The organism is Listeria sp. SHR_NRA_18, assembly GCF_003856515.1.
GTDB lineage: Bacteria > Bacillota > Bacilli > Lactobacillales > Listeriaceae > Listeria_A > Listeria_A newyorkensis.
On sequence record NZ_QPKR01000015.1, the window covers coordinates 1 to 46,007 of the forward strand.

The window sequence follows — 46,007 nt, forward strand, 5'->3', positions numbered from 1 at the left end:
AGTTGTGCATGTGTTAAGTCAAGTATTTTCAGAAGAAAATTTCTACAAACTAACAGAAAAGCAAATAAGAGCGTATGACGAACGTTACTGGGCGTTTGCCGTGCCGGTTGAGGAGGGCGAAGGATGAACGAGCAAAAAGCACTGATTTCAGAGTGTCCACGTTGCGGGTCGGACGAGGGTTTTTACATTAAAAATCGATTTTCAGGCGTAGGAGAATATCATCACAATTTTAACGGTCAGGAAAGAGATAATTCCCATTTTCACGACACTTTGTTCACAACGCAAAGTAAATACACGTACTGCATAGACTGTAACAAAAGGCTTTTCAAAGTTGAAGAAATTGGAGGGTGAGGCGTGATGGAAATAAAAATAAAAGTAAAAACTAAATCGGGGTCAGAAATAATTACTACATCGCAAGATAATTTCGAAGCAACAGTAGCAAAATTCAAAAATGGCATGGGAAATAAAAAAACAAAGTATATAGAATTGGGGTCACTAGTCGATAGAATCCTCATTCCCTACGAAAATACAGATTATATTCAGTTAACAACAAACGGAGAGGAGGGCGAGCATGAGTAAAACAAAGATTATTTTAGAGGGAAAAATCATACGTCAAGTAGAAATAATAGTAGAGAATGTTGTTGATGAGAATGACGAATTTAAAGCAGAGGTAGAATCTTTATTCCTTCGCTATGAAAATGGAGAATACGGAGCGGAAGACTTTGCTTATGCGCTTCAAGAAGCTGGTTACACCGTAACAGCTTTTCCGTCTACAGATATCAATGACGGTTTTGACCGCGTGGAATTTGAGTATTCTGATCACATGGAGGTGCCGAATGAGACCGATTGAGTTTAGAGTGTGGGATAAATTACGAAACAGATATGTGAACGGTGATAGGTACGGCGATTTAGCTTTAGATTTGCAAAACGGAAACGTACTATACGGCGATTTAGGGTGTGAGGATGGCATCTGCGTTGTTACGGAACAGGTAATTATTGAGCAATGCACAGGACTACGCGACAAAAACGGCATCAAGATTTTTGAGGGGGATATTGTACGAATTGATAATTTGGAGATTTTCGAACTGACAAGTAATTACAACGATAAGCTGGCAAAAGGTAGTTGTATATCAGATGTGAAAATTATCGATGGGCACACGTATGTATGGCTAGCGCCTGTGATAGACGGAAAAACTATCAAATACGGCGCTCAATATTTAAAACAAGGTTTAGCAAAGCATATTAAAAAAAGCGCGGTAGCAACCGATAACGTCGAAATAATAGGCACTATTCACGAAAATAAAGAATTGCTGGAGGTGGCGGAATGAAATTTAACAAAAAGCTAGAAAAGGCGATTAACGAAGATTTGGAAGCACGCAAAGCACGAGCGAGGTTTTACGAAATAGAACACGATAAATATGTTGCGGAGCTGGAAAAGGAAATCGAGTTTTATGAGTATATTTCAAAAGGCGAGGTACCGCCAACTTGGGTTGCTCGGTATTGCGAGGAGGATGGGGAATGACGCCAAACGACTATATTTTCATCGTCCAAGAAACTGCGTCAAAAAAAGTAATTCGTGCGTTTCAAAACGAACTAGCTGCGCAACATGAAGCGTTTGAGTACGAAGGTAAGACGGGCAACGAATGCGAAGTACTTGAGGTTGATTTTGAAGTGGTAGGGGTGATTAGGGAATGACGCCGAAATTTAAAGTAGGAGATATAGTCGTGTACAACCAATCTTCCTTATCGATTTATGCGGGCAAAAAAGGATTAGTAAAAAAAGTGGCAAAATCAGGAGGAAGCGCAGTTATCGATTTCGATGACAAACCTAAAGGCGCTTTAGTACTAACTTATAATTTAGAATTAGAACAGGAGGCGCAAGACGATGACGCAGAAAGATAGAGAAACCGTAAATCAAGCACTAGGCGTGTGTAGAATAGCGCTGGCACAAGGCGTAAATGAAGATGCGCCAATAATTCAGGCGATTAGAATTGCAGATAAACTGCTGAAAGAGCGGGAGAAGGCGGAAACTGTGTTTAAAGTATTTGATAAAGGTAACTTGTCTACTAATTTTTACAGGCGGGGTGAATATCCTCCTTTCTTTAATATCACCGCTACTAAAGGCATCTGGATTCCTGATGTAGATGGGGAGGCGGAGTAGATGAAAACTAAATATTTTGAAGTGCATAAGTATGATGATAAAGAAATTATATTCGGTATTTATCTTCATGCATTCAAAAGGTACGGAATACAAAATATCCAACTTATCTTTTGTTTCTGGCACTGGATTATTGTAGTTGGGAGGTTTAAGTAATTGAGTACAGGAGAAGTTATAGTATTTTGCGCAACGCTCGTATTTTTAGGATTTGTATTTTGGTTGACGTTTAGAGATTAAAAAAGGAATGAGGCGGAGTAGATGGAACATTATGTTGATCGTGAATATATGATAGCAGCCCTAAGCGAGGTAACTAACATGTCACCTATAATTTATGAAAACATGGAGGATGAAGAAATTGAGACAAAGTACGAGGCAATTATCATCAATGAGGCGACCGACTACGCGAAGTAAATACGGCAACAAGAAAACCACGGTAGACGGATTTACATTCGATAGCAAGGCGGAAGCGACGTATTACGGTCACCTGAAACTACTTAAGAAGGCGGGCGAGGTTGAGAGTTTTAAACTCCAACCTCGGTACCTGCTGCAAGAAGGATTCAGGAAAAACGGCAAGACTCATCAAAAAATAGAGTACGTCGCCGATTTCGAAGTTCTATACGCAGATGGACACACCGAAATTATCGACATCAAAGGCGTGAAAACCGAGGCGTTTAAGCTCAAACAAAAGCTTTTTGAACGGAAGTATATGGATTCGATAATTTGCCTTAAACACGAGGGCAGAGGGTTTGTGGAGGTGTGAATATATATAAAGACAATAAAAAGACAATCTCAATAATTGTAATGTTACTTCTTTTAATAGTCATAGCGTTTATATCAGCAATATCGTATAAAGCAAAGAAAGACGGCGGAAACTATGTATCAGTCTTAGATGTAGAAAAAGCAACTATACAAAGAGACGATAGGAATACTGTATATGTTTACAGGGAAAAGTTACTCGAAGTACACCCTACGGATTCTCAACCTGTTGTTACTTATAGGTACTACCGAGAAATTAAATACAAGGGAACGGACAGTATAAGCGTTGGAGAATATGACGAGTTTATTTCTGGTGGTATTCAAGACAAAGGAATACTTAAAACCACTATTAACTACTTCGGCGCTGGTCTTTTACAAAGACACCACGTTATAGATACGGAAACTGTAGATGGAGACGTCAGTCCAAACGAAGTTAATTATGAATAGGAGGAAAAAGAATGAAGAAAATAGAAGAAAAAATCGTGAATGTATTTGTTTTAATTCTGGCAACAATAGCTTTTTTCGGAATAGCTGGTTTACTTGTAAAAGGCGTACTTTGGGCTTGGGGGTGGTGAAAATGGAAAAAGAATTAGGAAAGATTAGTATTGCGGAGTTTGGCAATTATGATATTTTTTTCGGATTACGATTGCATTTCGCTTTAGGCAACGGCGGTGGGTGCTCTTATATTGAAGAAGGGCTATTTAATCCTAATTATAGGCATTATAACGATGGAGAAAAAGCTAAGGCAGCATTAGCGGTCATAGATTTTACAAGAAACCTACTGAAAGATGCTAAAGCTGAATATGTTAGCGAACTAGTCGGGAAACCAGTCGAGGTACATTTCAAGAATAACGCGTGTGTTGGATTTCGAATTTTGACCGAGGTTTTATAGGATATAACAAAAAAAACGAGGCTCGCGCCCCGCTAATTAATCCACAAATTAATTATACCATAGGGGGCGCTTTTATTGAGTTTATTTGACCTACCACAAGCGAGCGATATTGATTATATCGGTACCGTTCGCGCTTTGAAAAAGTTTTTCGAGGATTACAAAATTCTTCGTTTGAAAGCAGGCGCGCTTATACTACCATCCGTGACAACAACGTACACTATTACGCCTCCTTCGTTTTCAAACCAGTTCAACAGCAAGGTAGAAGATGCTGTTATACACAACATAGATAACGTTCAAACCGCGCAAGATGCAGTAAAAAAATACGATGTGATTATAAATCAACTGGATCATATTCAGCGCAAAATCATTATTGAGTGCTTCATACATGATTCGCGGGATATTGATGTCATGATTGACATGCCATACGAAGAAGCTCAGTACAAACGCGAAAAGCGTAAGGGTGTCATTCAGTTAGCCACGACACTCGGAATTGAAGTGCTAAAACAAAAATGATACTTTCTTGATACTTTTAGAGCGAAAAAGCGTTGTATAATTGTAGTATGAGAGAAGTGGGATAAACCAAAAATCGATAACTTCTTTTCCCGCTTCTCTCTTTTTTATCAGGGAATAGCCAAATGGAAAGGCAAAGGGTCGCGCCTTGATTGTTGGTTCGAATCCAACTTCCTTGTAATAAGCTGACCCCCTGCAGGTCGCGTTTTATAACGTAACTGATTGTATGGTCGGCTTTACATAACGTCCTATGCTTACTGGACATTAAACACGCCGAGCAGGCACTACAACGCGTAGTGCTTTTTATTTTGGGTGAGGAGTGATTGATAATGGGAATCGATACAGGTGGCATTTTTGAACCAGTATGCGCTGATACGGAACTGCCAAGCGCGCAGCCTATACTTCGCGAAACAATAGAGATATGGGACCCGGTTCATAAATGCAAAGTAAAAGTATATAAAGATGAACTGTTGAAAGAGTTAAATAAGAGTCGAGATATTAGGTTTTCTTTGTTTGAATCAGCAGCAATTTAGATTTATTTTTTTGATTATGAGGAGTTGATAATATGAAGTATCGTAAAAAAGCAGTGGAAATTGAGGCTGTCGAATTAACTTGGATGAATTGGAGTGAAATAGTCGAGTTTGTGACGTTGCCGTGGGGTCGCGATGGAGTGAGAGAAGCACACACTGAAAACGGCGTAATTTCTGATTCTGGACAAGAATTAGGTCTCATTATCCCGACTTTAGAAGGAGAAATGTTAGCAGTTGAAGGAGATTACATTATTCGCGGTGTGAAAGGTGAATTTTATCCATGTAAGCCTGATATTTTCAAAGCGACTTACGATTCGACGGAGAACGAAAAAGCTAAGGTTTTTGTGTTGTTTGAACCAGGACATTACGTTGATGAACCTGGTATGGTGTGGGGAGTATTCAGCACCAGAGAAGAAGCGGAAAAGTGTAAGGATTTCCGAGGTGACGCAGAAATTTACGAACATACTATTGACAAGTACGGCTATAGCGATGATTTATAACTCGAATCAATTCCTACACGATATGATCCATATGACAGAAGGCGAAAAGTTCATACATTATTGGTGGTTATGGCTAGGTATTGGTATTTTATGCGCGGTAGTAATCTATAAAAATAGCAAAAGAGAAGAGTGATGAAATGCGAGGGATAGTTACCGTCACGTATTTAAACGGAAAAACAGAAGCTTACGAAGTCAACAATACCGCGGAAGCAATAACCATCTGGAAGTAAAGAAAATGATTGAGCTGATAAAGGAAATTTATGAAGCTATCAATCATTTTTTCGATGGTCTTAAAAAGGCGATTAATCGAGTGCATTCAGGCATAGTAACAGGAGAAATTAAGGCTAGTGAAATAGCTAAGGTGAACATCCAAATCGAACCGTTCAAGGGTGTGGATAGGCGCAGTGCTTTTAAAAATGTGAATGGAGTTGGGAAGTATGTTTAAAAATAAGTTAGATGGCGCTATTTATTCAGCAGAACTTCATGAAAGTTCATTGTTTAATGGAAACGAGGATGTAGAGGTGGTTGTTTTATCTGGTGGTAGTAAACGCTACATCCGCGAAGATTTGATTGAGGAAAAAACGGAAGAATCGCCTATAGCATATGACGGAAGCTATGTCCAAGTTATGCAAAATGAAGATGCTACAACAATCATAACTAAAGATTTCACGCTTATTCGAGGAAAAGAAGGCCATATGTGGATTGTTGATAAAGAAGGCATTAGGTTTTCGAGAAATGGAAGTTTAATAAATACCGAGCGTGCTGTTGACGAAAACGGAAGGCTGTTCGCTTAAACTAAATTACCAACGATGATGGCTGGACACTATTCGTTAAAATAATCAAAAACCTATTCTAATTAAGGGAGGCATGGTGATATGTAGTGACAAAAACGGAGAAGAAATATAGAGTATTTGCGCTGGCTTATGTGTCGAACGGTTTTAACGCTACAGAAGCCGCGAAAACCGCAGGATATAGCGAAAAGACGGCAGAATCGCAAGCGTCAAGATTGTTAAAGAATGTTAAGGTGCTTGAATTTATAGATGAAGAAATGAAAACAGTATCGGAACGAATGCAAGATGACGCTAAAAAGGTTTACAAACTCCTTTGGAGTCGCATACTTGATTGCGGGGTTAAGTTGGCTGAAAGTAATGAGGCGAAAAAGGGATTAACTGCATTGAATGCAGAAATGGCCTCTTTGCGATTGAAGGACGTACCTCTTGCTGAACACGTTGACAACTTAGATGATGAATTAGAACGTATGATGTTTAAAACCAGCGAGGAAGCACAGGCAAGGCGCGAAGAGATAGAATATGAAATGGGCGAATATAATGACAGTCGTAGAGCGTTAAAGGCGAAAATGAAGTATGTAGAGGCTTTAATGAGCAACTTCTATTTGAACTATCTTAGTAACGTTGAATACGAGAAATACGCAAGACTTCAATCGGACCTCTTACAAGACCTATTCGATCGAAGCGGCTATAAAGATATATCTGTACTGAATAACAGGAGAATTGAAGCCCAAGTAAGCAAAGCTGAATCAGAAGCAGCTATCTTTGAAAATAGAGCTGGCAAGATTGCGATTAATGAGGCTGAAAAAGCACAGGTTAACGACTTAATCGAGATTGGTAATGCGATCATTGGAATAGAAAGCGGTGGCGATGATGCTACTAAGTGATAAACAAAAAGAAAATATCTATTCCTCGCTAAAGGGCATTGAACTTGAAATGAACGAAGGTACAATCCGTTCTGGTAAAACATTCTCTGATGCTCAAAAAATGGCTATTATTTATGCCGCTAGCCCTGATATGAATCATTTAATATCGGCATATAATCAAGAACAAGCTTATAGGATGTTCATGGATTGCGAAGGTATGGGACTAGTCAGCATTTTTAAAAACGTTGGTGAATTAAGAAGTGATAGGCACGGTGATCACCTCTGGCTTAACTTGCCAAATGGCGAAAAGAAGATTTATTACAAAGGTGGAGGTAAAGCTAACTCCGTAGGTGCTATCACAGGGATGTCATTCGGTACTGTAACCTTTTTGGAGTTTAATTTACTGCATAAGTCTTTCATAGAGGAATCATTTAGAAGGACCTTAGCCGCTAAATTTAGATACCATCTAGCGGAGCAAAACCCACCAGCTCCAAACCATGCTAATTTAGAGACGCTGGAACCGTTTATAAAAACAGGTAAGTATCGATTTAGGCACTGGCGACCGCATGACAACCCGATTTTAACGGGTTCTAGGTTAGCGGATTGGGAAGAACAATGTAAAGTGTCTGACTACCTCTATAAACGTGATTGGCTAGGTCAACGCGTTATGCCAGAGGGCGTAATATACAATAATTTCGATCCCGATAAGCACGAAAAGAGCGTCCTGCAAGGAAAAGTTGTAGAGGCGTTTTTTAGCGCAGATGGAGGGCAGTCAGACGCTACAACATGCAGTTTTAACGTTGTAACTCAATTTCAAAGCGATAGCGGTAAGTATAGCTATCGCCTATACCGCATGGCTAACTACTACCACAGTGGGGCGGAAACTGGCAGCATTAAAGCGATGTCCACTTATGCGAAAGAAATCGTTAAATTTAAAGACTGGTGCTTTTCGAAATGGGGATATCATTACAATTACTTCTTCGTTGACCCAGCGTGTAAGGCATTACGGGAAGAATTGCATTTGCTCGGTGTCGATACAGATAGAGCAGACAATAACAGCGGAGACACAAAAGACGCTAACGGCCTGAAAATAGAAGTCGGCATCGAGCGAGCTAAAAGTTGCATAGATAAAGGTCTTTTCTATCTATACGACGATAACAAACCTTACGATCACTATCATTTTATCAAAGAGGTAGGTCTATACGCGCGTAATGAACACGGAAAGCCTGCTGATAAAGACAATCACGCGATGGATGAATTCAGATACAGTATAAATCACTTTTTCAAGGAATACATCAAGAGTTTTTAACTACGTTTCTCCTGTTAGGCAGTCGAGGGTCAAAGGGGACGGTAAAAATGGCATTTGATAATGAGATTATGAACAATGGCGGATTTGGAGGCGGAGGCTTAGGTGGCTTAGGCGGAGGAGGTCTTTTAGGAGGTCTGTTGCTAGGAGCTTTGTTCGGCGGAAATGTACTTGGCAATAAGAATGCAGACGTTGCAACAAAAGATTTTGTACTAGATCAAGCGACTAATACATCTATTCAAAACCTAGCATCTAATCAAACTAACGGCTTCCAAGAAGTTACAGAAGCGATTACATCCGGTAATTACGCTACTAATTCAACATTAACACAAGGTTTCAACAGTATTGCTATGCAAGCAAATCAAAATACGCAGGCTATCCTTGATTCAATCAAAGATGGTCAAATCAGTAACTTACAAACACAACTAGCTGAAGCTAACAGCAAAGCAACTGCCGCTGAATCTGCTGGATATATCACGAATCAAATCAACAACACGAATGCACAGTATCGTGAACAAGATACGCTAAGCGCTATCTTAGGAGCTGTTAAATGTGATAACGGATATGGTCGGGGTTATGGCGGTTATTGCGGTCCTCAATCTTATCCGCAACCTTATCCAGTTCCTTATCCTGTTGATTTCCACCACGGGCATCATGGACACCACGGTCATCAAGGGCAACAAAATGGTAGCAACGACTAATTAAAGCTTCAAGTTGTAATGATTAAAAAATAATACTCTCGACTGCCTAACAAGGGGAACGTAGGAGGTAAAGCAGATGATTAAAAAGCTAATCAATAAAATCAAAGGGGTGTTGTACAGAATGAGAATTATCAAAGGGATTGAATTGCAACAAAAAGTCGACATCCCTATAGATCAATCGTTTTACGATAATATCGCGAAGTGGCGGTGCTGGTATCAAGGTTTTTACAGTGAATATCATACGATTTGGTACTTTGTTCAAGGCGTCAAGAAACAGCGTAATATGATGACGATGGGCATGGGAAAACAGGTATCGCAAGAAATGGCTAACATGATATGCAATGAAAAAATGGAAGTTAGCTTTGATAATGAGGCGGTAGGAAACTTTGTTTCTCCTATTCTGGAAGCGAACGGATTCATCAAGAACACGCAGGATAATGCCGAGTTTATGATGGCGCTTGGCGGAATGGCTGCCGAAATTTATAAGAGCGATGGTGACATTAAAGTATCGTATGTTCCAGCAGAAAGTTTCATTCCTCTATCGTGGGATGTTAACAAAGAGATAGATCAGGCTATTATTGTTGTTGAGCAGAAAAAGGTCAAGGATTTCAATTATACGCTAATCAGATGGCACGAGAAACAAGACACTGGGTATGTCGTCAGAAACGAATTGTACAAGGCATCTATTAATGATACCTCGCTGGGAACACCTGTTGATTTAGCATTTCTTTATCCTGATTTAGAGGAAATAGTTGAGTTCCCAAAGGCGACACGACCGTTTTTCGCGTATTGCAAGCCGGCAGTAGCTAATAATGTTGATACAAATGTGCCGCTCGGGATTTCTATATTCGCAAATGCTATAGACACTTTGAAATCGATTGACAGGGTTTTCGACTCTTTAGAAAGAGAATTCAGAATAGGCGGCAAGAGGGCGATTGTTCCAGACGCGTGGCTTAAAGGTAAAACAGATGTTGCGACTGGAACTGTAACAAAATATTTCGATACGGATGATGAAATATTTCAGGGGATGCGACAAGATGAAAATAATCAAAAATACTACGATGTGTCGCCGGAGCTACGTGTTAGTGAGCATATATCAGCATTAGATGCATATTTGAAAACACTATCTACGCAAACTGGTTTCTCTGCTGCTACATTCGGTTTTGATGTAACCGGGCTTAAAACAGCGACAGAGGTTGTTAGTGAGAACAGCAAGACGTTTCGTAGTAAGCAATCGCATGAGAATAATATCGAGGGCTTCGTTGCTAATGTCGTAGAAAGCATATTACTTATCGCGGATCACTTTGGAATAAATGGATATCCAACAGAGGAATACGAAGTTACTACTACCTTTGATGATTCTATTATAAATGACAAAGACGCGCGTATAAATCAACAAATAGCGTTAACTGGTTCAGGCTTACAGTCTAAAAAGCGGGCGATTATGGCCGCGCAGGATGTTGACGAGACGACAGCCGAGGAAATACTTGCAGAAATCGAAGCGGACGAACAAAGAGTGACGGCAGAAGTAGTTGACATGTTCGGAGTTGAATAATCATGCTATCACAGCAAATAATCGATATTTATTTGAAATTAGAGGGGCTTTTATTAGATTCGATTGGTAAGGCGGTAGGAAATGGCGCAGGAATCACGTTGGAAACTCTGGCACAATGGCGCGCAGATAAATTGCAGGATGCCAGTCGGTTGCAACGGCAACATTTGCAAACTGTCACGCAAGCGGCCAAATCGGCCAACCCTAAAATGCGGAAGATGATACGAGAAACGGCGGCGGGTGAAGGTGTGAGAGTCGAAAGAGAAATACGCGATCGATTGCCCGATAAAAGCGTCGTGTCATATTCAGATAGTGCCAATATCGCTAAGGTTATCGCTACGCAGGACATTGAAGCGTTGACCCGTTTAGAACTTATGAACGCCACGATGCTCAAACAATCATCGTCCATCTACTTAGAAATCATAACGCAGGCCAGTGCTGAATTTGTTGGCGGTGGCATTACGTTAGATGAGGCATTGACGAAAACAGCGAAGAAATGGGCGGAGAATGGAATGCCTGCCCTTATCGACCGCAGAGGAGCGCGTTGGAGTACCGAAGCATATGTGAACATGGTTGTTAAGAATACACAAAAAAACGTCGGGAATAAGGTCCAAGAGGCTAGATTTGATGATTATGAGGTGGACCTTGTGGAAGTTTCCAGCCATGCAGGGAGCCGACCGACGCATCTAGAATTTCAAGGTAGGATATACAGCCGTAGCGGTAAAAGTAAAAAGTATCCGCCGTTATCTAGTACGACCTACGGAGAAATCGATGGTATTGTTACCGGTATAAATTGCGGGCATCGCCTCTATGTCTACATTGAAGGCGTATCGGTGCAACGGCATTTCCCTTATGACAAAAAGGCATCGATTGCAATATACAAGGAATCACAGCGACAACGGCTGTTAGAGCGGAACATCAGGAAGGCAAAACACCAGTTATCTATGTTGAAATCGATGGACGTTGCAGAAAAGGATTTGAAGGATGCGAGGCGCATTGTGTCGCATAGACAAGCGAAAATGAGGCGGTTTATCAATAAGACGGGACGGACCCGCCGTTACAACCGCGAAAAAATAGTCGAGACGTAGCTATATGCTAGGTCTTTTTATTATGACCTATATGACCTAAAAGGAGGAATTAGGATGAATTTTTATTCTGAAAACAAAAATCAAGCCGACGTGAAAGGGGGTGACGAATTGAAAAACACAAAGATGGTTAAGTTTGATATCCAGCATTTTGCAGAACCAGCAACCGAACCGACGGAACCGAATGCAGCAGGAAATGAACCGCCAGCAGAGCCAACGACACCGCCTACACCTCCAACCGAGCCACCCACTACATTCAGCAAAGAGGACTTTTTGAAGGATTTAGGTGTGGATAGTGAGGACGCATTACAACAGCAACTGAAAGCATACAAAGACTTCCAAGACAGCCAGAAAACAGAAGCAGACAAACAGGCGGAAGCATTGCAAGCCGCGCAGGATGAAGCGAATCGAATTAGTAGCGAATCAGCAGCGAAAGATTGGCAAATCGCAGCGCTTAAAAACGGCGTAACGGATGATTATTTATCTGATGTGATTGCGCTTGCCGAGAAGTTAGAAGAAAAGGACCCCGCGAAAGCCGTAAAAGCGGTTCTGGAAAAATACCCATTTTTCAGCAAAGAAGCACAGCCAACTAAAAATACCGGTAATGCTGCCAGACAGCAAAACTATACAACGACACCAGGGGAAGCGATGAAGTCCGCGTTTCAAGATATTTACAACTTACCTAAATAAAAAATAGAAAGAAGGAATAAAAATGGCAGCAATTTTAAACTTTGCAACAGACTACCAACGAGCGTTACAAGAACCATTCCGCCACATGCTACAATCTGCGGAACTATGGAACTCTCCATCGAATAGTATCATTCAATGGGTTGGACAAGATACCGTTAAACTTCCGTTGTTAACAGTTAACGAAGGATTGAGAGACCGCCCACGTCGTACTATTACAGGGTTCGAAGCTAACTATTCGAATGACTGGGAAACATATCAATTGAAAAACGAAAGATACTGGCAAACGCTTATCGACCCTAGCGATGTTGACGAAACGAATTTTACCACTACTATGGCTAATGTTACTCGTGTATTTAACGAAACGCATAAGATTCCAGAGAAAGACAAATACATGTTCTCGATGTTGTTCGCGCAAAAACAAGAGTTAGATCCAACGAAAGGAATCTACGAAATGGAACTAGACGAAGCTAATATCTTACGCCAGTTCGACGACATGATGCAACTGATGGATGAACAAGCGGTACCTATGAATCGTGTTTTATATGTAACTCCTGCTGTTAATAAAATTCTAAAACGCGCGGAAGGTTTAACGCGTAATTTTGATGTTCAGTCGAACAATCAAGTTATTGATCGTCGCATCTCCCGCCTTGATGAAGTTGATATTAGACAAGTAGCGCCTGACCGCTTCAAGACGCTATATAACTTCTCGGTTGGCGTTATTGATGATCCAGCAGCGAAACAAATTCAAATGATGCTTATTCATATTCCAGTAATGTGCGCGCCAGAAAAATATACTTTCGCTGGATTTGATTCGCCATCAGCTAAAACAGCAGGTAACTGGTTGTATTACGAGCAGTTCTACAATGATGTTATTTTATTCAAACAACGTAGCAACGGCATTCAATTCGTTGTCAAACCATAATAGAGAGGAGTTTTAGCATGATTACTGTAAAGAGATTCAATAAAGTGTTAAGTATCGACGAGACAGAAAAAAGCACTTATACCGCTCTTGGTTATGATGTTGTCGAACTAGACGAGAAGAAAAAGGAATACAAAGTTGTTGAGTATGCAGCAGGCAATGACAAGATTGACAAATCTAAGTATGAAAAATTAGAGAGTCAAATTAAGGAACATAAAGAAAAATATGCAGCTTTAGAAAAAGAACATCAAGAATTGCAAGACGGATATAAAGAACTAAAAGAAGCGTATCAAAAAATAGCGAAATGAGTTGATTCAGATGGAATTCATTGACTCGGAATATTTCCTAGCGGAGTACGTAGGCGTTGAGATTTCTGCGGAGGAATTACAACGCCTTATTCCCCGTGCTAGTCGCGATATTGACCGATTTACCGGGTATGCAATCAGCAGAACAGGCTTCGACAATTTAGTTGAATTTCAGCGCGACCGCGTAATGGAGGCTACTGCTGCACAAGTAGAATTTTTATTCCTTAACGGTGAAACGGCTTCCGTTGTCGATAGTGGGGCCGGTAGTAGTGTGCGCATTGGGAATTACAGTGAAGGAGGCGGTAGCGGTGGTAATGCTTCAAACAGTGGCAAAGTTGTTCTATTCGCAAATAACATCTATGAAATTCTGGCGCCGACTGGCCTTTTATACGCTGGGGTTCCGTCACTTGCGCGGGGATGTGATTGCTGTTGATACAACGACGGTTATTGATTCACAATGTCGAGTATAAAGAGTATATCCCGAAAAGCGCATACGGCGAAGAATGGGAGGAACCTGTTCCTGTCAATCGTGTTCGGGTGCAACCTGTCAATCGTGTTGTTAAAACGTCAAACGGTGATGATATCCAATCTAGCACACTCATTTTTATTGATCGCATCAATTCTAGTCCAGCCTTTCGGCCGAGCGAGAAATCTATTTTCATTTTCGATAACCGTGAGTATAACGTTGTTTCCGTGGATGAGGTATACGCTAGAGGGAGTAACGTGCATCACTGGGAGGTGTATTGTAATTGAGGATTAAGGTTGAAGTGCAGGTTAATGCGAAGGATATCGAAAAGGATGTCTATAAGCGCATTGAAAGGGCTCAATTTGCGCTTGATAATCAGGTTTTGAAAGACTCGAATTACTTTGCACCATGGGATACACAGGCTACGATTGATAGCAGCTTTATACATTCTAAAATTGGTGAGGGAATGCTTATATGGGCGGTACCTTACGTTCGACGGATCTATTTTAACCCGCAATTTAATTTCAGCAAAGATAAAAATCCTCATGCGGGCGGACTATGGTTCGAAGTTGCAAAGTCGCAGTTTCTAAGTGACTGGGTAAAAGTAGCCAACAATGCGGCGGCAGGGGGGAGAAGATGAGAAAAGTATTTTTTGAGGCTGTCAAAATGCATCTAGAAACGAGATTGGATTTATTTAGTGCTGTTAGAATGAGCGTCTTAGACATTGACGAGGAGGACATTGTTTTTAGATTTACGCCTTCTTCCCCAGGTGTTCGCTACATGGACAGAACAGTTACTAAAAACATTGTCTTTCAAATCCTCGTCAAGCATCAAGACAGAGTTACAGCGATGAACACAATCGAACATATAGCGGAGGCGCTAGAACTATCAAACGGCGAGTTATCACCCGAGGATGGTTCTTTTTATTTTACTAAATGCGAAATTTACACAGAGCCTTCCGAGGTTGATATAACGGCTAAAAAATTATTCATATGGTCTGCGATGTTTCAAGCAGAAATTCATAAAAACAAGGAGGAATAACAATGGAACAAGCATTTTTATTGCAACATAATTTCCGATTTTGGTGGAATCCTAATACAGGAGCCAAAATAGCCGATACCGGGTGGCTGAGGATGGCTAGCGGAATCGAAAGTATTGATGCAGAAAATAATGAAGAGGTAGATCAAACACCTTACTACGACCTAGATGGTGGCGTTGATTCTACCGTTATCGGATTGCAACCGACGTACACATTTGAAGGACATCGGCAATATAATGATCCAGCGCAAAACTTTATTTTTGATGATGCTCTTTTAGAGATAGATACAATGCGCCGTGGTGAATTTTTAATCATATCACCTAAAAAGAAGGGGTTAAAAGGCCCGGCATCTTTAGTTAATATCAAGCCTCCTGGCGGAGGGGCGAATTCAAAAGGCGAAGTATCTTATGAGATACACTTCTCCGGAAAACCTGAAAAACTGGACGAAGTAACAGAAGAACCAACACAGCCAGTTACTCCCTAATAAGCCCGTTAACGTTCGAGTTACAGAATTTACAGATACAACAATAACGCTAACGTGGAACGCAATAAGTAATGCGAGTCATTACTTGCTACATATAGAAGGAGAAGCGCAAAGTCGCCGTTTCAACTCTAATGTAGCAGTAGTGACGGGACTCACGCAAAAAACGTATTATTCTGTAACTGTATCTGCTGTTGATAGGACGTTAGAGGGCGAACGAAGCGATAGCGTAACACAAAAGACGTTGTTATCAGCGCCTTACATTGCGCGGTTTTTGTACGGAGAAACATATATTAACGGTACTTCGTTGGATGATCCAGCTGTTACGAATTGCCGTATTTATAGAAAGGGCGAAACAACGGCATTGTTGACAGGAACGATTGTAGCGGGAGTTTTACGAATTTATGTTCTTGGAAACGTAAATATTATTGCGGGCAATCAGTATGATATAAGAGCGCTTGATGGTAATCCTAATGCTGGAGCTATTGCAGGAATGGTTACAACGATAACAGCTGAATTAGCTAAAATAACGCTTAATCCTGTTGTCGCAAGTGCGGGCACTGTATCCGGAACAACTGAAAATAACGGGCAAGTCAGGATAAGCGTCGACGGAGTTGCCAAAACGGTGTTTACAGCAAGTGCAACAGGAACATATAGCGGGGCTATTTCAGGAATAACCGTAGGAGCGACAGTTAAAGCAGAAACAAAAGTAGGGTCTATTTATCCTAGCTATGTAGAACGAATAGCGACATAAGGGAGGGGATTCATTTGAGATACGAAGATATTGATCAAGCGTTTAGTCCAATCCGTGAAAACATAACAACTGAGCAATTGCACATGACTGGCGATTTTACCCAAGACAGCAAAATTTATTTCTCTGTCAACGATGGCCCCCGCCTGTATGCCGAAACGGATATAGGCGGTTTTTTCGAATATGATTTCGAGGCGCTGATCGTTGGGGATGTTGTTAATTTTTACATCAAGGACAAATCGAATTACACGGTATTTTTCACGGAAACAATAAGAGAATAGGAGTGTTTTAGATGACAGCAATTAAAATTGAAACAAAAACATCGTTTGAAGAAGTTGAGATTTACGGTAAGGATTACAAGGTTGATTTTAGTGATGCGAAAATGGAGGAGTACGAAAAGGCGCAAACGAAGCTAGAAAAATGGGAAAAAGAAAAATCATCTAAGGCTAAAACAGATTTTAAGAGTGATGCAAAAATTGCGAAAGACACACTAGAAATGTTTTTCGGCAAGGAAGATGCGGACTTAATTTATAACGAGTCAGGAAAAAGCTCTATTGTTTGTACACACATCAGTATGCAATTGTTCAAAGTGTTTAAAGATAAACTGGAAGATTTCAACGATAAGAAGTTAGAGGAATACCTTGGCGTTGAAGAATATACGGAACAAAAAATAGATAGTGAGTGATTGCGATGCTTTCATTAACGGCTAAAAAAAGTAATCCTGATCGCATTCTTGTCTATAACGATTCCGAGATAAAGATTAGGATTACTTTCGATAAGGTGATTAAATCAATCAAATTGCAAGGCGATGACTATTTCAACGACAACGAAAAAATAGTCATCATGTATCGAATGTTTGTTGTTGATTATAAGCAGTATAAACATAGTCCCGTTGATATTTACAATATCGTCACGCTGATTTACAAGGAATTGGGCGGTGATGACGAGGCTGAAAGTGAAGAGATATTTAATTTTTTTGAGGATGCGGATCGTATTATCGCGTCTTTTTTGATGGCTTACGACATCGATTTAGAGGATCAAATTGGGCTAATGAGCTGGGGCAGATTCATGACTTTGTTTAATAATTTGCCCGAAGAAACACCGATTATGCAAGCGATTATGTACCGCACTTGTAAAGTTCCGTCAGGCAAAGAAAACGCCGACGAACGCAAGCGCATACTGAAATTAAAGAAACATTACGAGCTTTCCAGTCAGCGTAAAAAACGGGAACAAGCGGATTTAGAACGAATGATGAAAGCATTTATCTAATTCCGTTACATACATCAAGAAAGGAGGGAAATTATGGCAGGTTCAGATGGCAGTATTCATATTGACACTGAGATAGATAAAAGCGGCATTAAGTACGACGCTAAGGACATCGAGCGCGAAATGGAAAACATGGGCAAGCGAATTTCTAAGACGTCGGAACGTTATAACAATCAGATGACTAAGAATTATGAGTATTACGGAAGGTCTGTCAGGCGGGTTTATCGTGGTCAGTCGGAAGAAGCTAGACGGATGCACAGCGAAATGAAAAGTGCGTATATGGAACAAAGGCAATCTTTGTATAAGTACAAAGACGAGCTGATTGGTTCCAAATATGCGTTTTTTCAATTAGGAAAAGCGGCTAAAGATTACACTGGCACATCAAAGCAATTCATGGGACAGGTTGAAGCGCAGGGCCGTGTGCATAAGAAAGTAATGGACGACATGATAAAGAACAACGAAATGATGAAGGTCCAGCTTATTCAAAGCGTCGGGCAAATGATAGTCAGGACGACACAGGCGACGCGTATTATGGAGAATTTCGACAGGATGAAGAATCCTTTATATCAAGTGAATAAAGGCGCTCTGGCGGTTGCTAGTGGCTTAAATCAAATTGCAATGCGTGGACAGCCCGCCGTTTTGGCGCTGAAAATGCTTGGTCCTACCGCAAACATGAAACAACTTCAAGATATGACAATGATGATTGGTCAAGGTATTATGCGTATGACGATGGTGGCGCTCGTAGCTACAGTAACAGCAGCGAAGTTTTATTCGACATTGCATAAAGGGGCGATGGAATCGAATAAGGCTTATGCTAAGGCGTTCGCAGGCATGAAAAAGAGCGTTAGACAAGCGTTCGAACCGCTTTTCCAAGTCTTTGCTGCTGTCATGATTCCCGTATTTAACTTCATCAAGAAAATTGCAGATTTAACAACCGAATTTAATAAAGCGCATCCTAAGATAGCCAAGTTTGTCGCGGCTGTTCTTCTTTTGATTCCGGCATTAATGCTAATTTTAGCGCCTTTAGCTGCCGGGATAGGATTAATAGCTGGGTTTCAAGCTGCATTAGGAGCCGCTTGGATGATTATCGGTCCTTTCATTACAGGTTTGGCCGCGATGTCTGGTACCGTTTGGCTCGTTGCTGCCGCTATAATTGGAATAGTAGTTGCGTTTAAACATTTCAACAAAGAAGGGCAACCACTGAATAAACTACTTGATAAAATGGTTGTTTCTTTTAAAGCGCTAGGTGGAATTATTAAGGCTTTTTTCACTGGAAATACAGCGGATTTAAGCAAATTCAGCAAGCAATTGCAAAGCGTATTTGGCGAAGCTATAACTTCAAAAATAGTGCAATTTGGGGCATCGGTTAGGGCATCGGTTATTTCAGCAATGCAAACACTGGATATGCTAGGACAAAAAGCGATGCAAACAGGTGTTGTTGTCGGGGGGATGATAAAGGCCTTCTTCACTAACAACACGAAAGAAATGGCTAACATGAATAAACAACTTCATAATATTTTCCCGCCGTCTATTGCAGACGGTATTTTTAATTCGCTCGTTACCGTGTTGCAAGGTATCGATAAATTAAGGATGGGTATTGTCGCAGTCGCAAAGGTTGCTACGGGTTCCTTTAGTTCTTTCGCTGATTTAGACAAGTACTTGCAAGGCGCTTTTGGCGAAAAAGGAACAGCTCTTATTATGAAATTCGGTAACGTTATTAAGTCTGTTTTCGCATCCCTAGGTTCTATTTTTAATGATTTTAAAAATAAAATAGGTGACATATGGAAAGCTATTCAGACAGCGTTTAGCGGTGGGGGATTTGAACCGCTCATCAATGAAGTTAAGGATTTAATTCCTTCTCTTATTGCCGCGATAGTCGGCGGGCTTCCCGGATTAATTATCGCCGGAGCTAGCATGATAGAGAAGATACTACAAGGCATGGGAACCAGTTTGCCAGAGTTAATAAATAAAGCTTCGGACATTATTAATTCTCTTATTCTGAAAATAGGCGAGCAATTACCACAACTCATACAGTCAGGTGCTGAAATTTTAACTAATATCATAAGCGGGATCATCAGCATTTTACCAACTTTAATAACAATTGCTACCAATATAATTAAAACTCTTATATCAGCAATTGGCCCGTTAATTCCGATTCTTTTAGAGGCTGGCGTTTCCATTCTGAAAGCTTTGATTGAAGGTATAGTAACGATTTTACCATCGTTGATTGATATGGCATTAGAAATCATTGTAACTTTGGTCGAAGCCTTAATACCATTGTTACCAGTTATTTTACAAGCCGGTATTGATATTTTACTAGCTCTGATGGAAGGTATCGTTGAAATATTACCGATGCTACTAGATTCGGCGTTGGAAATAATTATGGTTTTGTTTGATGCTTTAATTGACAATTTACCTCAAATAATAGATGCAGGAGTGAAAATGTTATTGGCTCTGATTGACGGATTGGTAGAGTTTTTACCGAAATTAGTCACAGCAGCATTGACTTTAATAATGAAGTTAGCAAAAGGTTTAATAGATAATATGCCTAAAATTAACGATGCTGGAAGAAAAATATTATGGGCGCTAGTAAAAGGCATAGGCGCTTTAATATGGGAACTACTCAAAATGGGCGGAAAATTAATCCGGGAACTTATAAAAGGTATAGACGGAAAAGTTGAAGATGTAAAAAAAGCAGCAGGAAATATTGCTAGGAAAGCTTTCGACACTGTCGCCGGATGGGTAACTGACTTCTTTGGGATTGGTAAAAGTATCATTCAAGGTTTAATAGGCGGTATAGGAAGTATGGCTGAAAAAGTTAAGGAAAAAGTAGGAGAAGTTGTAGATGGCATAAAAGAAAAAATAACCGGAGCTTTGAAAATAAAATCTCCGTCCCGCTGGATGAGAGATAACGTTGGTAAGTTCATTCCGCAAGGTATAGCCGTAGGTATTGAAGCTGATTCAGGAGTTGCAATGAAAGCTGCTGATGGGCTAACTGCAAGTTTGATGCCGGATATGAGAGGCATGCAGATGCCAGACATGTCAAAAATCAGAATGCCAAACATGGCTACCGCATTTTCAGGAATGACACCAGCTACAGTTGCGGCGGCGCCTAGCCCTACTACAGTAGAACAGCCGCTTAGTATTACGTTCACAGGTAATATTATCGTTCGAAATGATGACGATATTAAGCGCGTTGCGGAAGAATTAGGTTCACAAGTGAATCGGGCAAGAAGGGGGTTAGAGTGATGCTGGAACAGGTGCTGAAAACTCAAAATTATTTTCAATTCGCAGGTAAAAAGTCAACGGATTTTGGGATGCGCATCCTCATTGATCGCGCCTTTCCGATTCCTGAACAAGATGTTGAGAGGATTGAAACGCCAGGTATAAGCGGTGACAACTTCATAGATAACGATCGTTACAAAAATATCACGATGGATTATCCAGTTAACATTTATTCTTACAACGGACTAACAATTTACGAGATATACGCCGAAATAGCCAAATGGATTCGTTTTAAAAGAGGCTATAACAAGCTGATAGACACGGTTGATAATCGCTATTACCGGCTTGCAAGGTGTTTTAATATGACGGAGATTCAAAACGTAAATAACAGCTTTGGCCGAACAACGATAAGCTTTGATTGTAAGCCATTCAAGTATTCGATAACAGGCTCGCAAGTATTTAATATCGCGAAAGATGGCCGCTTGAACAACGTTGAAATATTTCCATCCAACCCCGTTATCACGATATTTGGTAACGGGGATATTGATTTTTTCGTCAATGATTACAAGGTTATTTTAAAAGGGATCCAGGGAGAAATCACGCTAGATACCGGCTTACAGATTGCCTATAAAGCTGGTACTTTACTCAATAACAAAGTTAACACGTATCCGTTTCCGCAACTAGATGTCGGAGAAAACCGCTTCACATGGACGGGCAACGTGACAAAAGTAGAAGTAACACCGAATTGGAGGACGATATAATGGCAGCTTCTAGAACGTTAACCCCCCGATTATATGACGCAGCGGCAACTGATTTTAATAACAACGGCATAGGTGTACTAACGGATTCGTTTGACTGGATAGTGCGTCAAGAGGCGAACGGAACGTATGAATTAGAATTCAAATACGTGAAAGACGGCATGTATTTTGATGAAATAAAGAATCAAAATATCGTCAAGGCTAAGGCTGGGTTTAGAGAACAAGAACAGTTGTTTACGATTTATGCCGTGTCTAAACCGATGAACGGCATTGTAACCGTGAAGGCGGAACATATTAGCTATCGACTGCACTACAACCCGCTCAAGGGTAAAATCACCGTTCAAAACGGAACAGCCGGTTATATGCTCAATCAAATTTTAAGCAATACCGTGTACCCTCATAGCTTCACAGGCACAAGCACATCAACAACGCAGGCGAGTACAACAATTGAACTGGCTTCTTCTCGGGAGGCGCTAGGCGGAAAGGAAGGCTCACTCTTAGACACATTTAAGGGTGAGTTTATTTTTGATAATTTCAACATAAGGCATTACCCGAGGCAGGGAGCTGGCGTTGATAAAGGTGTTCTAGTCGCATACGGAAAGAACCTTACTGACGCAACACAAGACGAGGAGATAGGCGAAACATTCACATCTATTTATCCCTTCGCGCAGGTACAGGATGCAAACGGAAACGAAACAACAATACGATTGCCGGAAGTCGTTTTAGACTCGCAATACGTCTCCAATTTCGCTCAGCCTCGAGCGTTTATGGTTGATTTAACGGGTGATAACGTTACAAACGTTGCAACACTTCGAACGGCAGCGCAAGCATATCTAGTTAATAACGATGTTGGAAAACCGTCTGTTAATCTCAATATTTCCTTTGTGGATTTATCCCGTGAGGTGGACGACGAAGAACTGGCGAGCATTCTGGCGCTAGAAACGGTCAATCTTTGGGACACCGTAACCGTTAAATTTTTGCAACTTGGTATCGACGTGAAAGCTCGTGTCATTGCAACAACATTCGATCCGTTGCTCGATAAATACATTTCGGTTGAATTGGGAGATTTTAAAGCGAATATATCGCGTCAATTCAACGATATTCAAAAAGAAGTTGAAATTATAGCCGCTGAAAAAACATTTCTACAAGCGGGGATTGATGAACTAACAAACGTTATTAACAATCCTCCGGCCGGTAATGTCGTTTTATATCCATCGATGGCGGACCCGCAAGAAATTTTGATCATGGACACGAAAGACATCAACACAGCGCGGAATATCTGGCGCTGGAACGCTGGTGGATTAGGACATTCGAAAAACGGTTATGCTGGGCCTTACGAAATCGGTATGACATATGACGGCATGATAGTTGCGGATCGCATTTTAACAGGAACGTTGAAAGCTATTGACATAAAAGGTGTCACGATAACCGGTTCTGCCGCTTATTTAGACACGCTTTATTCTAGTTTTATGCCGCCTTTGCCGTTACCTCAATATCGCGAAATACTGAAAATTGGGGGCGGGTCTGGTTTTAGCCTGAATGCAAAACGAGATAATTATCCTTTCCCAGCTATGAATATTAAATTAAATACAACTGGTGAATTAGGTTTTGCGATTGAGGCGCTCAACGAAACAACCGGAGCTGTAAATTTAGATCAAGTTATACGATTATCACCGTATGCCGGTGCAGAAGCGCCACTTTTTTATTCGCTTGGATGGTGTTACGTAGGAACAAATGCAGATGGTCGGGTAGCCTTTATTGACCACACAACTTGGAAATCAGGAGGAGGACCTCAAATTCGCTATGTTCCAGCTCGTGCAAGTGCTTGGGAAACGGCATCCAGTGCAACGCTTAAACAGGACATTGAGAAGTTGCCCGATAGCATTTTATATGAACGGTTCACAGCGAAAAACCTTGTGAAAGATGTTGAAGTATTTGCATATCGATTAATTCAGGATGCAGAGAAAATGAAATTAGATAAAAATATTGGATTCGTAGCTGAATTATTACCTAAAGTATTGCGTTCAGATAGTGATGATATAGCCACTGTTGATTTATATAAAACATCGGCTTGGCTATGGCAATACGCGCGCGAAAATGAGGAAGAAAAAACGTCATTGCAAAATGAATTATCAAACACAAAAGAAACGCTAGATACAGCATTAGAACTCATAAGCGATTTACGAAGTGAGAACGAAGCGTTAGAGAAGAGAGTTTCAGATATTGAGGAATTCATTGAAAGGAGGTTGTTAAGACGATGAGTTTAAAACGATATGAATTCGGTTTAGATTTAGTCTCTGATAGTTTAACACCGCTTATTTTGGCCCGTGTGACGGAAAAAAACGCAGTTACTACAATTGTTCAGATAACAAACAACGGCGCTGTTATACCTGATTTCGGAGAGTATACACCTGTTTTTGAATGTCGTTTACCCGGCGGTTATTTTGTTCGTGACGACGGTTCTACTTACGACAACATGGAAATAATCGATCCTGTTAAAGGAATAATACAGTACACGATGGCCAAAGAGGTATTTGCTCGAAATGGAAGATTGAACTTATGTTATTTCGTGTTAGAAAAAGGTGGAACAGCTGGTTTTCAAATTTTACAAGAACTAGACCTTAGCGCGGATGAACGTGTTACAACGCCTAATTTCACAATTAACGTAGCGGAGGATGCGACGCAAGGTAATATACAGCTCGAAGACTTTATAAGTGATATCAATCGCTTGAACAATTTTATTCGAGAGTCCACCGCCGAGGCGATGGAAGCTTTAAATACAGCTATTGCTCAATTAAACGAATCAACAGATACAGCAAACGAGCTGATAGCGCTAATAAATTCTAATGACGTTGTATTGATATCGGAAACGATAAATTGGCAAAAGGCAAAGTTAACGGCTGATTCAGGCGTTGCCAAATCCCCGCCGAACGTCACGACTTTAGCGGCAATTATTGAGCAAGGAAGCTTTTATATTAATTCGACGGTTGCCGCCGCGTTGACAGATGCACCTAGCACAGGATCATTCAGATTAGAGAATCATAAACTTATAACTGGAACGGCGATAGAACAACATGCGAGATATTTCAGTCCGACAAACGCCGCTGCTAACCGGCATTTTTTCCGTTATGTAGGCGCTACAGCGAGTCCGTGGCGAGAATACGAGAATACAGTAGGGTCTCAAGCTAAGGCGGATGCAGCTAAAACAGCAGCCATTGCCTATGTTGATGCTAAATTTTTAGATTCTGGATGGATTGACTTACCGCTGAAAACGAATTATTCAGCAGGAACAGCAAAACCTCAATATAGAAAAATAGGAAATCGTGTTACATTACGAGGCTTAGTGAATCGTGTAGCAGGAACAGCAGCAGGAGCTTTTTCGACATTGCCTACAGGTTTCCGATCGAGCACTTCATATGTAAATGGCTATAAAGTAGCGCAACAGTCCGGGGCTATAGGGTCTAGCGCAACTATCTACGCGAAGCCAACTGGAGATTTAGAGGTGCTAGCTATCGCGGTAGACACTAGCGGATTCTGGTTAGACGGAATAGAGTTCATGATAGATTAGCAACTTAGGTTATACAAATTAATGGGGTGAGGTGGTCCCGATGGATCAACATGTGAAAATAACAAATGCAGAATGGGGAGAATTAAAGCAAACTGCCGAATCAAGTAAATCCTTAGCGAGAGAAAATAAGAAGCGCTTAGACAAGCACAGCGAAAGATTGGATGCTATAGAAGATTGGAAAATCGCAATGCCTATCGACATTGAAGAAGCAGTAAGAAAGGGGTTGGCGCCTTTACTAGACAAGGTTATGACCTACGAAAAAAAATTCACGGACTTGGAAATATCGAAAGAGCGTGAACGAGCAGATAGAGCAGAACAATTAATTGAAGAAGAAAAAGGTCGAAAGCAATTCATAAGACGCACTATTATAGCCTCAGCGATAACATCTATCGTCGGTGGCTGTCTAGGTATTATGATCACTGCGCTTTTAGCTAATTTATTGAATTGAAGGAGGTGTATAACATGTCGCTGATTGGTAGTGGATTGTGCAAGCTCGGTATTCATCGATGGGTAAATGGAAGATGCGCGCGTTGCAAAAAGAAAAAATAACTAATCGAAACGGAGGGAGGGCGAAAAAATGGATGATAGAAAATATAAAGATTTAGGTACAACATTCGATATATCCACGTCTCCGCCAATCACAATTAATCTCAATGGCTATTTTTCCACACAGGATATCGGGACCGCTCGACTGATGTTTCGATTAACAAAAGGACATAGAAAAATACAGCTTGAGAATGTAGATGCTATTTTATATTTAACAAGTGATACGTTAATAGCGGAAGTTAGAGCGGAAATAGATGCGCAAAATAACACGGTGTCTTATGTACTTAGCGATGAAGAAATAAGGCATGTAGGTAAGATAAACGCAGAACTGTATCTTAGATACAAAAACGGTCAAGTCATGTCGGTTCATAAATTTACTTTCAAAATAGACAAAGCTTTGATAGATCAAGATATCGAAATAATCGATTCTATTTACAGTGTCACAATTCAAGACTTAATCGATCGATATACAGAAGATTTCGCAGAGATTAAGGCGGAATTCGAAGAGCTACAAGTAGAAATGAACCAGTTACTAGCTCTGTATAGACACAAACAACTAGAGCTTATTAGTGCAGGGTTTGAGAAATTACGCAAAGATGAGCCTGTTAGAATTCTATGCTACGGGGATTCCCTGACTTACGGATATGATATTTACAGCACAGATAGACGCCCTCCAGATCCTAACCCTACTTCGAACGGATCAATACACGTAAGAGAACGAGCTAGTATTACTTATCCGGAAGCCCTCGAAGCCTCATTGCAGCAAATACATCCAAACGTAACCGTAAAAAACTGGGGGTTTTCTGGTGATACGGTTATTTCTTCGTTCCCTAGATGGGATGGGGTAAATCCCGATGCTGATATTACGCTGTTCATGCTCGGCCACAATGACAGCAAAAATGCGGCTGAAAGTATGAGTGATTTTTTCAAGGGATATAGACGCATCATAGAAAGAGCATTGGATTGGGGGAGTGCGGTCATTTTCTTAACACCGCCCAAACAGAAAAATGCGGCTGATTTCACCGTGGATATATTTTCTCAAGCGGTAATACAGCTAGCGAAAGAGTACCAAGCGCCCGTTGTTGATATGTCGCAATTAACATCGGGAATAGCAGCTAATTTTTATTCTGATACTGTTCATTTTAATGGCAGGGGTTACGGATTTATCGGGAAGCGTCTAGCTTCGCTTTTTTTAGGTAAAACGCTATTGAACATGAGTAAAGTAAAGGGGAATGATGCACTCAATGTTGTTATTGAAAACAGCGGCATACAGTTTAATGAAAATGCGACACTCTCGGCAAGCCCCTACTTCCCTACAGAAGATGTGTCAGAGGTGGGCAGTGGGATAGCCCTAGTACTAAGAACAGGTGGGAAAGTCTATTTTACTTTTTACGCAAAGGAAAATAATTTGCTGTTTCTCCCAGCTGTTTATGCTGGCTCAAAAACCCTTAACCTCAAAGTAGAAATGAGTTTCGGGGCTGATCCAGCGAATAACGTTACATCTTATGCATTCAGAACGACGAATGCAAGAGCGATGAATAAGCCTTTAAAAACTGCAACGTATGTAACTGCTGATTTGAATTGGTATAATGCGGCGGCACTATTCATTGATGGCCGTATAAACGCAAGCAAGCTTATGTATGCGCCCCGCGCTGGATATTACACGGTTAGCATCGAGAATTTAGACACCTACGCCGTAAATCTGTTTAGCTTAGAATTTAGGAATGCGCCAGACTCTATTTTCGGAAATAATGGACTGTCTACACTCGGAACATTCACAGGCGATATTTTAACATTAATGCCTGGTAATTATGAGATGTATTCCAGCAACGCAATCAACATGCCTTTCACAGGAAGCGCTCTGGCAACTTTAGAGGTTTATATGGGCGGTAGTAATAGAAAACTTTTCAGAGTAACAAATCTTGCATCTAAAGCGAGTTACGAAGGGACATACAACCACGCCGCATCAAGCGAAGTCATTTGGAGAGAAACGGCAACGGTTGATCAAATCAACGCCTTACAAGCACAGATAAACGAACTAATAGGCGAAGGCGAGGAAGGAAGTGAGGAAGAATGAAAAAAATTAATTGGAAAGTAAGGATATGGAATCCACAGTTTTGGATTGCAACGATTCCGCTTCTGATTGTGCTATTACAGCAAGTTTTTAACTGGTTCGGTGTACTTGTGCCCGCTGACGTAATTAATGCGGAGGCACTTAAATTCATTAACACCGTGTTTGTTATTTTTGGCTTACTTGGAATTGTAGTCGATCCGACAACAGAGGGTAGAGGCGATTCAGAGCAAGCTATGACCTATGAAAAACCACGAAAGGATGAGGAATGATGACAAAGAAAGTATTTATTGATTTAGGACACGGTGGAACTGATCCGGGTGCAGTAGCGAACGGGTTAGTAGAGAAAGAAATGGCGCGCGTCACAGCTTATGCCGTTAAATATGAGCTAGAAAAATACGGCATTGAAACGTATTTATCACGCACAGGGGACACGTATCCGTCTCTTAGCGATCGTTCCAATTCAGCGAATAAATGGGGCGCCGATTTGTTTGTATCGGTACATTATAATGCAGGTGGCGGAGACCGCGCCGAAGTAATTCACAGCATCGCAGGCGGCACAAGCAAGGTGTTAGCTCAAAATATCATCAATGCTATTCAAAATGAAATGAAACAAAACGTTGGAAGTATCCCAATTTACTCGAAAAAAGGTAGCGACGGCAAGGATTATCACGCCGTTATTCGACAAACCAAAATGCCGGCCGTTATCGTCGAACCGGCTTTTATTGATTCTAATGATCGTTTTATTGTCGATACTGTACCGGAACAACAAGAAATGGGCCGCGCTATCGCACACGGGATTTTAAAAACATTAGGCATCGAATATAAAACAGCGGCAGAGAAACCGGAAACGCCTAGCAAAACAGAACCGAAGCCAACCGCGCCTAATCCTTACGCTGGGAAGAAACTTGTTTCTAAAACCAACGACCTACGTTTCTATGCTAAACCATCATGGGCAGATAAGGATGTTGTAGGTACCGTAAATAAAGGCCTTGGATTCCCTACTGTACTCGATAAAGTGAATGTGAATGGCAGCCTGCAATATAAAGTTCAAAATTCAAAAGGTAAGACGTTTTATATTACCGCGGCAGACAAGTACACAGAACTAAAAAATAAATAAGGAGGCTTATAGTTAATGAAGAAAATAGTTATAGCAACACTAGTGATTGTATTAATTTTTATGATACCAGTAACAGCACAGGCGACGATAATGAAAGAAGTTGTTACACAAAAACAAAATGTTTACAGTAAACAGAATGCTCGCGGGGAAATCGTCGGATACGTTTATCGCGGTTCTGTTGTAAAATACGACACGACGACTAAAAAAGTAATTTATCGTAATGTTAAAGGGTATTTGAATACAACGTACTATTTAGCACCAGCGAAAATAAATACATGGTGCGCCGCCGTAGTAACATCAGGAGCGCTAAACTTACGAGCTCAACCGAATACAAGCGGGAAAGTCATTACAACGCTAGCTAATAACGAAGTAATCCGCGTAAATACCGGAGCGATGAAAAACGGCTGGTATCCGGTAGCATATAATCGCGCAGGATATTGGAATTGGGAAGGCTGGATAAATTCAAAATATGTTGTGCGTGTTGACGGCTTTGGGTACGATTCGTTAGCTCAATTTTCGACACTATAAACGAAAGAAAGCCCTCGAATTAATTTTCGGGGGCTTTCTTTATTTCAATCGATAATGATATAATAGCATTGTGCTCATCCCGAGCATGAGACAAAAAGACACCAGAGTGCTAGCTGGTGTTTAACGGTGGCAAGTGATGAAATTCCACCCGCTTGCCACCGCTGTACAAAATACAAAAAAAGATAAAACAGAACGATTTAAGATTAAAACGAAAAATTAAACCTACATATTTATAGTAGAAACTCGGTAAAAAAGATAAAACAGAACGATTTAAAACGTAATAGAACAGCTTGGGCACAAACAGCACATGTGGAAAGTATAACTGTTCTAACCTTAAAAAATTAAGCGAGGGAGGGCTTCTTTTGAAAATCGAACTACAATCATTCCAAAATGAAACAGCGCAAATTGCAGCCCTCACGAATTATACACTCACGAACGATGAATTCTCCGCGCATCCACTTGAAATTTTGGAGCAAGCCGCTAAAACAAGCAGCTATCACTGTGTCCTGATTTCTGACAAGGAAGTCATCGTGGGCTTCTTCGTTCTGGACAGTGGCAACGACCTCACAACGTATACAGCAGAACCGAATGCCCTACTTTTGCGAGGCTATTCGATCGATTCCAGTCTACAAGGAAAAGGATACGGAACAAAGTCATTAGCAGCATTACAAGACTATGTACGCGCTCATTTCAGAGGAATTGCCAGTGTTGTTTTAGCGGTCAACAAACGAAACATTCCAGCGCAAAAACTATATCTAAAAAGCGGTTTTATCGAAACACCACGCGTTGTCCTAGGTCCGCGCGGGGAGCAATTTGTTTACGAACGGAGAATATGAGGAACAAGAATAGAGAGTGGATGGGAACAATTCCAAACAAGATAAAATTGCCTCGCTCTTTATTTTTGGATAAGATGAAAATGACGCTATACACAAATCGAGCGAAAGCGTTTGTATTCAGGGGATTTGGTGGAATGAGGATGACAAACTCATTCCATTCTTTTGCATATTGAGGTTCTAATTCGCCTTGCTTCAAAGAACCACAACAAAGCGGAGTGTACGACTGTACATGATGACTGAAAGCAGGGAGAGGGTAATTTCCTCGACCATGCGAGAAGTTAAGCGAAACTGCTCTTGTGTAGCAGAACCGGAAGTCCGCCAAATCCCCTGAATGCGAACGCTTGTCGCCGATTATTTGGATTATGCTCCAAACAATCTCCATTTTTAGATTACCTTGCAATAATGTAAGGGTAACAAGTCTTTTCATTACTAGCGTTATTTGTTAAACTAAGGAAGACAATTAGACCAGAGGAAAGCGTGGCAGATCTATGAAAAATGACAAAATTCGGTGTCTAGTTCTTCTGATTCCGGTTTTATATATGGCTTACGGTATATTTTTAGCAATCGATTTTGGAAGTAGGGCAGAGCTGATTAATGTCATTCTCAACGGCACAATCTTAGGCGCGTGCTCGATTTTCATCATTTGGAAGGCGACATTAAGAAATACAATAGATGTGATTTGGCTCGCCACGTTTATTCTTTACCTATTCATTTTGCATCATCTCGTTACATATATTTCGGCAGGAGATATCCTAAGAAGCACGTACACAGGAGGATTCCATATCCAGCAAGAAATGGTGAACCTTGTGCCATTCACGACGATTGAAAACACAGTACACCAAACGCTACCGACCATGCCAACGATAATCCAGCTACTCGGAAATGTCTTATTACTCGCACCATTGACGTTCTTTCTGCTCTATTTTCAAATTACAAAAAGAATCGGCATGACACTCTTAGTCGCATTAGTGGTTTCTACAGGAATCGAGCTCGTTCAATTCTTCCAAACCACCATCATCACAGGTTTTAGAGGCATAACACTACCAGAAAATCGCTCGACAGATATAGACGATATTATTCTAAATACACTGAGCGGCTTGCTGGGAATTCTGGCGGCGCTATGTATACCAAGCGTGAGAAAGCGAAAAAAATAACATTGAAGTGGGAAAAGTGAAGGGGATTGGTATGATGAAGGAAAGATTTGCAAAACTTATAGCATGGTTCCAAGAAAACAGTCTGAAGGCCAAAATTATATTTATCGTTTTTGTGCTCGCGTTTGTTGTGTACGAAGTGATTAGTATTGGAACAACTACCGATTTTGGCGCCTTGAAAGATAACTTAACATCGCAGAGCCCCGAAAATATCTTGATTATGATTGCAGTTGGACTGATTGCCGTAACACCGATGCTCATCTATGATTTTGTCATCGTGAAACTCCTGCCGGGCAAATTTCCGACGAGTCACATTATCACATCTGGCTGGATTACGAACACGTTTACGAATATCGGCGGATTCGGTGGCGTGCTAGGAGCCTCGTTACGCGCTAATTTCTACGGTAAAAATGCTGACCACAAACAAATCCTCCTAGCCATTTCAAAAATTGCCTTATTTCTCGTATCCGGATTATCTCTTTATTGCCTGATTGGCCTGGTAATGCTATTTATTCCAGGATTCGCCGACCATTTCCGCAGCTACTGGCCTTGGCTTGTCGGCGGTGGATTATATTTCCCAATCCTATTTTTCTTCACAAAATGGAAAAGCAAAACATTATTTGAAGATTTACCATTAAAACGCGAGTTGTTGCTCATTTTGGCATCCTTACTAGAGTGGGCATTTGCATTTGGTTGCTTTATCATTATCGGCGTACTGATGAACGAACCAGTCGATGTCGCAAAAGTATTCCCGCTATTCGTTATCGCATCCGTTATCGGGATTGCATCCATGGTACCAGGAGGCGTTGGTACGTTTGACGTCGTGATGATTCTGGGATTAGAACGACTCGGCGTCCCGACCGATCTAAGTGTCGCTTGGTTGCTATTTTATCGCATTTTCTACTACATTATCCCATTCGCGGCAGGACTATTGTTCTTCGTCCAGAAAGCCGGGCGGAAATTCAACGACTATTTAGAAGGCCTACCAACCCTGTTCCTTCAAAAACTAGCGCACCGATTTTTAGTCCTATTCGTGTATTTCGCGGGACTTATGCTGATTATTTCCGCAGCGATTCCAAACGCGATTTACCACTTACCACTACTCTACAAACTCGCGCCGTTCAGCCTTTTCTTCGTATCGCAAATCACGATGATAGCATTCGGATTCCTGTTATTAGGCTTGGCTCGCGGTATCGAAAGCAAAGTCACGAAAGCCTATGTGACGACGATTGTTGTGCTCGGTTGCGCAATTTTCAACACACTGGCTCAAGGTTTTTCCATCAAAGCCGCGATTTTCCTCGGAATCGTCTTGGTCTGCGTCTACTTAGCGCGCCATGAATTTTACCGGGAAAAACTCGTCTACACGTGGAGTAAAATCATTTTTGACAGTTCGTTATTCTTAGTCTGCTTAATCGGCTACGTCCTGATCGGTATTTACAACTCACCAAAAGTGCCGCATCACCGCAAAATTCCTGATTACCTGCTGATTCCTTCCGAACATGTTTGGATTACAGGATTCATCGGTGTGGCGATCGCGATTATTAGTCTGATTGTTATTTTCTACTATTTCTCAACAACGAGTGTTACCATCGGAGAACCATTTGATGCGAGACGTTTACGAGCTCATTTGGCCAAATATAAAGGCAACGAAGTAACCCACACGATGTTCATGCGCGACAAACTGCTTTTCTGGTCCAAAGAGGATAAAGTCGTGTTTCCGTTCCAGCTCAAAGCCGATAAGATGGTTATCATGGGAGAGCCAGTCGGGGATAGCGATTACCTCGAGGAAGCGCTAGAAGAACTGATGACATACGCCGACCGCTTCGGCTACCGACCAGTTTTCTATGAAGTAGACGTCGACATGCTGGCATTCCTCCACGATCATGGCTTCGATTTCATGAAAATTGGAGAAGAAGGCTTCGTATCCTTACCTGAATTCACGCTAACCGGTAAGAAACGCAAAGGTGAACGCGCCTTGATGAACAAATTCGAACGTGAAGGCTATACATTCGAAATCATCGAGCCAAGCTTTGACGAAAAAACAATCCAGCGACTACGCGAAATATCAGACGATTGGTTAGGCGACAGGTCCGAAAAAGGATTCTCACTCGGTTACTTCGATGTGTATTACCTAGAACAAGCTCCAATCGCGATTGCGCGAGATGCAGACGGTGAAATCATCGCGTTTGCCTCCATCATGCCGTGCTACAACGACGAAATGACATCCATCGATTTAATGCGCTACGGCCAAGACGCCCCGAGCGGTATCATGGATTTCCTATTTATCAACCTGTTCTTAAAAGGGCAAGAAGAAGGCTACCAGATTTTCAACGCAGGAATGGCGCCACTTTCAAACGTCGGTTCCTCGCAGTTCGCATTTTTAGGGGAGCGATTGGCAGGCCTCGTTTACCGCTATAGCCAAGGCTTCTACGGCTTCCAAGGACTACGCAACTACAAATCAAAATACGTAACCACCTGGGTTCAAAAATTCGTCGCGTTCCGAAAACGAAGCTCGATTGCCTTCACGATGTTGCAACTAATGGTGCTTGTCGGCAAAAAACGACCACTATCTAAAGCGCAAATCGTAGAAGACATCCCAGAAGAAATAGAACCAACAGTAATCCTGGAAGAATCCAAATAAAAACAAGGCGTTACGAGATAGCAAAAAATCTCCTAACGCCTTGTTTTTCTATTCTTGCACTAAATCAGCCAATGCTTCCTCGATTTGAGGGAATTGAAACGTGAAATTTTGATTGAGAAGTTTTTGTGGATACACACGTTGTCCTTCCAAAATAAGCAGTGCTCGTTCGCCCATTGCCAAGCGAATCATCGAGGCAGGCGTTGCGACTTTTGCAGGCCGTTTCATCGCCTGACCAAGCAATTCGGCAAACTTCTTTTGTTGTACAGGATGAGGCGCCGTCACATTTACCGCACCGTCGAATTTCTCAGAATCCATGATACACAAAATTGCCGCGACGACATCATCAATATGAATCCATGAATACCACTGATTTCCCTCGCCAAGCGGTCCACCGATCAAAAAAGCGAACTGTTTCGTGAGTAGCGGCAGCGATCCGCCATCCTTACCCAAAATCAAACCAAACCGCGTAAACACCGTCCGAATACCTGACGCCCGAGCAGCTTTTTCCCAAGAAATAACCGTCTCCGCAAGAAAATTATCAGCCGCGACATGTTCCTCCGTATCCAGAAAGAAAGTCGTTTGTGATGTAGGATATACGCCAATCGCACTCGCGTTAATCAACAACCGAGGCTTTGGATTCAAATCATGAATAATCCGCACAAGTTCCGTCGTCGCATCTACACGACTGTCCAAAATCAACCGTTTCCGATCCGCCGTCCATCGCTTATCCGCAATACCCGCGCCAGCCAGATTAATGCATATATCAATAGACACACCCGCCAAATCCGGCAGAGCGCCATCCAACCATTTTATATAACGCACATTTTCTGAATCGACCTCGTTATCCCGCCGTGTCAAAATATACACAACATGCCCCTTATTCACAAGCGCAGGAACGAGATGATGCCCAATAAAACCAGTACCACCAGTCATTAAAATATTCATATGTCAATCACTCCTAACATGTCAGCGTCTGTCATCACGCTGCTTTTCTATTACTTTTCCCTTTAAGATAGCTTTAAAACGATTTTTTGCGTATGATAGAGTAGAGAAGAGGAGGCGATAACGATGAAAATAACATCTATTTCGCAACAACAAAAAAATAAAGAGCGGTATAACATCTTTGTTGCCGGAAAATATTTATTCAGTGTCGATGAGGTCGTGCTTACGAAGTACCAACTTTTTAAAGACCGCGAACTAACGGAAGAAGATCTAGCTGAAATTCAAGAAGAGGACGCGATCCGCCGTGGTTTGAACAAAGCAATCCAATATTTAGCCCATCGTGTGCGCTCCGAAAAGGAAATCCGTACCCACTTGGCAAAAGCGGAGATGGAACCCGATGAAATCAGTCTGGTCATCAAACGTCTCGCAGAAATGAAATACATCAATGATTTGGAGTTCGCGCACCTTTACGTTCGCACCCAAGTAAACACAACTTCAAAAGGGCCTCGTCAAATTGAGCGCGAACTCGTAACCAAAGGCATCACCCGCGAATACATTGAAGAAGCACTCGCAGATTTTAAAGACGACACCCAATTAGAAAACGCCGTCAAACTAGCAGCCAAAATCGTTAATCGTAGCCGTAAGTCAGCCAAACGTCAACTACAACAAAAACTAATCACCGAGCTTATCCAAAAAGGCTATACGACCGATTTGGCCAAAGAAGCAAGCGCCATTGCACTCGAAGATTTTTCAGAAGAGCAAGAACAAGACGTATTAGGCGAGCAATTAAACAAGCTACTACAACGAAATCGGCGCCTAGGTCCAGCGAAATGCCGACAAAAAACAATTACATCCCTATTGCAAAAAGGGTTTTCCTATGATACCATTCAAGATTATATGCGTGAACACGAATTAGATTTTGAAGAGGAGCAAGATTAATGCAACCATTTTTCGAGAAATTAAAGCTAGAACTACTAGCAATCAATCCAAACTTTTCCGAAGACGAAGCTTTATGGTGGGTCGAGATGCTATGGACCGATTTTGAAGCGAGCTATGCGAAGGCCGGCTATCCATACCGTGGCAATGAATATACGTATGACTATGTATCCAAACAAATCAAACAACACGGCGCATCGCTACATTTGGTAGAACGTAAAGAACGGTAAGTAAAAGGCCTTCTCGATTTTCATGCGAGAAGGCCTTTTTTCAAATCTTAGTCTGTTACAGGGTGTAGTTTCTTGTGAAGTTTTTCGTCGCTGAAAATCCAGCCAGTATAAGATGATATAATTTGCAAATCATCATCTAGTTTGACTACGGCGACGAATGGATAGTGCCCGTTACTACGGTATCTTAAATCGGTGTAGGTAACATACGTGCCATCCATTTTTTCCTCGATACGCCAATTATACACTTTGGAAAAGGATACAAATGCCGTCAAGTTCTTATCTTTCATCGCTGCGTGGATAATATCGTTATCGGGAACTGGTAAACGATCAAATTTCTCATAAATCGAAATGGTACGTTTAAAAGCTCGTCCGACATAGTAGTGATCCTTCGTTGTTACCGCAACACGCCATTGGAAGAAACGAATCGTAGAGGCTACAATAATTTCCTCCGAGTCTGGAATCATATTTTTGACCGCGTGGGTAATAACTTTCTGCGTGATGAATCTTGCTACATAATAAAGCGCCAAAATCGCGTATAACGTGAAGAACGTTGGTAAAGCAGGAGCTCCAAGTAGCCAAATAACGATAGCTACAACGTGAGAGCCGAAAATAAAGATATCAAAGGTATTGATAAACCCAAAGGCGACCCACGTATCTTTAAATGGCCTCAACGCCTGTGTTCCATACGCGTTGAAAATGTCGACAAATATATGCAGCCCGACCGCGACGAAGGTCCATAGCAAGAGATGCCAGAACGGTGCGGCTGGAAAAATAAAAGCAAGAATAGCAGAAAGCAAGAGCGGCCAGATTGCGAGACCCGGAAGCGAATGCGTAATTCCACGATGGTTACGAATATAATCCGCGTTATTTTTAAGTTTAAGAACAGTATCAATGTCCGGTATTTGTGATCCAATAATAGTGGCTGTCATGATACCAATGGCAGCGGAACTCCCTACAATAGCAGGGTCGATCGCCGTAGCTACAGCGCCGAGTGCAATTCCCATAACAACATGTGTGCCAGTGTCCAAGAGACTTCCTCCTCTTCTAAGAGCAATCCTAAAAATCAATGTTTGCATCTTATAAAAACTTTCCGTGAAGGCAATTGGCTGTCCAATCGCATCTTGATTCTGTATAATGATAACGTTGCTTAAAATCAAGTATCGGAAGTTTTTTCATACTTATATTATACTACAGAATACCCGAAAACATGCATTAGAAAACCATGAGAATATACGCACAAAACGAGGAGTAAATACAAGATGGAATGGAATAAGGAAAAAATAATTGCTTTCAGATCAGCCTTGATTGACTGGTACGAAGCGAACAAAAGAATTTTGCCGTGGCGTGAAAATACAGAGCCTTACCGAATTTGGGTCTCTGAAATTATGTTGCAGCAAACAAAAGTTGACACAGTTATGCCATATTTCGAGCGATTCATGACCTGGTTCCCAACGATGAAAGACTTTGCAGAAGCGCCGGAAGAACGCATTTTAAAAGCATGGGAAGGTCTGGGGTATTATTCACGCGTCCGTAATCTACAAGCGGCGATGAAAACCGTGGTGACCGAGATGGATGGCGTTGTACCAAGTGATTTGGACGGAATTCTCGCGCTAAAAGGTGTCGGCCCATATACCGCTGGCGCCGTGCTTAGCATTGCTTATGAGAAACCAGAACCAGCCGTTGATGGGAACGTCATGCGTGTGATATCGCGCATTTTGGAAATCGATGATGACATTATGAAGCAGAAAACACGGAAAAAGTTCGAAGCGGCACTATACCCGCTCATTGATCCAGAAAAACCGGGCGAATTTAATCAAGCGTTAATGGAAATCGGCGCGCTTGTCTGTACACCGAAAAAACCGATGTGCCTCATTTGCCCGCTGCAGGAATTTTGCGAAGCGCATAAAGTTGGGAAAGAAGAAGCCTATCCAGTCAAAATCAAGAAAACAAAAGTGAAGAAGGTATTCCTATCAAGCGTCATCATTCGGGTAGGAGAGGATCAGTACATCATTGAACAGCGGCCAGAAACAGGCTTACTCGCTAACTTATGGCAATTTCCGACCGTGGAACTAACGGAAAACCATGAGGCGATGAAGCTAGCCTTTTTACAACAATATGGCATCGAGCTTGAAGTAGAAGCCGAACCAATCACACACGTAAAACATATATTTTCGCATTTAGTCTGGGAAGTAGACGTGTTCGTAGCGCAAGCGATTCACCTACAAACCTCAGATTTAAAATTAAAAACCGTCACAAAAGCCGAGATGGAGCACCTAGCTTTTCCAGTTCCATATCAAAAAATGTGGCAAGCATTTCTAAAGGGGGAAACAGTACAATGAATAAAGTAGCATTAGTAACAGGAAGTAGTCGTGGAATCGGGCGGGAAATCGCGCTCGAGCTTGCGAAACAAGGATATGATATCGCGATTAATTTTGCCAGAAGTCGTAGCAAAGCCCAAGAAGTTGCGGAAGAAGTCGAGGCACTAGGACAAAAAGCGATTCTCGTCCGCGCTAACGTTGGCGATATCGAGAAACTAAAAGGCATGTTTGCAGAAATTGATGAAGCATTTGGGCGTCTCGATGTGCTGGTCAACAATGCCGCAAGTGGTGTTTTACGACCGATTATGGAGCTAAACGAGTCACATTGGGATTGGACGATGGATATTAATGCAAAGGCGCTTCTTTTTGCAAGTCAAGAAGCCGCGAAACGTATGCAAAAAACAGGTGGCGGAAAAATTGTGAGTCTCAGCTCAGTCGGTGCCATCCGCTATTTAGAGAATTATACAACGGTTGGCGTTTCAAAAGCCGCGGTAGAATCGCTGACACGCTATTTAGCGGTCGAATTAGCACCACTCGGAATTTCGGTCAATGCCGTTTCTGGTGGGCTAATCGAGACAGAAGCGCTAGATCATTTCCCAAATCGCGAAGAATTACTAGCAGACGCTATTGCCAAAACTCCAGCTGGGCGCATGGTTGAGGCCGGAGATTTGGTGAAAGTAGTATCGTTTTTAGTGAGCGATCAAGCCGATATGATTCGCGGTCAGACGATTATTGTGGATGGCGGAAGGACGTTGTTGGTATAACGAGAATATCAGGGAATTCATAAATCAGAGGTGTGCGTGTTTTGGCTTGTATGCTTAAGGAAGGGAAATCAAATGTAGTTGTTTGGCAATTCTATTGAGTTATGTGGTTATTCGAGTCCGGCAATCATGGGAGCGTGGGTGCTTTTGGTGTTGACGTATCATCATTTCGCGATCCAGCTTCAAGAGCCAGCCTCTCGGAAATTTCGTGGCCTCCGTAAAAATCAAAAGAGGATTTTCACTACGCCCCCTAACAATTTCTGTCGAGGCTAAACGGGCTCTTTCCGCTTTTCGTGTCTTTTCAGTTTTTTTGCAACGGATTGCGTGGTATAATGGAAAAGGATGTTAGATCGATAGTACATGGAGAAAGTAGGATATTGGATGTACTTACCTAAAGAGAAAGAAATAATTCAAATCAAAAGCTACAAACACGACGGCTCACTTCATCGTACTTGGAAAAAAACGGTTGTTTTGAAATCGACGGAAAACGTTATTATCGGTGGGAATGATCATACCTTAGTGGTAGAATCGGATGGCCGAAAGTGGGTAACTCGCGAGCCTGCCATTTGCTATTTTCACAGTGAATACTGGTTTAACGTGATTTCAATGATTCGAGAAGACGGGATTTATCATTATTGTAACCTAGGCACGCCTTTTGCATCGGACGAGGAAGCGGTGAAGTATATCGATTACGATTTGGATATCAAGGTATTTCCAGATGGTCGCTTCCACTTGTTAGATGAAGGCGAATACGAGCAACATAGACGACAAATGAAATATCCAGACTCCATCGACCGTATACTGAGGCACAATGTAGATGTCCTTTCGCACTGGATTCTGGACAAAAAAGGTCCGTTTTCAAAAGATTACATCGACATTTGGTATGAAAAGTACAAAGAATATCGCTAAATTGTAGTAAAAACACGCAAAACAAGCTTCCATCACCGGAATCTTGTTTTGCGTGTTTTGTCGTTTAATATACTGTTTCAACATGTGCGTCTAGCGATTGACGCGTTTTCTCACGGTTCGGTGCAGCTGCACGATATCCAAACGCGAGCATCGCAGAAACACCAAACTCATTCGGATCAACCAACTGCTTCTCAATCAACAGTTTCTCCACCGCATTTTTATCAAATCCCTCAATCGGACAAGAATCAATCCCAATCGCAGCCGCACTCGTCATCATGTTCGCCATCGCCAAATACGCTTGTCGGCTAGCCCACTCAAAAACCAGTCGATCGTCCGCGAGCAAGTCAAAATCATGCGCCAAGAAATTTTTAAAGTGATTCGTGTAAACAGCAACCACCTCGTCCGGCATTTGAGCGACATTTCGCAGATGGTTCTGAATATATTCCGATTCCGGCGCCAAAGCCTCTTTCGTACGCGCCAGCAAAATCACGAATTTATCCGCGGTCGGCAATTGCGTCTGCGCACCCCAAGAAAGTGGCATCAACGCTTCACGCAACTCCTTATTCTCCACAACAAGCAATTTCCAAGGCTCAAAACCAAAAGATGAAGGCGATAACCGCGCCGTTTCTAAAATAAACTGAAAATCCTCGTCACTCATTTTTTTCGTTGTATCAAATTCCTTACAAGCAAAGCGATAATGGAAAGCATCTAAAATTTCTTGTTTTTTTGACATCTGAAAAATCCCTCCTAATTTGTTTGACTTTCCTAGTATATCAAGTAAAATAAAAAAAGATAGTATGCACATTTTTGTTAGGTAGGTACATTTTGTATACTGTAAAGAGGAGGGGAACTATGCAAAAACGTAAAATCGATTTCTCATGTGGCGCTGATGTCACATCTTCGGTTATCGGCGGCAAATGGAAATTACAAATCCTATATCGACTCATGGACAAAACGATTCGCTTCAATGAATTCCGCCGTCTCATGCCCGAAATAACACAGCGAATGCTAACATTGCAATTACGCGAATTAGAAGAAGACGGCATCGTTCACCGTGAAATATACCACCAAATCCCGCCGAAAGTAGAATATAGCTTAACCGAAGTAGGCGAGTCACTCCTCCCGCTAGTCCGAGCCATGTGCGATTGGGGAGACACGAACAAGCAAACAATTATCAGTAACCGCACGTTCACCGAACATACAAAAGAACCGAGTCAGCTATAAACGCCAACTCGGTTTTTCCTGTTATTCATGCACATCAATATCAATCTTATTTTCCTCATCATGCCGCAATTTGAAGCTATGAATCAATTTTTCCAAGTAATCGATCGTTTCCTGGTAAGCAAAGACACACGCGATAATCCGCATCAAGTGATATTGATCGATACCCTCATCGTCGTCCTCCTTATCAATCTCCTTCATCTCATTCAAAAATAGCCGCATCAAGTCTGCCGGATCCTGCGAAAAATGCTTCTCCGCATAGTTCAAATCCACCGAAACCTTGTCGATATACGTCAACAACAACTGCTCATGCGTGTCCGTCAAATAATCAATTTGCATCCGAATCAATTCCTGTTTATCAGGCGGCAACTGCAAAAAGTCGTTTTCATAGCGATGCAAAATTCGTAGCAACTCGTAGCCCTTTTGAGAACAAAGGATCATTTGCCGGTAGACCGCAATTTTTCGCGACTTAGAAATGTTCGTTCGCCGCAAAAACGTCCGTTCCTCGCGATACAATTCATAATAACTACTCATTTGCGTAATCTGTTTTTGCATCCACTTCATGTCTTTTTTGAGGAGCGGAAAATCTGCCGCATGACGTAAATTCAACTTAATCCAGCGCATAATCTCATCATTTGTACTATAAATAAACTGGAATAAAGTCACCTCATATTTTGGCGGCAAGAAAATCAAGTTCACGATAAACGCTGCGACAAGCCCAAGCATAATCGTACCAAATCGCGTCAGTGCAATCATTAAAAAGTCGCTGGTCGGCGAATCCATCACGATAACGAGCGTCACGAGCGCCAAACCGATCGTTTTTTCAAGCTTGAATTGAATCAACAGCGCCACACAAAGAATCGACGCAATCCCAATCAATATGAAATCATTCCCGATATAAAGCCCAAAGCCAATCGCGATGGCCGCACCAATCACATTCCCTTGCGCCCGCTGTAAAATTTCTAAATAAGACCGATAAATCGATGGTTGTACTGCAAAAATTGCCGAAATCCCTGCTAAAGAAGGAGAAGGGGAGTGACAAAGCTCGGCAATAAAAAGTGCTAAACTTATCGCAATTCCTGTTTTTATAATCCTAGCCCCGAATTTCATCGCTGGTTATTCCTTTCTGTACTCTATTTCTCCTATTATAACCGTTAAGCTTGCTTTACAAACCAATTAAAGCGCCATTTTAGCGAAAACGCGGTCCACAGCTGCAAGCGTATCTTCAATATCCGTGTGCGTGTGCGCCGTCGTAATGAACCAAGCCTCATATTTAGAAGGAGCCAACATAATGCCTTCCTCGACCATCAACTTGAAAAATTGACCAAACTGCTCGCCATTCGTACCTTGCGCATCCTCATAAGTCACGATTTCCTGATCCGTAAAGTAAACCGTCAAAGCCCCTTTAATCTGATTAATCGTCACCGAAATCCCGTGTCTAGCAGCCGCATTCAAAATCCCGTTTTTCAGGCGAACACCGAATTTTTCAAACCTATCATAAATCCCGGGCTCTTGCAAAACTTCCAGACAAGCAATCCCAGACTGAATCGACGCAGGGTTTCCAGCCATTGTACCAGCTTGATACGCGGGGCCGAGCGGAGCAACTTTTTCCATGATATCAACACGTCCACCGTACGCGCCAATTGGCAAGCCACCACCGATAATTTTCCCAAGAGCTGTCAAATCCGGCGTCACACCTAGTAGATTTTGCGCGCCACCATACATAAATCGAAACGCGGTAATGACCTCATCGTAAATAACGAGCGCTCCAGCCTCATGCGTCAGCTCGTTCACCGTTTCCAAAAAGCCATCAACAGGCCCAACAATCCCGAAATTACCAATAATCGGCTCCACTAAAACCGCAGCAACCTGATCGCCCCAAATACGAATCGCCTCTTTGAAACTAGCAATATCGTTGAAAGGAACCGTAATCACTTCCTCCGCAGTAGCCGTCGTGACACCAGCAGAGTCAGGCGTGCCAAGCGTTGAAGGACCAGAACCCGCTTCCACAAGTACCAAATCAAAATGACCATGATACGAGCCAGCAAATTTAATAATTTTATCACGCCCAGTATACGCACGCGCCACACGAATCGTCGTCATAACCGCTTCCGTCCCAGAATTCGTAAACCGTACTTTTTCCAAAGAGGGAATTGCTTCCTTCAACATTTTTGCGAAAGTAACCTCATGTCGCGTCGGAGTCCCGTATAAAACACCCGTTTCAGCCGCATGCGTGATCGCTTTTGTAATATGAGGGTGCGCATGTCCAGTAATAATTGGTCCATAAGCCGCCAAATAATCGATATACTTATTACCATCGACATCCCAGAAATAAGCGCCATTCGCACGTTCCATCGTCACGGGAATCCCACCACCAACACCTTTATAAGAACGCGACGGACTATTCACCCCGCCAACAATATGCTCGAGCGCCTCCGTATGTAACTTTTCCGACTCAGAATGGTTCATTTTTGATACATCTCCTTCATTAATGTTTCTTCCCTTCCCATTTTAGTTGAAATAGCGCCAGACTGCAATGAATAGAAGCAAGTTCATTGTAACCCGAGCAAAAAGAGTCTAGAATAAAAGTAAATAACACGCAGAAAGTGAAGTGATCCTGTTGAAAATACTATTCACCATGCCAATTCCAGATGACCTCAAAGCAAAGCAACAAGAACAATTCCCCGACCACACATACGAATACATAGAAAATTTAGCATCCTATCAAGAGATACATACGGTAGACTGCATCGTGTCTTACGGTTCAGATATCACAGAATCCATCATTGAAGACGCAAAAGCGCTACGCTGGCTCATGATTTTCTCCGCAGGAATTGAAGAACTCCCTCACGCCAAACTCCAAGAAAAATCAATCCTAGTCACCAACGTCCGAGGAATCCACGCCATCCCAATGGCAGAGTTCACAATAGCTTACATGCTTTCCTACGTGAAGCGGTTAGCCAATTTTGCAACAAAACAAACGCTAAACAGCTGGGAACGCGATTCAAAAATAGGCGAGCTAGCAGAAAAAACAATCATCATCGCCGGAACAGGAGCGATAGGAAGTCAAATCGCCCAATTCGCCAAAGCCTTCCAAATGAGGACAATCGGCGTCAACACAACCGGAAATACTTTAGCACCATTCGATAAAGCAGTCTCTATAGAAGAAATGCAAACCGTCCTACCAGAAGGCGACTTCATCGTATCTGTTTTACCAGAAACGAACGCAACCAGATCACTCTACAAAAAAGCACATTTTGAAGCCATGAAAAACAGCGCCGTATTCATCAATATCGGTCGAGGCTCCGCAGTATCAGAAGAAATCCTATTAGACATAGCGACAAATAAAACAATCGCGCATCTTTACTTAGACGTTAGCCCAATCGAGCCATTACCAAAAAATCACGCTCTCTGGAACTTCCCGAATGTTACCGTCACACCACACGTCTCCGCCCACTCACCCAAATACCTATATAGAAGCTTCGACATCTGGCTCGAAAATGTTGCAAGATTTCAAAAAGAAGAACCATTATTAAACACGATTAATTTGAATAGAGGCTACTAAGAGAAATGGTCAGGCATCCCAATGTTGACAGAACCCGCCAAAGTTAGGTAGAATAGGGTATATGTACAATCTATTTAAATTAAGCGAGAAAGGAGTGCATGACGGTGTCTAATTCTCATTCTCATTTACGAGAAGCAATAGATGTCTTGAAAAAAACTGGAGTCAGAATAACTCCTCAACGTCATGCTATACTTGAATTCTTAATTAATGCCGATACCCATCCTACCGCTGACGAGATTTACAGAGCGCTTGAAGGGAACTTCCCCAATATGAGTGTAGCTACAGTCTACAATAATCTACGCGTATTCCGAGAAGCAGGACTAATTAAAGAATTACCATATGGCGATTCATCCAGCCGTTTTGATTTTTCTACATCCGAACATTACCACGCAATCTGCAATGAATGCGGTAAGATAGTAGATTTTCATTATCCCGGTTTAGACGAAGTAGAACATTTTGCAGCCAGTGTCACAGGATATGAAGTAAACAAACACCGATTGGAAGTCTACGGAACATGCCCAGAATGCCAATCAAAAAAAATATAACACATCCAGAAAACCATCACTTCACCCGATTTGATGGTTTTTTTTCTTATTTTGCATAAAAACTATTATATTTATGCAAAAAAAATCAAAATCAACAAATGGCTACATAGCAATGTTTAACGCATACATTTTGGTGGAATTAGAGTACAGTCCGAAAAAAAAAGAAAATATTATGCATAACTTGGTTGACATTATCCTGATTAATTGATATATTAGTTCTCGGCGCTACTAACCAACGCTTTTACACAGAAAAATAACACAAAATAAATTATACAAAGTTGTTGACAGATAGGTGCTAGAATGGTATGATTTAAAAGTCGCAAAAAACAAAACAACGTAAGTGATAGCAACGCGAAAATGACCTTTGAAAACTGAACAGAAACAAAGATAAAACCAATAGAGACAGTGATGTTTCTAGGTAAGAATCGCAGGGCGGAAATAGAAAGCTATTTCCAAAAGTAATACTAGTAAAGTAATTTGCTAGCGAAGTCAATTTGACGCAAGGATCTTATTCACGGTGTTGAATAAGTATTCAGATTCATCTTTATTTTAAAGAGAGTTTGATCCTGGCTCAGG

At 41.6% G+C, this 46,007-nt stretch carries 59 protein-coding genes, 1 tRNA gene and 1 pseudogene; 56 read left to right on the forward strand and 5 right to left on the reverse strand.

All coding sequences use genetic code 11. The features are described from left to right. Positions 1-10 precede the first annotated feature (10 nt). The 48 genes and pseudogenes from DUK53_RS18020 to mprF all read left to right on the forward strand — a co-directional run bounded on the left by DUK53_RS18020 (position 11) and on the right by mprF (position 34,004). On the forward strand, positions 11-127 hold the full coding sequence (locus tag DUK53_RS18020; protein ID WP_368665727.1) for a DUF1642 domain-containing protein: 117 nt from the start codon (positions 11-13) through the stop codon (positions 125-127). Next, entirely contained in the window at positions 124-351 is a 228-nt protein-coding gene (locus tag DUK53_RS15880) for a hypothetical protein (RefSeq protein WP_124893036.1), read from the forward strand. The genes DUK53_RS18020 and DUK53_RS15880 overlap by 4 nt, the downstream gene beginning before the upstream one ends. A 3-nt stretch (positions 352-354) precedes the next feature. Next, the gene (locus DUK53_RS15885) at positions 355-579 is read left to right on the forward strand and encodes a hypothetical protein (protein WP_124893038.1); all 225 of its coding nucleotides are present in this window, start codon (positions 355-357) and stop codon (positions 577-579) included. Further along, complete coding sequence (locus DUK53_RS15890) at positions 572-850, forward strand: hypothetical protein (RefSeq protein ID WP_124893040.1); 279 nt, start codon at positions 572-574, stop codon at positions 848-850. Before DUK53_RS15885 ends, DUK53_RS15890 begins: the two co-directional genes overlap by 8 nt. Further along, positions 837-1,328 (forward strand): YopX family protein, encoded by a 492-nt coding sequence (locus tag DUK53_RS15895; protein WP_161564253.1) that lies wholly within the window; start codon positions 837-839, stop codon positions 1,326-1,328. The genes DUK53_RS15890 and DUK53_RS15895 overlap by 14 nt, the downstream gene beginning before the upstream one ends. After that, positions 1,325-1,522: a hypothetical protein gene (locus DUK53_RS15900; RefSeq protein WP_124893044.1), complete on the forward strand. Its 198-nt coding sequence runs from the start codon at positions 1,325-1,327 to the stop codon at positions 1,520-1,522. The genes DUK53_RS15895 and DUK53_RS15900 overlap by 4 nt, the downstream gene beginning before the upstream one ends. Continuing rightward, positions 1,519-1,695 (forward strand): hypothetical protein, encoded by a 177-nt coding sequence (locus DUK53_RS17590; protein WP_161564254.1) that lies wholly within the window; start codon positions 1,519-1,521, stop codon positions 1,693-1,695. Before DUK53_RS15900 ends, DUK53_RS17590 begins: the two co-directional genes overlap by 4 nt. Then, complete coding sequence (locus DUK53_RS15905) at positions 1,692-1,901, forward strand: hypothetical protein (RefSeq protein ID WP_124893046.1); 210 nt, start codon at positions 1,692-1,694, stop codon at positions 1,899-1,901. The genes DUK53_RS17590 and DUK53_RS15905 overlap by 4 nt, the downstream gene beginning before the upstream one ends. Further along, on the forward strand, positions 1,885-2,160 hold the full coding sequence (locus DUK53_RS15910) for a hypothetical protein (RefSeq protein ID WP_124893048.1): 276 nt from the start codon (positions 1,885-1,887) through the stop codon (positions 2,158-2,160). The genes DUK53_RS15905 and DUK53_RS15910 overlap by 17 nt, the downstream gene beginning before the upstream one ends. Positions 2,161-2,415: 255 nt before the next feature. After that, complete coding sequence (locus DUK53_RS17595; protein ID WP_161564255.1) at positions 2,416-2,568, forward strand: hypothetical protein; 153 nt, start codon at positions 2,416-2,418, stop codon at positions 2,566-2,568. Next, a complete protein-coding gene (locus DUK53_RS15915; protein WP_483306209.1) occupies positions 2,543-2,917 on the forward strand; it encodes a DUF1064 domain-containing protein in 375 nt (124 codons plus the stop codon). Before DUK53_RS17595 ends, DUK53_RS15915 begins: the two co-directional genes overlap by 26 nt. Then, positions 2,914-3,360, forward strand: coding sequence for a hypothetical protein (locus DUK53_RS15920; protein ID WP_036089921.1), 447 nt, complete (start codon positions 2,914-2,916; stop codon positions 3,358-3,360). The genes DUK53_RS15915 and DUK53_RS15920 overlap by 4 nt, the downstream gene beginning before the upstream one ends. 130 nt (positions 3,361-3,490) lie before the next feature. Continuing rightward, positions 3,491-3,805, forward strand: a complete 315-nt coding sequence (locus DUK53_RS15925; RefSeq protein ID WP_124893052.1) for a hypothetical protein — start codon at positions 3,491-3,493, stop codon at positions 3,803-3,805. Positions 3,806-3,880: 75 nt separating this feature from the next. Next, complete coding sequence (locus tag DUK53_RS15930; protein ID WP_124893054.1) at positions 3,881-4,318, forward strand: ArpU family phage packaging/lysis transcriptional regulator; 438 nt, start codon at positions 3,881-3,883, stop codon at positions 4,316-4,318. Between the two features lie 108 nt (positions 4,319-4,426). After that, positions 4,427-4,494 (forward strand) — tRNA-OTHER (locus DUK53_RS17430). 150 nt (positions 4,495-4,644) lie between these two features. Further along, positions 4,645-4,848, forward strand: coding sequence for a hypothetical protein (locus DUK53_RS15935; protein ID WP_124893056.1), 204 nt, complete (start codon positions 4,645-4,647; stop codon positions 4,846-4,848). 32 nt (positions 4,849-4,880) lie between these two features. Next, on the forward strand, positions 4,881-5,345 hold the full coding sequence (locus DUK53_RS18025) for a hypothetical protein (RefSeq protein ID WP_368665726.1): 465 nt from the start codon (positions 4,881-4,883) through the stop codon (positions 5,343-5,345). Positions 5,346-5,580: 235 nt separating this feature from the next. Beyond that, positions 5,581-5,790, forward strand: coding sequence for a hypothetical protein (locus DUK53_RS15945; RefSeq protein ID WP_124893058.1), 210 nt, complete (start codon positions 5,581-5,583; stop codon positions 5,788-5,790). Then, complete coding sequence (locus DUK53_RS15950) at positions 5,783-6,139, forward strand: hypothetical protein (protein WP_124893060.1); 357 nt, start codon at positions 5,783-5,785, stop codon at positions 6,137-6,139. Before DUK53_RS15945 ends, DUK53_RS15950 begins: the two co-directional genes overlap by 8 nt. 86 nt (positions 6,140-6,225) lie before the next feature. Then, entirely contained in the window at positions 6,226-7,020 is a 795-nt protein-coding gene (locus DUK53_RS15955; protein WP_124893062.1) for a terminase small subunit, read from the forward strand. Beyond that, positions 7,004-8,308: a PBSX family phage terminase large subunit gene (locus DUK53_RS15960; RefSeq protein WP_201740736.1), complete on the forward strand. Its 1,305-nt coding sequence runs from the start codon at positions 7,004-7,006 to the stop codon at positions 8,306-8,308. The genes DUK53_RS15955 and DUK53_RS15960 overlap by 17 nt, the downstream gene beginning before the upstream one ends. Before the next feature lie 47 nt (positions 8,309-8,355). Next, positions 8,356-9,006: a hypothetical protein gene (locus DUK53_RS15965; protein WP_036089904.1), complete on the forward strand. Its 651-nt coding sequence runs from the start codon at positions 8,356-8,358 to the stop codon at positions 9,004-9,006. Between the two features lie 76 nt (positions 9,007-9,082). Beyond that, entirely contained in the window at positions 9,083-10,561 is a 1,479-nt protein-coding gene (locus DUK53_RS15970; RefSeq protein WP_124893066.1) for a phage portal protein, read from the forward strand. A 2-nt stretch (positions 10,562-10,563) separates the two neighbouring features. Further along, positions 10,564-11,646: a phage minor capsid protein gene (locus DUK53_RS15975; protein ID WP_124893068.1), complete on the forward strand. Its 1,083-nt coding sequence runs from the start codon at positions 10,564-10,566 to the stop codon at positions 11,644-11,646. Between the two features lie 54 nt (positions 11,647-11,700). Next, complete coding sequence (locus DUK53_RS15980; protein WP_124893070.1) at positions 11,701-12,333, forward strand: hypothetical protein; 633 nt, start codon at positions 11,701-11,703, stop codon at positions 12,331-12,333. A 22-nt stretch (positions 12,334-12,355) separates the two neighbouring features. Further along, complete coding sequence (locus tag DUK53_RS15985; RefSeq protein WP_036089895.1) at positions 12,356-13,255, forward strand: hypothetical protein; 900 nt, start codon at positions 12,356-12,358, stop codon at positions 13,253-13,255. Between the two features lie 17 nt (positions 13,256-13,272). After that, the gene (locus tag DUK53_RS15990) at positions 13,273-13,560 is read left to right on the forward strand and encodes a hypothetical protein (RefSeq protein WP_124893072.1); all 288 of its coding nucleotides are present in this window, start codon (positions 13,273-13,275) and stop codon (positions 13,558-13,560) included. A gap of 10 nt (positions 13,561-13,570) precedes the next feature. Next, complete coding sequence (locus DUK53_RS15995; RefSeq protein ID WP_124893074.1) at positions 13,571-13,990, forward strand: head-tail connector protein; 420 nt, start codon at positions 13,571-13,573, stop codon at positions 13,988-13,990. Next, entirely contained in the window at positions 13,987-14,310 is a 324-nt protein-coding gene (locus tag DUK53_RS16000) for a putative minor capsid protein (protein WP_161564256.1), read from the forward strand. The genes DUK53_RS15995 and DUK53_RS16000 overlap by 4 nt, the downstream gene beginning before the upstream one ends. Next, positions 14,307-14,663, forward strand: coding sequence for a minor capsid protein (locus DUK53_RS16005; RefSeq protein ID WP_052171330.1), 357 nt, complete (start codon positions 14,307-14,309; stop codon positions 14,661-14,663). The genes DUK53_RS16000 and DUK53_RS16005 overlap by 4 nt, the downstream gene beginning before the upstream one ends. Then, complete coding sequence (locus DUK53_RS16010; protein WP_124893078.1) at positions 14,660-15,064, forward strand: phage tail terminator protein; 405 nt, start codon at positions 14,660-14,662, stop codon at positions 15,062-15,064. Before DUK53_RS16005 ends, DUK53_RS16010 begins: the two co-directional genes overlap by 4 nt. 2 nt (positions 15,065-15,066) lie before the next feature. Further along, positions 15,067-15,546, forward strand: a complete 480-nt coding sequence (locus DUK53_RS16015; RefSeq protein ID WP_036131618.1) for a phage tail tube protein — start codon at positions 15,067-15,069, stop codon at positions 15,544-15,546. Positions 15,547-15,559: 13 nt separating this feature from the next. Continuing rightward, positions 15,560-16,297, forward strand: a pseudogene (locus DUK53_RS16020) (fibronectin type III domain-containing protein); the annotation flags it as partial. 14 nt (positions 16,298-16,311) lie between these two features. Beyond that, positions 16,312-16,575 (forward strand): hypothetical protein, encoded by a 264-nt coding sequence (locus DUK53_RS16025; RefSeq protein ID WP_036131610.1) that lies wholly within the window; start codon positions 16,312-16,314, stop codon positions 16,573-16,575. A gap of 11 nt (positions 16,576-16,586) precedes the next feature. Beyond that, positions 16,587-16,979 (forward strand): hypothetical protein, encoded by a 393-nt coding sequence (locus DUK53_RS16030; RefSeq protein WP_124893080.1) that lies wholly within the window; start codon positions 16,587-16,589, stop codon positions 16,977-16,979. Between the two features lie 5 nt (positions 16,980-16,984). Beyond that, on the forward strand, positions 16,985-17,563 hold the full coding sequence (locus DUK53_RS16035; protein WP_124893082.1) for a Gp15 family bacteriophage protein: 579 nt from the start codon (positions 16,985-16,987) through the stop codon (positions 17,561-17,563). A 33-nt stretch (positions 17,564-17,596) separates the two neighbouring features. Further along, positions 17,597-20,809: a phage tail protein gene (locus tag DUK53_RS16040; RefSeq protein WP_124893084.1), complete on the forward strand. Its 3,213-nt coding sequence runs from the start codon at positions 17,597-17,599 to the stop codon at positions 20,807-20,809. Further along, entirely contained in the window at positions 20,809-21,546 is a 738-nt protein-coding gene (locus DUK53_RS16045; protein ID WP_124893086.1) for a phage tail domain-containing protein, read from the forward strand. Before DUK53_RS16040 ends, DUK53_RS16045 begins: the two co-directional genes overlap by 1 nt. Continuing rightward, positions 21,546-23,804 (forward strand): phage tail spike protein, encoded by a 2,259-nt coding sequence (locus DUK53_RS16050; RefSeq protein WP_161564257.1) that lies wholly within the window; start codon positions 21,546-21,548, stop codon positions 23,802-23,804. Before DUK53_RS16045 ends, DUK53_RS16050 begins: the two co-directional genes overlap by 1 nt. After that, a complete protein-coding gene (locus DUK53_RS16055) occupies positions 23,801-25,111 on the forward strand; it encodes a BppU family phage baseplate upper protein (RefSeq protein WP_124893090.1) in 1,311 nt (436 codons plus the stop codon). The genes DUK53_RS16050 and DUK53_RS16055 overlap by 4 nt, the downstream gene beginning before the upstream one ends. A gap of 40 nt (positions 25,112-25,151) precedes the next feature. After that, positions 25,152-25,559, forward strand: coding sequence for a hypothetical protein (locus DUK53_RS16060; RefSeq protein ID WP_124893092.1), 408 nt, complete (start codon positions 25,152-25,154; stop codon positions 25,557-25,559). A 129-nt stretch (positions 25,560-25,688) separates the two neighbouring features. After that, entirely contained in the window at positions 25,689-27,734 is a 2,046-nt protein-coding gene (locus DUK53_RS16065; protein ID WP_124893094.1) for an SGNH/GDSL hydrolase family protein, read from the forward strand. Then, entirely contained in the window at positions 27,731-28,000 is a 270-nt protein-coding gene (locus tag DUK53_RS16070) for a phage holin (protein ID WP_124893096.1), read from the forward strand. Before DUK53_RS16065 ends, DUK53_RS16070 begins: the two co-directional genes overlap by 4 nt. Then, positions 28,000-28,848, forward strand: a complete 849-nt coding sequence (locus DUK53_RS17980; RefSeq protein ID WP_161564258.1) for an N-acetylmuramoyl-L-alanine amidase family protein — start codon at positions 28,000-28,002, stop codon at positions 28,846-28,848. The genes DUK53_RS16070 and DUK53_RS17980 overlap by 1 nt, the downstream gene beginning before the upstream one ends. 15 nt (positions 28,849-28,863) lie before the next feature. Next, positions 28,864-29,376, forward strand: a complete 513-nt coding sequence (locus tag DUK53_RS16080) for an SH3 domain-containing protein (RefSeq protein WP_036089856.1) — start codon at positions 28,864-28,866, stop codon at positions 29,374-29,376. A gap of 362 nt (positions 29,377-29,738) precedes the next feature. After that, positions 29,739-30,212, forward strand: a complete 474-nt coding sequence (locus DUK53_RS16085) for a GNAT family N-acetyltransferase (RefSeq protein ID WP_052164804.1) — start codon at positions 29,739-29,741, stop codon at positions 30,210-30,212. 488 nt (positions 30,213-30,700) lie between these two features. Next, positions 30,701-31,366 (forward strand): VanZ family protein, encoded by a 666-nt coding sequence (locus DUK53_RS16090; RefSeq protein WP_036092099.1) that lies wholly within the window; start codon positions 30,701-30,703, stop codon positions 31,364-31,366. Between the two features lie 34 nt (positions 31,367-31,400). After that, positions 31,401-34,004 carry a bifunctional lysylphosphatidylglycerol flippase/synthetase MprF gene (mprF, locus tag DUK53_RS16095; protein ID WP_036092102.1) on the forward strand — a complete coding sequence of 868 codons (2,604 nt, stop codon included), beginning with the start codon at positions 31,401-31,403 and terminating at the stop codon, positions 34,002-34,004. 48 nt (positions 34,005-34,052) lie between these two features. On the opposite strand, the gene DUK53_RS16100 is transcribed toward mprF, so the two are convergent. Then, complete coding sequence (locus DUK53_RS16100) at positions 34,053-34,949, reverse strand: TIGR01777 family oxidoreductase (RefSeq protein ID WP_036092104.1); 897 nt, start codon at positions 34,947-34,949, stop codon at positions 34,053-34,055. 123 nt (positions 34,950-35,072) lie between these two features. Here DUK53_RS16100 and recX point away from each other — a divergent pair, with 123 nt between their 5' ends. Both recX and DUK53_RS16110 read left to right on the forward strand, forming a co-directional pair. Continuing rightward, positions 35,073-35,885, forward strand: coding sequence for a recombination regulator RecX (gene recX, locus DUK53_RS16105; RefSeq protein ID WP_036092108.1), 813 nt, complete (start codon positions 35,073-35,075; stop codon positions 35,883-35,885). Beyond that, positions 35,885-36,112, forward strand: a complete 228-nt coding sequence (locus tag DUK53_RS16110; RefSeq protein WP_036092111.1) for a YfhJ family protein — start codon at positions 35,885-35,887, stop codon at positions 36,110-36,112. The genes recX and DUK53_RS16110 overlap by 1 nt, the downstream gene beginning before the upstream one ends. A 47-nt stretch (positions 36,113-36,159) precedes the next feature. Here DUK53_RS16110 and DUK53_RS16115 read toward each other — a convergent pair whose 3' ends face one another. Next, a complete protein-coding gene (locus DUK53_RS16115; protein WP_036092114.1) occupies positions 36,160-37,140 on the reverse strand; it encodes a metal-dependent hydrolase in 981 nt (326 codons plus the stop codon). A 231-nt stretch (positions 37,141-37,371) separates the two neighbouring features. Here DUK53_RS16115 and mutY point away from each other — a divergent pair, with 231 nt between their 5' ends. From mutY to ntdP, 3 genes are all read left to right on the forward strand, one after another. After that, positions 37,372-38,451: an A/G-specific adenine glycosylase gene (gene mutY / locus DUK53_RS16120; RefSeq protein WP_036092117.1), complete on the forward strand. Its 1,080-nt coding sequence runs from the start codon at positions 37,372-37,374 to the stop codon at positions 38,449-38,451. Continuing rightward, entirely contained in the window at positions 38,448-39,194 is a 747-nt protein-coding gene (gene fabL / locus DUK53_RS16125) for an enoyl-[acyl-carrier-protein] reductase FabL (RefSeq protein ID WP_036092120.1), read from the forward strand. Before mutY ends, fabL begins: the two co-directional genes overlap by 4 nt. A 378-nt stretch (positions 39,195-39,572) precedes the next feature. Beyond that, the gene (gene ntdP / locus DUK53_RS16130; RefSeq protein WP_036062731.1) at positions 39,573-40,100 is read left to right on the forward strand and encodes a nucleoside tri-diphosphate phosphatase; all 528 of its coding nucleotides are present in this window, start codon (positions 39,573-39,575) and stop codon (positions 40,098-40,100) included. A gap of 64 nt (positions 40,101-40,164) precedes the next feature. On the opposite strand, the gene DUK53_RS16135 is transcribed toward ntdP, so the two are convergent. Beyond that, positions 40,165-40,833 carry an NAD(P)H-dependent oxidoreductase gene (locus DUK53_RS16135; protein ID WP_036092121.1) on the reverse strand — a complete coding sequence of 223 codons (669 nt, stop codon included), beginning with the start codon at positions 40,831-40,833 and terminating at the stop codon, positions 40,165-40,167. A gap of 119 nt (positions 40,834-40,952) precedes the next feature. Here DUK53_RS16135 and DUK53_RS16140 point away from each other — a divergent pair, with 119 nt between their 5' ends. Next, positions 40,953-41,324 carry a winged helix-turn-helix transcriptional regulator gene (locus DUK53_RS16140; RefSeq protein WP_036092124.1) on the forward strand — a complete coding sequence of 124 codons (372 nt, stop codon included), beginning with the start codon at positions 40,953-40,955 and terminating at the stop codon, positions 41,322-41,324. A gap of 21 nt (positions 41,325-41,345) precedes the next feature. On the opposite strand, the gene DUK53_RS16145 is transcribed toward DUK53_RS16140, so the two are convergent. Both DUK53_RS16145 and DUK53_RS16150 read right to left on the reverse strand, forming a co-directional pair. Continuing rightward, on the reverse strand, positions 41,346-42,431 hold the full coding sequence (locus DUK53_RS16145; protein WP_036092127.1) for an aromatic acid exporter family protein: 1,086 nt from the start codon (positions 42,429-42,431) through the stop codon (positions 41,346-41,348). A 66-nt stretch (positions 42,432-42,497) separates the two neighbouring features. Beyond that, positions 42,498-43,790, reverse strand: coding sequence for a glutamate-1-semialdehyde 2,1-aminomutase (locus DUK53_RS16150; RefSeq protein WP_036092128.1), 1,293 nt, complete (start codon positions 43,788-43,790; stop codon positions 42,498-42,500). Positions 43,791-43,932: 142 nt separating this feature from the next. On the opposite strand from DUK53_RS16150, the gene DUK53_RS16155 reads away from it, so the two are divergent. Further along, positions 43,933-44,886 (forward strand): D-2-hydroxyacid dehydrogenase, encoded by a 954-nt coding sequence (locus DUK53_RS16155; protein WP_236637318.1) that lies wholly within the window; start codon positions 43,933-43,935, stop codon positions 44,884-44,886. Positions 44,887-44,984: 98 nt separating this feature from the next. Further along, positions 44,985-45,431 (forward strand): peroxide-responsive transcriptional repressor PerR, encoded by a 447-nt coding sequence (perR, locus tag DUK53_RS16160; RefSeq protein WP_036092133.1) that lies wholly within the window; start codon positions 44,985-44,987, stop codon positions 45,429-45,431. The last annotated feature ends 576 nt before the right edge of the window (positions 45,432-46,007 follow it).

Bases quoted from the DNA above. Each gene is read 5' to 3' on its own strand.
- DUK53_RS16050 (WP_161564257.1), top strand. From the start codon at position 21,546: ATGGCAGCTTCTAGAACGTTAACCCCCCGATTATATGACGCAGCGGCA.
- DUK53_RS16145 (WP_036092127.1), bottom strand. From the start codon at position 42,431: ATGAAATTCGGGGCTAGGATTATAAAAACAGGAATTGCGATAAGTTTA.
- DUK53_RS16065 (WP_124893094.1), top strand. From the start codon at position 25,689: ATGGATGATAGAAAATATAAAGATTTAGGTACAACATTCGATATATCC.
- DUK53_RS16010 (WP_124893078.1), top strand. From the start codon at position 14,660: ATGAGAAAAGTATTTTTTGAGGCTGTCAAAATGCATCTAGAAACGAGA.
- DUK53_RS16040 (WP_124893084.1), top strand. From the start codon at position 17,597: ATGGCAGGTTCAGATGGCAGTATTCATATTGACACTGAGATAGATAAA.
- DUK53_RS16110 (WP_036092111.1), top strand. From the start codon at position 35,885: ATGCAACCATTTTTCGAGAAATTAAAGCTAGAACTACTAGCAATCAAT.
- DUK53_RS16140 (WP_036092124.1), top strand. From the start codon at position 40,953: ATGCAAAAACGTAAAATCGATTTCTCATGTGGCGCTGATGTCACATCT.
- perR (WP_036092133.1), top strand. From the start codon at position 44,985: ATGACGGTGTCTAATTCTCATTCTCATTTACGAGAAGCAATAGATGTC.
- DUK53_RS15970 (WP_124893066.1), top strand. From the start codon at position 9,083: ATGATTAAAAAGCTAATCAATAAAATCAAAGGGGTGTTGTACAGAATG.
- ntdP (WP_036062731.1), top strand. From the start codon at position 39,573: ATGTACTTACCTAAAGAGAAAGAAATAATTCAAATCAAAAGCTACAAA.
- DUK53_RS15925 (WP_124893052.1), top strand. From the start codon at position 3,491: ATGGAAAAAGAATTAGGAAAGATTAGTATTGCGGAGTTTGGCAATTAT.
- DUK53_RS15960 (WP_201740736.1), top strand. From the start codon at position 7,004: ATGATGCTACTAAGTGATAAACAAAAAGAAAATATCTATTCCTCGCTA.
- DUK53_RS16035 (WP_124893082.1), top strand. From the start codon at position 16,985: ATGCTTTCATTAACGGCTAAAAAAAGTAATCCTGATCGCATTCTTGTC.
- DUK53_RS15905 (WP_124893046.1), top strand. From the start codon at position 1,692: ATGACGCCGAAATTTAAAGTAGGAGATATAGTCGTGTACAACCAATCT.
- DUK53_RS15990 (WP_124893072.1), top strand. From the start codon at position 13,273: ATGATTACTGTAAAGAGATTCAATAAAGTGTTAAGTATCGACGAGACA.
- DUK53_RS15910 (WP_124893048.1), top strand. From the start codon at position 1,885: ATGACGCAGAAAGATAGAGAAACCGTAAATCAAGCACTAGGCGTGTGT.
- DUK53_RS15995 (WP_124893074.1), top strand. From the start codon at position 13,571: ATGGAATTCATTGACTCGGAATATTTCCTAGCGGAGTACGTAGGCGTT.
- DUK53_RS17590 (WP_161564254.1), top strand. From the start codon at position 1,519: ATGACGCCAAACGACTATATTTTCATCGTCCAAGAAACTGCGTCAAAA.
- DUK53_RS15965 (WP_036089904.1), top strand. From the start codon at position 8,356: ATGGCATTTGATAATGAGATTATGAACAATGGCGGATTTGGAGGCGGA.
- DUK53_RS15945 (WP_124893058.1), top strand. From the start codon at position 5,581: ATGATTGAGCTGATAAAGGAAATTTATGAAGCTATCAATCATTTTTTC.
- mutY (WP_036092117.1), top strand. From the start codon at position 37,372: ATGGAATGGAATAAGGAAAAAATAATTGCTTTCAGATCAGCCTTGATT.
- DUK53_RS16030 (WP_124893080.1), top strand. From the start codon at position 16,587: ATGACAGCAATTAAAATTGAAACAAAAACATCGTTTGAAGAAGTTGAG.
- DUK53_RS16015 (WP_036131618.1), top strand. From the start codon at position 15,067: ATGGAACAAGCATTTTTATTGCAACATAATTTCCGATTTTGGTGGAAT.
- DUK53_RS16100 (WP_036092104.1), bottom strand. From the start codon at position 34,949: ATGAATATTTTAATGACTGGTGGTACTGGTTTTATTGGGCATCATCTC.
- fabL (WP_036092120.1), top strand. From the start codon at position 38,448: ATGAATAAAGTAGCATTAGTAACAGGAAGTAGTCGTGGAATCGGGCGG.
- DUK53_RS16150 (WP_036092128.1), bottom strand. From the start codon at position 43,790: ATGAACCATTCTGAGTCGGAAAAGTTACATACGGAGGCGCTCGAGCAT.
- DUK53_RS15980 (WP_124893070.1), top strand. From the start codon at position 11,701: ATGAATTTTTATTCTGAAAACAAAAATCAAGCCGACGTGAAAGGGGGT.
- DUK53_RS15880 (WP_124893036.1), top strand. From the start codon at position 124: ATGAACGAGCAAAAAGCACTGATTTCAGAGTGTCCACGTTGCGGGTCG.
- DUK53_RS17595 (WP_161564255.1), top strand. From the start codon at position 2,416: ATGGAACATTATGTTGATCGTGAATATATGATAGCAGCCCTAAGCGAG.
- DUK53_RS16135 (WP_036092121.1), bottom strand. From the start codon at position 40,833: ATGTCAAAAAAACAAGAAATTTTAGATGCTTTCCATTATCGCTTTGCT.
- DUK53_RS15950 (WP_124893060.1), top strand. From the start codon at position 5,783: ATGTTTAAAAATAAGTTAGATGGCGCTATTTATTCAGCAGAACTTCAT.
- DUK53_RS15985 (WP_036089895.1), top strand. From the start codon at position 12,356: ATGGCAGCAATTTTAAACTTTGCAACAGACTACCAACGAGCGTTACAA.
- DUK53_RS15900 (WP_124893044.1), top strand. From the start codon at position 1,325: ATGAAATTTAACAAAAAGCTAGAAAAGGCGATTAACGAAGATTTGGAA.
- DUK53_RS15895 (WP_161564253.1), top strand. From the start codon at position 837: ATGAGACCGATTGAGTTTAGAGTGTGGGATAAATTACGAAACAGATAT.
- DUK53_RS18025 (WP_368665726.1), top strand. From the start codon at position 4,881: ATGAAGTATCGTAAAAAAGCAGTGGAAATTGAGGCTGTCGAATTAACT.
- DUK53_RS16055 (WP_124893090.1), top strand. From the start codon at position 23,801: ATGAGTTTAAAACGATATGAATTCGGTTTAGATTTAGTCTCTGATAGT.
- DUK53_RS17980 (WP_161564258.1), top strand. From the start codon at position 28,000: ATGACAAAGAAAGTATTTATTGATTTAGGACACGGTGGAACTGATCCG.
- DUK53_RS16070 (WP_124893096.1), top strand. From the start codon at position 27,731: ATGAAAAAAATTAATTGGAAAGTAAGGATATGGAATCCACAGTTTTGG.
- DUK53_RS15975 (WP_124893068.1), top strand. From the start codon at position 10,564: ATGCTATCACAGCAAATAATCGATATTTATTTGAAATTAGAGGGGCTT.
- mprF (WP_036092102.1), top strand. From the start codon at position 31,401: ATGAAGGAAAGATTTGCAAAACTTATAGCATGGTTCCAAGAAAACAGT.
- DUK53_RS16080 (WP_036089856.1), top strand. From the start codon at position 28,864: ATGAAGAAAATAGTTATAGCAACACTAGTGATTGTATTAATTTTTATG.
- recX (WP_036092108.1), top strand. From the start codon at position 35,073: ATGAAAATAACATCTATTTCGCAACAACAAAAAAATAAAGAGCGGTAT.
- DUK53_RS15890 (WP_124893040.1), top strand. From the start codon at position 572: ATGAGTAAAACAAAGATTATTTTAGAGGGAAAAATCATACGTCAAGTA.
- DUK53_RS16060 (WP_124893092.1), top strand. From the start codon at position 25,152: ATGGATCAACATGTGAAAATAACAAATGCAGAATGGGGAGAATTAAAG.
- DUK53_RS15915 (WP_483306209.1), top strand. From the start codon at position 2,543: ATGAGGCGACCGACTACGCGAAGTAAATACGGCAACAAGAAAACCACG.
- DUK53_RS16090 (WP_036092099.1), top strand. From the start codon at position 30,701: ATGAAAAATGACAAAATTCGGTGTCTAGTTCTTCTGATTCCGGTTTTA.
- DUK53_RS16045 (WP_124893086.1), top strand. From the start codon at position 20,809: ATGCTGGAACAGGTGCTGAAAACTCAAAATTATTTTCAATTCGCAGGT.
- DUK53_RS15935 (WP_124893056.1), top strand. From the start codon at position 4,645: ATGGGAATCGATACAGGTGGCATTTTTGAACCAGTATGCGCTGATACG.